Raw genomic sequence first — 56,382 nt, forward strand, 5'->3', positions numbered from 1 at the left:
TCGCACGCTCCTCGACCGTCTCCGTGCGCGACCTCGCCGCGAAGTACGAGGACATCCTGTTCGCCGCCCGCCCCACCTGGCTGGCCTCCCCGTACCTGGTGCCCCAGGTGGTCCCGCGCGGCCGCCACTTCGACCTTCTGATCGTCGCCGACGGCGGGCGCCTGCCGACGGCGGCTGCCCTCCCGGCCATCGCCCGCGCCGACCAGACCGTCGTCATCGGTGACGTGCTGGACCATGCGGAGTTCGAGGGGCCGGTGCTGCTGGACGACATGCTCGAGGTCGCCCCGCACGTGCCCCTGCTGCGCGACCCGCGACCGGCGACGTCCGCGCTGCGGGCCTTCGCGCAGCGCCGCGGTCTCGTGGGCGAGGCGCTCTCCACCCCGAGCCCCTCGGTGACCGATCCCGACCGGCTGGTCGTGGTCGAGAACGCACGGGGAGCCGTCCCCACCGGCAGCGAGCTCGTCGAGAGCACCGAGGCCGAGCTGCGCCGAGTCACCGACCTCGTGATCGAGCACGCCCGTCACCGCCCCGAGCACTCGCTCGCCGTCTTCACCCTCACCGCCGAGCACGCCCGCAAGGTCATGGAGAGGATCATGCACACCGTCTCGGTGGTGCCCGGGCTGCGCGAGTTCTTCGATGCCGGCAGCGCCGAGTACTTCACCGTGCTCCCCGCCTCGCGCGCATCGGGCGTGGTGCGCGACGAGGTCATCGTGTCGCTGGGCTTCGGGAAGACGCCGCACGGCCGGCTGCTGCACCGCTTCGGCCCGCTCTCCGCGCCTGACGGCCGCAAGGCCCTCGCGACCGTGCTCACCCGCGCGCGGGGCCGCACCACCGTGGTCTCCGCCTTCGACGTCGAGGATCTCGATCCCTCGCGCCTGAAGAGCGATGGCGCGCGCGACCTGCGTGCGATGCTCGTCGTCCTCCACGGCGGCGCCGACGAGGCGATCAGCGCCACGGGTCCCGCGACGCAGGGCCCGCGGGACCATGACGAGGCGGCGGTCCGGGAGGACTCGGGACCGCAGTCAACGGACCTCGCCCACGAGGAGCCCGCTCCGGGGGATCCCGGGGCGAGCGCGGGCGGCCAGACCGCGTCCGAGGTCGAGGCCGAGGTCGACGCGGGATCCGTCGACGATCAGATCGAGGCAGCCCTCGCCGCTGCCGACGCCGATGCTGATGCCCAGGCGCCGGCACCCACGGCGGCGGACGTGGAGACGGGCTCGGGAACTGCCGAGGCCGAGAACGGGTCCGCCGGGAGCGGTGCGACCGCGTCCGATCCAGCGGCACCCCGTTCCCCGGGATCCGTGTCCGCAGGCTCCGTCGCCGTCGGGGCTCCCGGCGCCGAGGGCGTCGAGGGCGTCGCGGACGACCCGGCCGAGGAGAGGGACGCCGAGGCGCCCACCCCCGAGGCATCTGCTCCGGCGGCGTCGGAGTCCGGGGCTCCCGGCACCGATGCAGCGCTCCCTGCGGAGACCGTTGCCGACGCCCCCGCCGGGGATGAGGACTCGGACGGGACGTCCGAGGGAGCGTCCGACACTGCCGACACTGCCGACACTGCCGATACTGCCGGCACTGCCGACGCCACGGAATCCGACGCCGAGACGGAGGACGCCGTCTCCGCGCCCGCACTGGAGACGAACGCTCTGGTCAACGACCTCGCGGATCGTCTGTGGCGACTCGGCCTCGTGGTCGAGACCGACTTCGGGGAGACCTCGGACCGTATCGACCTGGCCCTCGGCCACCCCGACCTGCCCGGCCGCTACCTGCTCGCCGTCGACACCGACGGGGAGCAGTACGTCGCGACCGCCGGGCAGCGCGAGCGGGACCGGCTGCGGGCCGAGCGGCTCGAGGCGGCCGGCTGGGCGACCGAGCGCGTGTGGTCCTGGGCTCTGTTCATCGATCCCGACGGCGAGGCGGACCGGATCCGCCGCGGCGTCGACCGTGCGCTCCTGCTCTACCGCACCGAGGCCGAGCAGGCCGCGCTCGAAGGAACCGGGGGAGCGCGTCACCGGCTGCCGCGGCCGCAGATCCCGGCCGGGCACCCGCTCGAGTTCTACTCGAGCGAGGACTTCGACGAGGTCGTGGAGTACATCGCCTCCGACGGCCGCGCCCGGCTCGAGGACCACCTGGCGGCCGAGGTGCGCAGCTTCCTCGGGTTCACGCAGCGCTCCGTGCTGCTGGACGTCTCGGTCAGCAGCGCCATCCGCCGCTTCCAGGAACGGCAATGAGCTCCCGTCGCGTGGTGATCTCCTCGATCACCGGCAAGCCGATCCCCTGGGACGACGGTACGCCCGCCGCCGGCGCTGACGACGGAGCCGAGCGGTCGGGTCGACGCGCCGGCGCGGCCGGCCCACCGGTGATCCCGAACAAGGCCGGTGAGGACGCGCCGGAAGCAGGGGAGACGGGCTCCCGCGAGGCACAGATCCTGCGGGACGTGCCCCCGCACTGGGGGACCGGGGGCTGACCTGCCCCCGCGTCCGAGAGGAGAGGAGGGGCCGCGTCCCGGCCCTCAGTCCTCCGTCGGCGTCAGGAGATCCGTGAGGATGCGCGCCTGACCCGGCCGGGCGGTGCGCAGGGCGACTTCGGGAGTCAGCAGCTCCGCGCGGCAGATCTCCCGACTCTCCAGCAGCGACTGATCGGGTGCCTCCGTGATGTCCAGGCTGCCCAGCAGCCAGATCTCCACCCGGTGGCGCTGACCGCCCTCCCCGGCGACCACCCGCACCACACGGAGGTCACGGGCCCGCAGTCCGCACTCCTCGCGCAGCTCACGAGCGGCAGCGGCCGCCGGCGTCTCGCCGTGGCGCATGTGCCCCGAGGGGACGCCCCAGCGGCCGTCCTGCCAGAAGCGGTGCTCGAACAGCAGCACCCGGCCGTCGGCCGATCGCAGCACCGCGCACACCGTCACCAGGAATCGGGGCTGACTCGCCAGGACGGCGCCCCACACGAGCTTGCGGCGCACCACATCGGGCAGGACGTCCAGCAGACGGGTGAGAGCACGCACGGCGGGCGACAGGGGCATGGGCCGCAGTGTACGGGCGGTTGAATCCGGCCTTCGAGCTCGTCCTAGAGTGGTGATCATGAACGACACCACGACGAACGAGACCAGCAGCAGCGCCCCCGACCTCGCCGACGTCCGCGTGACGGTGCTCGGCGCGGGGAACATGGGCGGCGCGTTCGTGCGCGCCATGCTCTCCGCCGGCGTCACCGCGCAGAACCTGCGGATCGTGAACTCCTCCGAGGAGTCCTCGCAGCGCGCGGCCGAGGAGCTCGGTGCGAGCGCCGGCACCCCCGAGGACCTCTCCGGGGCCGACGTCATCGTGCTGGGCGTGAAGCCCTACCAGCTGGAGTCGGTGCTGCCCACCGTCCGCGAGGCCCTGCAGGAGGACACCGTGGTGGTGTGCATCGCCGCGGGCACCACCCTGGACTCGCTCGCTGAGCCGCTGGGCGGCCACCCCCAGGTCCTCCGCGCGATGCCGAACACGCCGATGGCGATCGGCGAGGGCGTCACCCACCTGATGGCCTCGCCCGACGCCTCCGAGGCATCGAAGGACCTCGCCCGGGCGCTGCTCTCCGCGGCCGGCATCGTCGTCGACCTGCCCGAGGACAAGGGCCACGCGATGATCGGTGCCGCCGGGAGCGCGAGCGCCTTCGTGTTCACCGTCGTGGACGCGATGATCGACGAGGCCGTGCGTCAGGGGCTTCCCCGCCCCGAGGCGACGCGCGTGATCCTGCAGACCGTGAAGGGCGCCTCGATGCTCCTGCAGGAGACGGGCGACCACCCGGCCGTGGCCCGCGGGAAGGTGATGAGCCCCGGCGGCACCACGGCCGAGGGCATCGCCGCGCTCGAGGAGGCAGGCATCCGCCCCGCCCTGGCCGCCGCGATGAACGCCGCTGCGCAGAAGTCCCGCGCGATGTCGGGGGAGTGAAACTTCCGGCTACGGCCGGTTCGAGAAGCGCTCGATGAGCTCCGTGTGCCCCGAGACGATCACCAGGTCGTGCTGGGAGACCTTGGTCTGCGCGTCGGCGTAGGTGAAGTCCCGACCCGGGGACTTCACGCCCACCACGGTCACGCCGTACTTGGCGCGGATGTCGGACTCCTGCAGCGAGAAGCCGACGATCTCCTTCGGGGGCCGCATCTTCACGATCGCGAAGCCGTCGTCGAACTCGATGAAGTCGATCAGGCGGCCGTTGACCAGGTGCGCGACGCGCTGCCCGGCGTCCTTCTCGGGGAAGACCACGTGGTGGGCGCCGATGCGCTCGAGGATCTTGCCGTGGGGGACGCTGATGGCCTTCGCCCAGATCACGGGCTTGCCCAGGTCCACGAGGTTCGCGGTGATCAGCACGCTCGCCTCGAGGGAGGTGCCCACCCCGACCACGGCGACGGAGAAATCGGCGGCGCCCACCTGGGCGAGCGACTCCATCTGGGTGCCGTCGGCCTCGACCACGTGGGTCAGGCGTCCCGAGTACTCCTGGACGAGGTCGGCGCGGGTGTCCATTGCCAGCACGTTGGTGCCCAGCTCCTCGAGGGTGAGGGCCAGGGAGGCGCCGAAGCGTCCCAGACCCACCACGAGTGCTCCGCTGCTGCCACGGGGTCGGGCCACGCTCACTCCTGATGTGCTCGGTGCGCGGCGCGTCGGGGACCGATCGCGCCGCGCCACAGTCTAGGCCCGCGGGTTCCGCGGTCGTGGCGGCCCCGCCACGTTCAGCGTGCCCGGCCTCGCCGCGCGTCCTCCTCGTCCAGCGCGCGAAGCGTCGGATCGCGCTCCGCGGCGTCAGCCGACGATCGGACGCTCGCTGGGCAGACGCACCACTCGCGAGCGGGATCGCAGCGCGAGTGCCGCCCCCAGCGTCATCGGGCCGATCCTGCCCAGGTACATGCACACGATCAGCACGAAGCTCGCCGCATCGCCCAGGTGCGGGGTGATCCCTGTGGACAGGCCCACGGTGCCGAAGGCCGAGAGCACCTCGAAGAGCACCTCGTCGAGGCTGAACGGCGTCATCTCCAGCACCAGGAAGGTGGACACGAAGACGACGGACGCGCTCATCACGAGTACGCCGATCGCCTGGCGGATGGTCTCGTGCGGGATCCGCCGGCCGAACACCTCGACGTCGCGGTCGCCGCGGGCCTCCGCGACGATCGACAGCGCGAGCAGCGCGAACGTGGTCACCTTGATGCCGCCGCCGGTGGATCCGGAGCCGCCGCCGATGAACATCAGCAGGTCGGTGAACAGACGGGTCTGCGGTTCGAGGGCGGAGATGTCGAGGGTCGCGAAGCCCCCGGACCTCGGCATCACCGAGGCGAACAGGGAGGCCAGCACCTTGGAGCCGAAGCCCTCCGCGCCCAGGGTGCGCGGGTTCGACCACTCCATCGCCAGGTACCCCAGCAGGCCCGCGACCAGCAGGATCCCGGAGGTGGCGAGGGTGAGCTTGGCGTGCAGCGTCCAGTGCCGCGGCGTGCGCCATTTCTTGACCAGCACCAGGATCACGGGGAACCCCAGCGAGCCGACGAACACGGCGGTCGAGATCGGGATCGTGAAGAACGGGTCGGCCAGGTACTGGGTGATGCCGCCCGGCTCGGGCACGAAGCCGGCGTTGTTGAAGGCGCTGATCGCGTAGAACGCCCCGTAGAACAGCGACGCGCCGGTGCTGTGGTCGGTCGCGAACATGTACGGCACCAGGGCCAGGAAGGTGATCACCTCGAAGGTGGTCGAGGTGATCACGATCGTGCGCAGCACCCCGCCGACCTCCGCCAGGCGCTCGGCGCGGGTCTCACGGGCGGTGATGATGCGCTGGGCGAGACCCATCGAGCGCATCACCGACAGTCCCAGCAAGGAGGCGAGCGTCAACACGCCGAGGCCGCCGATCTTCATCGCGATCATGATCACCACCAGGCCCGCGGTGGACCAGTGGGAGGCGGTGTCCACGGTGGTCAGTCCCGTCACGCAGATCGCCGAGACCGAGGTGAACAGCGCGTCGCGGAACGAGGTGGGGGTGCCCTCGGCCGCGGCGACGGGCGACATCAGCAGGGCCGTGACCAGGCCGATCATCACCGTGAAGACGGTGAGCGCGAGCCGGGCAGGGGAGTTGCGGGCGGAGGTCAGCACCGCGGATCGCCACACGTGGCGGAGGTGCTCGGCCAGAGCTCCCGGCGACCTCACGGCCCGCCCGCCCTGCTCACCGCCCTCGCTCATCGACCGCCTCCAGACTCGTGCACCGCGCCCGGCGGGCACGTCGATCCGTCGCGCAGTCTACGTCGCACCCAGGCGGCGCCCACGCCCTCCCGCGACCACGCCCCGGACCCGTCCTCACCGCGGCCGGAACACGGACGATGCGGCCTGCGTCCACGGTGCTGGGTAGCCTTCCTCGCATGGTCCCCGCTCCCCACGGCACGCCCCGCCGTGCGCCCGGCAGCGGCGTCGTCTGGGACGACGCCCTCGCGCAGTACGACTTCGGCCCGTACCACCCGATGTCGCCGGTGCGGCTGCAGCTCACGCACCTGCTCGCCCGGACCGCCGGGCTGCTCGATCGTCCCGGCGTGGAGATCCTGCCCGCCCCGGTCGCCGCCGACGCCGAGCTGCTGAGCGTGCACACGCCCGAGCTGCTCGCCGCCGTGCGCCGTGCCTCGCAGCCGGGCGCCGGCCTCGACGAGGACTCCCTGATCTCCTTCGGCATCGGCGGTGACGACGTCCCCGCCTTCCCGGGCATGCACGAGGCGAGCGCCCGCCTCGTCGGCGGATCGCTGGCGGCGATCGATGCGATCACCTCGGGCCGCCTGGCACGGGCGGTGAACTTCGCCGGCGGCATGCACCATGCACGCCCCGCCCAGGCCGCCGGCTTCTGCGTGTACAACGACGCCGCGGTCGCGATCCGGCACGCGCTCGCGGCGGGGGAGGAGCGGATCCTCTACGTCGACCTCGACGTCCACCACGGCGACGGCGTCGAGCGCGCCCTGTGGGACGAGCCCCGCGCCGTGACCCTCTCGATCCACGAGACCGGGGAGCGGCTGTACCCGGGGACCGGGTTCGTCCAGGACACCGGCGGTGCAGGTGCCCAGGGGAGCGCCATCAACGTTCCGCTGCCGCCGCGCACCGATGCGGACGGCTGGCTGCGCGCGATCGGCGCCACCGTTCCCGCCCTCGCCCGGGCCGTCCGCCCGACGCTGCTGGTCACCCAGCACGGGGCCGACAGTCACCGCAGCGACCCGCTCGCGGACTTCGGCGTCACCCTCGAGGCGCAGCGCGCCGCCATGCTGTTGATGCGGGAGGTCGCCGAGGAGTCCGCCGGCGGTCGCTGGCTCGCCCTCGGCGGAGGCGGGTACGCCGTCACCGACGTCGTCCCCCGTTCCTGGGCGCACCTGGTCGCCGTGATCACCGGCGAGCCCCTGCCCGAGGAGGGCGAGACCCCTGCCGCCTACGCCGAGGAGGCCCGCGAGCTGCTGCGCGCGCACGGGCTGCTGGATCCCGAGGCCCCCGCGGAGATGGGCCTGGGCGAGCAGCGTCCCCTCGCTGTGCGCGACTGGTCGACCGGGTTCGACCCGGCCGACGACCTCGACCGGGCGATCCAGGCCGCACGCCGTACGGCCTTCCCCGAATGGGGGCTCGACCCGTTCTACGACTGATCGGCGAGCAGCGCGCCCCGTGAGTGGGTCCCGCGCGACGGGACTGCCACAATGACCGGATGAGTCAGCACACCCCGCGCCCTGCGGATCCTCCGCCGCCCGCGGAGCGGCCCGCCGCGGTGCTCGACGACGTCGCCGCCGATCTCGACGGGGTACGTCTGGAGCTGGAGACCACCGATGCCCGGGCCATGCGCTCGCGGGTCACCGCGGCCTCCGCCCAGCTCGAGGACCACCTGATCCCGCGTCTGCAGTCCGTGGACGCGCCGCTGCTGGTGGTCGTCGGCGGGTCGACCGGAGCCGGCAAGTCCACGATCATCAACGCCCTGGTCGGGGAGGAGGTCACCCGCGCCGGGGCGATCCGCCCCACCACCCGCAGGCCCGTCCTGCTGCACAACCCCGCCGACGCCCCCTGGTTCGAGGGCACCCGCATCCTGCCCGGCCTCTCCCGCGTGCATCCGGACTCGGCCCCGGCCACCGCAGGACCCGGAACGGCCGGCGATGCCGCAGGGTCCGCAGGGCCCGCGGGGGACGACGAACCGGCCACCGAGCTCGAGCTGCGCGCCCAGGAGTCCGTCCCCGAGGGACTCGCCCTGCTCGATGCCCCGGACATCGACTCCGTGGCCGCCGGCAACCGGGAGCTCGCCCGCCAGCTGCTGCGCGCCGCGGACCTCTGGCTGTTCGTGACCACCGCCAACCGGTACGCCGACGCCGTGCCGTGGCAGGTGCTCACCACGGCGGTGGAGCGGGACGCGACGGTGGCCGTGGTGATGAACCGCATCCCCGATCGGCCCGGCGTCGCCGACGAGCTCGCCGGGGACCTGCACGACATGCTCGCGCGCCACCGGCTCGACCCCGCTCGTCTCTTCCGGATCCGCGAGACCGCGCCGGCACGGGCGGGAGCGCCCGCGGCCGAGGACGTGGCGCCGCTGCGGGACTGGCTGACGGCGCTCGCCGAGGACCAGGACGCACGCGGCGCGATCGCGCGGCGCACCCTCGCGGGCTCCCTCGACGAGCTCGCCGACGGACTGGGCGCCCTCGCCGAGGGGGTCGACGAGCAGGACGCGCTGCGCACGCACCTGGACGAGGAGATCGACGCCGCCTTCGAGGAGGCCCGCGAACGCATCGAGCAGGCCGTCGGCGACGGATCCCTGCTGCGCGGCGAGGTGCTGGCCCGCTGGCAGGACGTCGTGGGGACCGGGGAGATCATCCGCTCCCTCGAATCCTTCGTGGGGCGTGTCCGGGACCGCCTGGCGCGGAGTCTGCGCGGCGAGGGGAAGCCCGCGGTCGCCGCCCAGGACGCCCTCGAGACCGGACTCGTGCACGTGGTGGTCGACGAGACCGCCCGCGGCGCCGAGCGGGTCGAGCAGAGCTGGCGTTCCGAGACGGCGGGCCGGGTGCTCGTGGAGGGCGAGGACCTCGCGCGGATGCCCGAGGGATACCCGGAGGAGGTCTCCCGGGCCGTCCGCGCCTGGCAGGGCGACGTCCTCGAGCTGGTCCGGAGCGAGGGCGCCGACCGCCGCACGAAGGCCCGCGTGCTCTCGCTCGGCGTCAACGCGGTCGGCGTGGCCCTGATGGTCGTCGTCTTCGCCTCCACCGCGTTCATCCCCACCGGCCTCGAGGTGGGGACGGGCGCCGCGACCGCGATCGTGGGACAGAAGCTGCTGGAGACGATCTTCGGCGAGGACGCGGTGCGCCGACTGGCCAGGACCGCCCGGGAGCGACTCGTCGAGCGCCTGCACGACCTCGTCGAGGACCGCGCCGCGCCCTTCCGCGACCGCCTCGACGCCGTTCCCGAGGGGACCGCCGCCGACGACCTGCGCGAGGACTCCCGCGCCCTGGCCGAGCTCGCCCGCCGCATCCGCGCCGAGGCGCAGGAGGCACAGTCATGAGGCGCCGCCGGATCCCGGTCTCCGAACGCCGGGACGCCCTGGAGCGTGCCCGCGCGGACCTCGCCGACATCGCCCCCGCCGCCGCGCTCGAGCGCGCCGACGCGGTGCTCGAGAGGATCGACGCACGCAGCGCGCTCTCGGCCGAGCACGTCGTGGTGGGCTTCTTCGGAGCCACCGGCTCAGGGAAGTCCTCCCTGGTCAACGCTCTCGTCGGCCAGGAGATCTCCCCGGCGGCGGTGCGTCGCCCCACCACCTCGACCCCGCATGCCGCAGTCGTGGGAGGGATGGGCGCCGACGCGCTCCTGGACTGGCTCGAGGTCCCCGACCGCCACGAGCTGACGGGAGGGCCGCTGGTCGCGGCCGGAACGGGCCGCCGCGGGCAGTCGCCTCCCGGGCTGGTGCTGCTGGACCTCCCTGACCTGGACTCCGTGCAGGGCGACCACCGGGCCGTGGCCGAGCGGATGACCGGCATGGTCGACGTGCTGGTGTGGGTGACCGATCCGCAGAAGTACGCCGACCGGGTGCTCCACCGCGATTTCGTCGAGCCCTTCGCCGGTCATGACGCCGTCACCCTGGTGCTGCTCAACCAGATCGACACCGTGCGGGAGGACGAGCGCGGGGCGCTGCGTGCCTCGCTCACGGACCTGATGCGCCGCGACGGCCTCGAGGCGGCACCCGTGCTCACCGTCTCCGCCGAGAGCGGCGAGGGCCTGGACGAGCTGCGCACACGGCTCGTCGACCTGGCCCGCGCGCAGGAGGCCGTCGCCGAGCGTCAGCGCGCGGACCTCACCGGTGCGGCCGACGCCCTGCGCGACTCCGCCGACCCCGGCGGACTGCCCGAGCGGGTCGATGCCGCCTCCGAGAAGCAGCTGTGCACCGCCCTGGAGGGCGCGGCGCGCGTGGAACCCGTCGTCCAGGCCGTCGGGCGTGCCTACCGGCACCGGGCCGACGCCCGCAGCGGCTGGCCCGTGGTGCGCTGGATCCGCCGGGTGCGCCCCGATCCGCTGGGCCGTCTGCACCTGGGCGGCAGCGGGCCGGCCGGACGCCGCGGGGAGCGGGAGGACGGCGCCGCGGCGTCCGCCCGGTCCTCGCTGCCCGCCCCCGATGCCGCGAGCGCGGCCCGCGCCTCCGAGGGCATGCGGGCCTTCGCCGACACCCTCAGCCACCGCGGCAGCGATCCCTGGCGTGCCGACCTGCGCCGCGCCGCGCGCGCCCGCGAGGACGAGCTGCCCGACGCACTGGACCAGGCCGTCGTCGGCGCCGACCTCTCGCGTCGCACCCGCGGCTGGTGGTGGCCGGTGCTGGACGTCCTGCAGTGGCTCGCACTCGCCGCCTGGGTGGTCGGCCTGGGCTGGCTCGCCCTGAACGCCGTGCTGGGCTTCTTCCAGATCCCGGCTCCGCCGATGCCGATGATCCGCGAGCTGTGGGTGCCGATCCCGCTGCCCACGGCGCTGGTCGCGGTCGGCATCGGCGCCGGGATACTGCTCGCCCTGCTGGGCGGGGCCGTGGCGGCGCTCGTCTCCCGGCTGCATGCCGCCCGCGCCCGACGTCTGCTGCGGGGCCGGGTCCGGGACGTCGCCCGTGACCTCGTGATCGCACCCGTCGATGCCCGCCTCGAGGCCGCGCAGCGCTCTGCGACGGATCTCGCAGCCGCGGGCGGCGACGCGACCTCCCGGCGCGTGTAGACTCGGGCGTCGACTGTGGCACGGGCCCTGGACTCGTGGTGCTCCTGTGTGGGCGCCGCGCCGATCCTCCGGCTGCCGGGAGCACCGCTTGTGGGCCGGGCCGCGTGCAGTCCGCTCTCCGTCCGAGACCGCAGGCTCCGGCCTGCAGAACAGGGGTCCCCATGGGTTCCGTGATCAAGAAGCGTCGCAAGCGCATGTCGAAGAAGAAGCACCGCAAGCTGCTTCGCCGCACGCGCCACCAGCGCCGCAACAAGAAGTGACCTCGCGCGCCCTCAGGGCGCGACCGTCCCGGGCCCCGCGCCCGACGGGCGGACCGAGGTGACGAAGGGCCCCGCCGGATCATCCGGCGGGGCCCTTCGCCTCGTCTCAGCGCCTCAGCAGGCGGCGCCACCAGCTGCGGCGGGCGAGGGCGGCGCGCAGCGCCGGGGCCTCCACGCGGTACCGCGCGTGCACGACGCCGTCGACCACGACCACGGGCACGTGCTCGTTCCAGTCCTCGGCGAGCCGCGGGTCCTCGTCGATGTCGCGCACCTCGACGGAAGTGCCGGCCCGGTCGGCCTCCGCCCGCACCACGGGCAGGGCGACGTCGCACAGATGGCAGCCGGGACGCGTGAGGTAGAGGACCCGGGCGTCGGCGTCCTGGGGGCGAGGCGGGGTCGGGAGCGAGGTGGGGGAGTTCACCGGGCCAGGATACGGCGAACGGGCCGCCCACCCGCAGGTGGACGGCCCGTTCGGGCGAGGGGTCGTCAGGCCGCGGTGGGGGCGCTGAACTCGGCCTCGATGGTGATCTTGACCTCGTCGGAGACGAGGACGCCGCCGGCCTCGAGGGCTGCGTTCCAGGTCAGCCCGAAGTCCTTGCGGGAGATCTTCGTGGAGGCCGTGAAGCCCGCACGGTAGGTGTCGAACGGGTCGGTCGCGGCGCCCTCGTAGTCGTACTCGAGGGTCACGGACTGGGTGACGCCGCTGATGGTCAGGTCGCCGGTGATCTCGCCGGAGGCGACCTTGGTGGAGGAGAAGGTGATCTCCGGGTTCGACTCGGCGTCGAAGAAGTCGGCCGAGCGCAGGTGGTTGTCGCGGTCCTCGTTGCCGGTGGAGACCGACGCGGTCTTCAGGGTGGCCTCGAAGCGGCTGGACTCCAGGTCCTCGCCCGCGACGAACGAGCCCTCGAGGTCGGCGAAGTGGCCGCGGACCTTCGAGATGCCCGCGTGGCGGACGGTGAAGCCGGCGTTGGTGTGGGTGGGGTCGAGAGACCAGGTGCCCTGGCTGATGCCGTCGGGGAGAGCAGTCATCGTGTCCTCTTTCCGTGATCGGTGGACGAAGCTTGTGCTTGAAAGGTAAACTATGACGCGTCGGAGATGCAAGGCCCCTGAGGGCCGGAAGGAGATCGTGATGCCGGTCACCGAGGATACGAGGTCGGGCGGGACGTCCGCAGCGGATGACGCGAACGGGACACCGGAGGCGCCGTGGCTGAGCGCGGAGGAGCAGGGTGCGTGGAGGACCTTCCTCTACGGCGTGAACCTGCTCATGGAGAACATCTCCGCCGCGCTCGAGCAGGACCCCCGCTTCGATCTCTCGCTGGACGAGTACGAGATCCTGGTGCGGCTGTCCGAGGCGCCCGGGGGCAGGATCCGGATGTCGAGCCTGGCCGATCAGGTCGTCCACTCCCGCTCGCGACTGACCCATACCGTGGCTCGGCTCGAGAAGCGCGGCATCCTCGAGCGTGTGCGCTGCACGGGCGACGGCCGCGGGCGCGAGGCCGTGCTCACGGACGAGGGGATGGCCCTGCTGCGCGAGGCCGCCCCGGTGCACGTCGCCTCCGTGCGGAGCCACCTGGTGGACGCGGTCGGGACGCAGGGTCTGCTCGAGCTGGGGCAGATCATGGGTCGCACGATCCCCGAGGACGCCCCCGTGACCCGTGGCACCGTCACATCCGACGTCAAGGATTGATTGGTACGTTGAGGCGGTTCACCCTCACCTGCGGTTTTCGCGGAGGTTCCCGCGCTCATGAGCTCGACCGTCATCCACCTCGTCCGTCACGGCGAGGTGAACAATCCCGAGAAGATCCTCTACGGCAGACTCCCGGGCTACCACCTGAGCGAACGCGGCCAGAAGATGGCGCAGCTGGCGGCCGATCACCTGGCCCCGCGCGACATCCGTGCCGTCCGCACCTCCCCGCTGCTGCGCGCCCAGCAGACGGCCGCGCCCATCGCCGCGATCCACGGACTGCCGGTCCTCGAGGACCCGCGCCTGATCGAGTCCGGTAACCACTTCGAGGGGCAGCGGATGGGTCACGGGGACGCCCGGTTCAACGACCCGCGCAACTGGCGCTGGTTCCTGAACCCCTTCCGCCCCTCCTGGGGCGAGTCCTACCGCGACCAGGCCGCTCGCGTGATCTCCGCCGTGCAGTCCGCGCGCGAGGAGGTCGAGGGGCACGAGGCCGTTCTCGTCCTGCACCAGCTCCCGATCTGGGTCACACGGCTCTCCGCCGAGGGCAGGAGCCTGGTCCACGACCCCCGGCGCCGCCAGTGCCGACTCTGCTCGATCACGAGCCTGCGGTTCGTCGGCCCGCACCTCGCGGGCATCGACTACGCGGAGCCCGCCGCGGAGCTCTACCCGGGCGCCGTCGACGCCACCGGCGGGAAGCGCGCATGAGCCCGCGCAGCCTGACCCGGCGCCGACTCTTCGCCGCGACCACCACGGGCGCGGGCGCCCTGCTGCTGGCCGCCTGCGGCGCGGACACCTCCGATCGTTACGGCGGCGGCAAGAGCGGCGGAGGTGACGGCGGCGACAAGGGGTTCGTCTCCGGCGACGGCGTCACCACCGAGATCGACCCGAAGGACCGCAGCGAGCCCGTGGAGTTCTCCGGGACCACCTACGAGGGCGCGAAGTTCTCGAGCACGCAGGCCCGCGGCTCGATCCTGGTGCTGAACATCTGGTACGCCTCGTGCGCCCCCTGCCGCAAGGAGGCCCCGGACCTCGTGAAGATCGCCGAGAAGTACGCCGCCAAGGGCGTGCGCTTCATCGGGATCAACGTGCGTGACGAGTCCGGCCCCGCGCTCGCCTTCCAGAAGAAGTACGCCCTGCCGTACCACTCCCTCCCGGATCTCGATTCGAAGATCCTCTTCTCGCTGCGTGGGCAGGTCTCGCCCAACGCCGTCCCCTCGACCCTCGTCCTGGATGAGAAGGGCAGGGTGGCCGCCCGGATCTCCGGCGCCGCCGACCCCTCCATCCTGCGCTCGATGATCGACACCGTGCTGGACGAATGAGCGCGATGGACATCGGACAAGCCTTCTCCACATCGATCCTCTCGGGATCGCTGTGGGTCGCCCTCGCGGTCGCCGCGGCCGCGGGCATCGTCGCCTTCGTCTCGCCGTGCGTGCTGCCCGTGGTCCCGGGGTATCTCGGATACGTCTCGGGGCTCGCTGGCCAGGACGCCGCGGCAGGCGGCGCCCGCAGTGGTCGCCGCAGCGGCTCCTCCCGGATGGCGCTCGGCGCGGTGCTGTTCGTGCTCGGCTTCGCCCTCGTGTTCATGGTCCTCGGCGGGTTCGTCGGCGCCCTCGGCCACGTGGTGCAGTCCCACGCGGTCTGGGTGAACCGCATCTCCGGCGTCCTCGTGATCGCGATGGGGCTGCTCTTCCTGGGTCTGTTCCCCTCGCTCAGCGGCGAGAAACGCCTGCGCCACCGGCCCGACGCCGGGCTCTGGGGCGCCCCGCTGATGGGGATCGTCTTCGGGTTCTCCTGGACCCCATGCATCGGCCCGACGTACGCCGCGGTGGTCGCCCTCTCCCTGGACGGGGCCTCCCCGCTGCGCGGCGCCCTGCTCGCCCTCGCGTACTCGCTGGGGCTCGGGATCCCGTTCGTCCTGTTCGCGCTGCTGTTCCAGCGCGCGCTCGCGGCCAGCCGTGCGCTGGCCCGGCACCGCCGCGCGATCTCCCTGATCAGCGGCGCACTCCTGATCGCGATCGGCGTCCTGCTGCTCACGGGCACCTGGACGGCCTGGATGGCACAGCTGCAGAGCCTCATCGGCGGATTCGAGACGGTGGTGTGATGAGTCGTAGGAAGCACGCGGGCCGCGGAGCCGCGAAGCCGGACCCGTCGGCCGAGGACGCCGAGCAGCAGAAGGAGCAGATGGGCACCGCCGGCGGACGCGACCGCCGCATCGCCCCGGAGGCCAGCGACCTGCGACAGTCGGGGTCAGGGAAGCCCTCGCTGCCGAAGCTCGGCGTGCGCGGGACGCTGCTCTTCCTGTGGCGCCAGCTCACCAGCATGCAGACCGCCCTGTTCCTGCTGCTCCTGCTCGCGATCGCCGCGGTCCCCGGCTCGCTCTACCCCCAGCGCAACGTCGACCCCTCGAAGACCGACCAGTACCTCTCCGAGCACGGGTCCTGGGCGAAGTTCCTGGACGCCCTGGGCTTCTTCGACGTCTTCTCCTCGGTGTGGTTCTCGGCGATCTACCTGCTGCTGTTCGTCTCCCTCGTGGGCTGCGTGGTGCCGCGGCTGAACGTGCACCTGCGGCAGATGCGCTCGCGGCCCCCGCGCACGCCCTCACGGCTGAATCGCTTCGTCGGCCACACCCGGGTGCACGTCGAGGGCGTCGACGCCGAGACGCTCACCGCGCAGGCGCACCGCCGGCTGCGCCGTGGCCGGTACCGCGTGGACACGCTCGAGGAGCCCGGCGGCGCCCGCTCGGTCACCGCCGAGCGCGGCTACCTCCGCGAGACCGGCAACCTGCTGTTCCACATCGCTCTGCTGTGCGTGCTGATCGGGGTCGCCGCCGGCGGCCTCACGCAGTACCGCGGGCAGATCTCGGTCGTCGAGGGCCAGGGCTTCTCGAACTCCCTGGCGGAGTACGACTCGTTCGACAAGGGAGCCTGGTACGACGACTCGAACCTGCCGCCCTTCCGGTTCACCCTCGACGACTTCCGCGCCGAGTACGACACCAGCCAGAACGAGCACCGTTTCGGCCAGCCCACGAAGTTCGAGGCCGACGTCAGCGTCGATGACCCGGACAAGGGCGAGTTCAGCAAGACGCTGCGCCTCAACCATCCGCTGCACGTGGCCGGATCCACCATGTACCTGTTGGGCAACGGGTACGCCCCGGAGATCACCGTGAAGGACCCGAAGGGGAACGTGGTCGCGCAGGGCCCTGTGCACGCCGTCCCCACCGGTGACATGGGGTACACCTCGCAGGTCGTCATCAAGGCCCCCGACGCCCAGCCGCAGCAGATGGCCGTGGTCGGCTTCTTCCTGCCCACCGGCGTGATCGACGAGAAGGGCCCGCATTCGCAGTTCCCGGGATTGGTGAACCCCGAGCTCGCCCTCACCGTCTACAACGGCGACCTGGGGCTGGACGGCGGGACACCGCAGAACGCCTACCAGGTCGACGTGTCCTCGCTGACCCCCGTGCAGGACGAGGACGGGAACCAGTCGCTGCTGCGGATGTCGCCGGGGGATTCGACCACCCTGGCCGACGGCTCCTCGGTCTCCTTCGACGGCGTCAAGCGCTACGCGGCCTTCGACGTCCGCCGTGACCCCTTCCAGGGGTTCACCCTGGTCGCCGCGCTGAGCTCCGTGCTGGGCCTCGTCCTCTCCCTGTACGTCCCGCGTCGTCGCGTCTGGGTGCGTGCCGTCCCCGAGGGCGACGGCGTCGTCCTGGAGGTGGCGGGACTGGCCCGCAGCGACGATGATCGTCTCCAGGACGACGTCCGCGCCCTCGCCCACGACCTCGCGCCCGAACCGGCGGACGCACCCGACGCGGCACGGCCGCCCGCTCCCGGCGCCGACTCCACGGAGCCCCGCCCCTCCCACGAAGGACCAGCCCAGTGATCGACCAGCAGCTCGCGCAGCTCTCGAACCTCCTGATCATCCTCACGATCGTCCTGTACGTGCTCGCCCTGATCGGATTCGGCGCCGACCTCTCCGGGGTCACCCAGCGCCGCAGCGACCAGAAGCTGCGCGCGCGGACGCGGGAGCGGGCCGAGCTCGCGACCGTCGGCGCCGACGCCCCGCGCTCCGCATCGCCGGGCGTCGGTGCGGCCGCCGCCCCGACGGCGACGGGTCCCGAGGACTCCGCGGCCCCCGCGGCGGGGACCACCACCAGCTCGCTGGGCCCCCGCGGCTTCGGCTACGTGATGGCCTCGATCGGCGCGGTCCTCCACATCACCGCCATGGTGCTGCGCGGCGTGGCCACCGGGCGGGTCCCGTGGGGCAACATGTACGAGTTCTCGATGTCCTCGAGCGCCCTGATCATCGCGCTGTTCGTCCTGATCTCGATCCGCCGCAAGGACCTGCGCCTGCTGGGCACGCTCGTGATGCTCCCCGTGCTCGTCCTGATGCTGATCGCCCAGACGGCGTGGATCATCCCCGCCTCGGAGCTCACCCCGAGCCTGCAGAACACCCACTGGCTGATCATCCACATCGGCATCGCCATCATCGCGACCGCACTGTCGGGCCTCGGTGCGATCGTGGCGGCTCTGCAGCTGCTCTCGACGCGGGTGGGCCGCGTGCGCGCCGCACGGTCCGCTGACGGCCGCGAGCTGGGGCGCTTCTGGGGACCCGTGAGCGCGCTGACCGACAGGATCCCCTCCGCCGAGCAGCTCGAGGCACTGTGCTTCCGCCTCCACTCGCTGGGCTTCATCTGCTGGACCTTCACCCTCATCTTCGGGGCGGTCTGGGCGAACGAGGCCTGGGGTCGCTACTGGAACTGGGATCCCAAGGAGGTGTGGACCTTCGTCATCTGGGTGGTCTACGCCTGCTACCTGCACGCCCGCGCGACCCGCGGCTTCCGCGGCAACAAGGCGGCCTGGTTCGCCCTCGCCGGCTTCGCCTGCGTGATCATCAACTACACCCTCGTCAACCTCGTGATCAACGGGCTGCACTCGTACTCGGGTCTGGGCTGAGGCGGCGGCGACCACCGCTCGGGGACATCAGGACGAGGAGTCGTCCTCGTCCCCCTGACCTCGCCGGCCCTGCTCGCGTCGTTCGCGGCGGATGTCCTCGTCGAGCTTGCGCAGGAAATCGGGGTCGTCGTCCGGAGCGCGGGGGCCGGATCGGTCCGGTCGGCCCCTTCCTCCCTGGCCGGGGCCCGTGCCGCGCGCGTCGAACGGGGAGCGCCCGCCGTCCCGACGGTCCCTGCCGGCCAGCAGCCAGGTGAGCGGGCCCACCCACGGCAGCAGGACGATCAGCACGATCCACGCCCACTTCGGCAGCCCGCGCATCCGCGCGTCCTCGCTCTGGATGCAGTCGGCGAGGGCGTAGACCGTCAGCGCGATCGAGGCGATGGCGAGCACTGCTTTGAGCATGTGATCAGTCTACGGATGTGCAGGGTGCTCCGGAGATCCGTCAGGACGCCAGGACCCGCCTCAGTTCGGCCATCTGCTCGTCGAGCTCCCGGGTGGTCTCGGCGATCTGGGACATGCGTCGTGAGTGCTGCTCGGGCACGTCGCCGTCGAACTTGTAGCGCAGCGAGTGCTCGGTGCTGGACCAGAAGTCCATCGCGATGGTGCGCAGCTGGATCTCGACCGGCACGTGGACCGTCTTCTCCGCCAGGAACACGGGGACCCGCACGATCAGGTGCAGCGAGCGGTATCCGTTGGGCTTCGGGGCCGCGATGTAGTCCTTCTCCTGCAGCACCGTGAGGTCCTCCTGGCGCCGCAGCGCATCCGCCACCAGGTGCACGTCGGCCACGTAGGGACTGGTGACGCGCAGGCCGGCGATGTCGAAGATCTGCTCGCGGATCTGCGTGAGATCCGCCGGCACGCCGCGCAGGGCGATCTTGGCCATCAGCGACTCGACCGATTTCAGCCGTGTCTTGACGTGCTCGATGGGGGAGTGCTCGTGGGCGGCGTCGAACTGCTCGCGCAGGATCCCGACCTTCGTGCTGACCTCGTCCAGCGCGAACTTGTACTCCAGCAGGAAGGAGCGCATGCGTCCTTGCATGCGTCGCAGCATGGTCTCCGTATCCAGCTGTTCGGCATCGGGACCCGCCAGGCGTCGCAGGAACTCCATCGCCTGGGGATCGATGCCCTGGCGGGGAGCCGAGGAGACGGCTCCCGGGGCACGTTCACCACTCATGAGCGGGATCCTGCCACCGGAGGCTGGGCGTGCGGTGTGGCGGGGGCCTCTGCGCTCGGGCCGGACCCAGCTGCGCGCACTACGCTGGCGACCATGCGAGACCTCCTGCTCTACACGCTGCTGCGCCTGGCCGTGCTGCTGGTGGCGTGGTGGCTGCTGGTGCTGGTCGGGGTGGGCTTCTACCTCGCCGGCATCATCGCCGTCCTGATCGCCTTCCTGGTCTCCGTGCTCCTGCTCAGCAGGTTCCGCGAGCGCCTGGCCGGTCGCCTGCAGTCGGCCGACGAGCGTCGCCGCGCCCGCCGCGGTCCCGTCCACGACGAGGACGCCGAGGAGGAGGACGCCCTCCTCGACGACGAGGAGGACGAGCAGTTCCCTCGCGCCTGACCGCGGGTCCCGACGACCGACGCGCGAGCGCGCAGCGCTCTCAGATCGCCAGTGCCACCAGCAGCAGCAGGGAGAAGACGAGCTCCAGACGCCCGGCGGCGGCGAGCACGGGGATCAGGGCCCGCCCCTGGGTCCCTGCCAGCACGATCCGCAGCGGCCTGATCGCCAGCGGCGCCGCGAGCAGCACCAGCAGCGTCGGCAGGTGCAGGATCATCACCGGCACCATCAGCACGAACGGCACCACGATGCACGCCGTGAGCAGGATCCGCGTACCCCGATCGCCCAGCCGCACCGCGAGCGTGCGCTTGCCGACCAGGCTGTCCGTCGGCAGGTCCCGCAGGTTGTTCGTCAGCATGATGACGACCGCGAGCAGACCGATCGCGCACGCCGCCAGCACGGCGACCGCCGTCAGCCGCTCGGTGATCGCATAGGCCGTGCCGCACACGGCGACCAGTCCGAAGAACACGAAGACGAACAGCTCGCCCAGGCCCAGGTAGCCGTAGGGACGCTTCCCGCCGGTGTAGAACCAGGCGGCCGCGATCGCGGCGGCGCCCACGACGACCGTCCACCAGATGCCGGCGATCGCGATCAGCGCCAGACCCAGCAGGCCGCCGATCCCGAGCGCGAGGACGGCGGCCCGCTTGACCGCCGCCGGGGTGGCTGCGCGCGATCCGGTGAGGCGGAAGGGGCCGACGCGGTCGTCGTCCGTTCCGCGCACCCCGTCGGAGTAGTCGTTGGCGTAGTTCACGCCGATCTGGAGGCTGAGGGCGACGCCCAGGGCCAGCAGGGCACGCGGGATCGCGATGCCCGCCTCGAAACCGGTGTCCCACAGGGCGGCTCCTGTGCCGGCGGCGACCGGGGCGATCGCGGCGGGGAGGGTGCGGGGGCGTGCGCCCTCGACCCACTGGGACAGCGTGGCCATGGTGCTCCTCGGAGGATCGAGGGCCGCCCGATGCGGCCCGGAAAAGTCTACGTGCCCCGTCAGTGGTGGGCGGCCGCGATCCGTGCCGCCTGGGCTCGGTCGATCTTGCCGATCCCGTGCAGGGGCAGGGCCTCGACAAGGTGCACACGCCGGGGCACGGCATGGCCGGGGACACCGGTGGTGCGCAGTGCGGAACGGACCAGGGCGGGGAGGTCGGCGGGCTCGGGTGCCTGGGCGGTCGGGACGACGAGGGCCTCGACGGCGGAACCCCATTCGGGATCCGGGACGCCGACGACGACGGCCTCCGCGACCAGGCCACGCAGCATCAGCGAGCGCTCTATCGCGCGTTCGACGTCCTGGGGAACGACCTTGAGGCCGCCGGTGGTGATGACGTCGTCGGCCCGCCCCAGGATCTGCAGACGCCCCTCGTCCAGGCGTGCGAGGTCGCTGGTGGCGAAGACGCGCTCGCCCTGGGGTCCGTCGGCCGGGAAGTCCTCGGTGCGTGCCGTGCCATCGGGCAGCAGGTATCCGGTCGCGAGCGTCGGGGAGGAGATCCGCAGTCGTCCCTCCGGCCCTGGCCCGGTCACCTCGAGGCGCACGCCGGGCAGGGGGACGCCGTCGTAGACGCAGCCGCCCGCGGTCTCCGAGGAGCCGTAGGTGGTGCGCACGCGCGCACGGGCGCCGCGGGCACGGGCGAGCAGGTCCGGAGGGGTCGCCGCGCCGCCCACCAGCACGGCCGCGAAGCGCGAGAGCAGGGAGCGGGCCCGGGCGCCGTCGGCCGAGGCGTCGGCCAGGATGCGGGTGAGCTGCGTGGGCACCAGGGAGGTGAAGGCCGGCAGTCCCGCGTCGTGCGCCTGCGCGAGGGCGGGTGCCGCGAGCTCGGCGAAGTGCGCCGCGTCGAAGTGTGCGGCGAGGTCGGGGAGCGGGTCGGCCAGCGGGACCCGGGCCAGACCCAGCGCACGCTGGGCACGATGGGCGCGGGCGAGCACCTGGATCCCGGCGATGTGGGTGGGCGGCAGCAGCGGCAGCCAGTGCCCGTGCCCGCCGCTCGCGGGCAGGCCCTCGACGGTGCCGTCCTGCGCGAACAGCTGCGCGGTCGCGTCCTGGGACGCCAGCAGCGAGGCCACAGGGTGCGCGACGGCCTTCGCGCCGCCGGTCGACCCCGAGGTGGGGACGACGAGCACCGTGTCCTCGAAACCGGCCGGGAGGTGTGCGGGCGGGTCGAAGGGACCGAGCCACAGCCGGGCGCGTCCGGCCATCATCTGCCCGACGGCGTCGGCGTGCTCGGCGAGCGAGCGTGCGGAGCCGTCCCACGGGGCCGGTCGCAGCCAGGGGGCCTCCGGCCCCGTGCTCTCGGTCATCGCAGGTCAGCCCTGCGGGTGGCCGAAGGAGGACCAGTCGGGGGCGCGGTGCTCGAGGAAGGCGTCACGGCCCTCGACGGCCTCGTCGGTCATGTAGGCGAGGCGGGTGGCCTCCCCGGCGAAGACCTGCTGGCCCATCAGGCCGTCGTCGGCCAGGTTGAAGGCGAACTTGAGCATCCTGATCGCCTGCGGCGATTTCGTCGCGATCCTCGCGGCCATCGCGAGCGCCTCGTCCTCGAGGTGCTCGTGGTCGACCACCCGGTTCACGGCGCCCCAGTCGTAGGCGTCCTGTGCGGAGTACTCCTCGGCGAGGAAGAAGATCTCCCGCGCCCGCTTCTGACCCACCTGCTTGGCCAGATATGCGGATCCGTAGCCGCCGTCGAAGGAGCCCACGTTCGCATCCGTCTGCATGAAACGGGCGTTCTCCCGAGAGGCGATCGAGAGGTCGGAGACCACGTGCAGGGAGTGCCCGCCGCCCGCCGCCCAGCCGTTGACCACGGCGATCACGACCTTCCCCATGGTGCGCATCAGACGCTGGACCTCGAGGATGTGCAGGCGCCCGGCCTGCCCGGCGCCGACGGTCTCGGCGGTCTCACCCTCGGCATACTGGTAGCCGGAGCGTCCGCGGATCCGCTGGTCACCACCGGAGCAGAAGGCGAAGCCGCCGTCCTTGGGGGAGGGGCCGTTGCCGGTCAGCAGGATGACGCCCACGCCGGTGTCCAGACGCGCGTGGTCGAGGGCGCGGTAGAGCTCGTCGACCGTGTGGGGGCGGAAGGCGTTGCGCACCTCGGGGCGGTCGAAGGCGATCCGCACGCACGGCAGGTCCGTCGGGGCCCCGTCGCCGCTGCGATCCACCGCTCGGTGGTAGGTGAGGTCGGTGAGGGCAGGGCCCCCGAGCTCCTCGACGCCGATCTCCCGCCAGCGCCGGGGGTCGAAGGTGTCGGAGACCGCTCGGGGCAGTTCGGAGGGGGACATGCTCAGCAGGGTATCCCCGCAGGAGGCGTGGCACGGGGCCGAGGTGGCGTGATCCGGCTGACGGGGCGGTGCGCAGGGGCCCCGTCTCAGGCCCCGTCGGACCACGACAGCAGCGGGGTCGACGGCGCCGGATCGGTGTCGAGCCGCCCGTAGGCGAGCACGTCCACGCGCTCACCGTCGACGAGGAACTTCCGGCGCTCCGTGCCCTCGTGGAGGAACCCGGCGGCGCGCGCCACCGCGCCGGAGGCAGGGTTGTCGACGCGGTGGCCGAGTTCGAGGCGCTCGAGCCCCCAGCCGCCGTTCGGCTCCGGGCGCAGGGCACGCTCGGCGAGCGTCGCAGCAGCACGCGCAATGAGACCCCTCGACCGATGTGAACGGTGCAGCCAGTAGAAGAACCAGCCGCTGCGGTTGTCGTCGTCGATCGTGACCGCGACCAGGCCGACCATGCGGTCGTCCCCGTCGTCGACGACCGCGTACGCACGGCGGTCGGCACCTCGCAGCCAGGTGCAGTACTCCGTGGCCGAGGTGGCGTCGTGCACGTCGCCTTGTCGGGACATGTCGGCCGATGCGGTGAACGCGTCGAGGATCGCGCCGGCGTCGCCTGCGCGCACGGGTCGGAGATGCGGCATGGGACGAGGGTATGGGGAGGTGCCGACGAGGGTCTCGGAATCATCACGAACTGCCCGCTGAACACCGAACTGTCCAGAAATGTCCCAGGGGGCGGTTAGATTGCGATCAGCCGACTCCCGGAGTCCCCTCAACGTCGACGGGATCCCGGGAATCGAGTCGGCGATGCCGCAGGCATCTGTTCCGCGCACACCGATCCCGGCGTGCGCACGCACCTCCAGGAGATGAGTTGTCCACTGGTCCGAATCCGCCGTACGGGAACGCTCAGAATGACCCGTACGGCTCGCGTCCCGGCCAGGGCGCCCCACAGCAGCCCTCCGCCTCGTCCAGCCCCTACGGTTCGCCGAGTCCCTACGGCTCGCCGAGCAGTTACGGATCCCCCGCTCCTCACGGTGCACAGGGAACTCACGGGGCACCCGGCCCGTACGGAGGTCAGAAGCCGTTCGGCTCGCCCTCGCAGCCCTACGGTTCCCCGAACCCCGGATACGGGTCGCCCGCGCACCCCTACGGTCCGGGCAGCCCGAACCCCGGTCAGTACGCTCACGCCCAGCAGCAATGGAGTGCGATCCCGCAGGGCGGCACCGGCCACCCGTCCGGTCCGATCGACCCTGCCACGGGCATGCCGATCCCGCCCAAGTCGTTCCTCACGACCTGGTTGCTGTCCTTGTTCCTCGGTGGTTTCGGGATCGACCGCTTCTACCTGGGCCAGGTAGGTCTCGGGATCGGCAAGCTGCTCACCTGCGGTGGGTGCGGCATCTGGGCGCTGATCGACCTGATCCTGCACCTATCGGGCGCCTCGCACGACAAGTACGGCCGCCCGCTCGCGGACCGTGAGCGGTACAAGACCATGGCATGGATCGTCTCGGGCATCGTGTGCGCCATCGGACTCTTGATCGGCTCGATCAACGCCGCGACCACCGAGGCCACGGAGCCGTCCTCCGCCCCTGCGGTCTCGCAGCAGTCCGAGAACGGCGCCGACTCAGCAGTGACAGAGAAGGACACCTCGGAGAAGCCGGAGGAGAAGGCTGCGGAGGAGAAGCCCGCCGCCGAGAAGCCCAAGAAGAGGGTCGAGGCTGAAAAATCTTCGGACGACGGCGACGAAGCGGAGTCGGCGCAGCCAGAAGAGACGAACGTCGGGATCGGTGACGCCGTGGAGGCGGACGACGTCGAGCTCACCGTGACCGATGTGAAGACTGGCGTGACCAAGGTGGGCGACACCTACTGGGACGCGAAACCTCAGGGCGAGTTCGTCATCGTCGACGTGAAGGTGAAGAACGCGGGCAAGGAGGAGGCCACGCTCTACTCTGGCGACTTCACCCTGATCGGCGAGGACGGAGCCGAGTACTCGGTCTCCGACGACGCCTTCCTGGAGGACGGCGCTCTCAGCCTTGAGAGCGTCAACCCCGGCAACACCTTCGAGGGCAAGCTCATCTACGACGTGCCCAAGGGGACGAAGGTGCCCACGCTGGAGATGACCCCCTCCTGGTTCGGTGAGACCGCTGAGGTGGATCTGAGCTGAATCGGTCGTGCCGGTGTCGGTGCCGTTCCCTAGGGTCGGTGCCGGCATCGGCATCTGTCCCGGGCGGCCCCACCGCCGTGGTGCGTCGCCTCGTGCGGCCGCGCCTGTGAACCCGTGAGCGCCCCCGTATGGGTAGGGTCCCGCGGGTGAGTCATTCCTCTTCCTCCACGACATCGGTGTCGGCACAGTCCCACGGCGCGGGTTCCGGCACGCCCGATTCCTCCCCGCACCTCGAGCGGTCCCTGGGCAACCGCCACATCCAGCTGATCGCGATCGGTGGTGCCATCGGCACCGGCCTGTTCATGGGGTCGGGCAAGACGATCTCCGTGGCCGGGCCCTCCGTGCTGCTGGTCTACGTGGTCATCGGCTTCATGCTCTACTTCGTGATGCGCGCGATGGGGGAGCTGCTGCTCTCCCGCAGCGACTATCGGAACTTCGCCGATTTCACCGGTGACCTGCTGGGACCCTGGGCGGCGTTCTTCACCGGCTGGACCTACTGGTTCTGCTGGGTCGTCACCGCCGTCGCCGACGTCATCGTCATCGCCTCGGTGTACCTGCGGGACCTGCTGCCCGTCCTGCCCACCTGGGCGACGCCTCTGCTGGCGGTTCTCGTGATCGCCCTCCTGATCGGGCTGAACCTGCCCACGGTCCGTGCGTTCGGCGAAGCCGAGTTCTGGTTCGCCCTGGTCAAGATCGTCGCGATCCTCGCCCTCATCGTGCTCGGTCTCGTGCTCGTGGTCGTCGGCTACGAGACCCAGGCCGGCACCTCGAGCTTCACCCACCTGTGGGACGAGGGAGGCTTCTTCCCCCGCGGCTTCAGCGGATTCGCCGCCGCCTTCCAGATCGCGACCTTCGCCTTCGTGGGCATCGAGCTGGTGGGCACCACCGCCGCCGAGACCCGCGACCCCGAGACGAACCTGCCGCGGGCGGTCCGCTCGATCCCCGTGCGCATCCTGCTGTTCTATGTGGGATCGCTGGTGATCCTGATGTCGGTGATGCCGTGGACGGTCTACAGCGCCGACGACTCCCCGTTCATCCAGGTGTTCGCGACCGCCGGGCTGCCCGCGGCCGCCGCCGTGGTCAACCTCGTGGTGCTGACCTCCGCGATGTCCTCGGCGAACTCCGGGATCTACTCGACCTCGCGGATGGTGTTCAGCCTGGCCACGCAGAGGGACGCCCCGCGGATCTTCTCGAAGGTCTCCTCGCGCCGGGTGCCCCAGAACGCGCTCTTCCTGACCGGGGTGATGCTGCTGGCCTCGGTGGTGCTGCTGGTCGCAGGGCAGGGCGAGTCCGCGGCCTTCACCGTGGTCACCACGGTCGCCTCGCTGTGCTTCATGTTCGTGTGGACGATGATCCTGTTCAGCTACCTCGCCTACCGGCGACGCAGGCCCCAGGAGCATGCCGCCAGTCGCTTCCCGATGCCGCTGGGATCCGTGATGCCGTACGTGGTGCTCGGGTTCTTCGTGTTCCTGGTCTGGGCGCTCACCGGTGCGCCGGACACGCGCGCCGCGCTCGAGGCCACCCCGGTGTGGTTCGTCGTGGTCGCCATCGGCTACTTGCTGATCCGCCGCGGCAGCGAGCACGCCGCGCAGCGAGAGGCCTTCCGTGCGCGCGTCGCCGAGGAGAAGGAGGAGGCCGCGCGCTGGCGCCGCGAACCCGTGCAGGCGGCGACCGGCAGCCGGGACTAGCCTGGGCAGGTCACGATCTTCGGAGGAGGCCCCATGACCAGCCTGCACGACTTCACCGTCCGCACCGCCGACGGCGGCAGCAGCGATCTCTCCCAGTACGCCGGCAACGTCGTCCTGGTCGTCAACGTCGCCTCCAAGTGCGGTCTCACACCGCAGCTCGACGGCCTGCAGGAGCTGTACGCCCGTCACCGCGACCAGGGCCTGGTGGTGCTGGGCTTCCCGTGCAACCAGTTCTCGGGTCAGATGCCCGGGACCGACGCCGAGGCGGTGACCTTCTGCCGCACCGAGTACGGGGTCGACTTCCCGATCCTGGGCAAGATCGACGTCAACGGCCAGGACGCCGACCCGCTGTTCGCGTGGCTGCGCTCCGAGCGCTCCGGCACCGAGGGCGAGGACATCGAATGGAACTTCGCGAAGTTCCTGATCGGGGCCGATGGCACGGTCCTGGAGCGCTTCGCCCCGGCCACCGAGCCCGAGGACCTGCGCGGCCCGATCGAATCGGCGCTGGCCGCGGCATGAGCGGCATGCGCATCCCCGCGGCCCTGCGCGAGCAGGGCATCCAGGACGCCCGCGTCTACTCCATCCCGATGACCACGCGATTCCGTGGGATCGTCTCGCGCGACGGCGTCATCCTGCAGGGCCCGGCCGGATGGTCGGAGTTCTCCCCGTTCTGGGACTACGGCGTCGAGGAGTCCGCGGCCTGGCTGCGCAGCGCTCTCGAGGACGCCGTCCTGCCGCGGCCGGCCGCGGTGCGGGAGGACGTCGAGGTCAACGTCACCATCCCCGTGGTCCCGCCCGTGCTCGCGCACCGGCTCGCGGCCGTCGGCGGTGCCCGCACGGCGAAGGTCAAGGTCGCGGATGTCAGCTCCTCCCTCGCGGAGGACCTCGAGCGTCTCGAGGCCGTGCGCGACGCCCTGGGACCCGATGCCAGGATCCGGGTGGACGCCAACGCGCGGTGGGAGCGCGACGAGGCGATCTCCGTCATCCCCCAGCTGGACCGGGCGGCCGGCGGGCTCGAGTATGTCGAACAGCCTGTGGTGACCCTCGAGGACCTCGCGGCCGTGCGTCGGGCCGTGGACGTCCCCATCGCCGCCGACGAGCTCGTGCGCCGCGCGGAGGACCCGCTGCGCGTCGCCCGCGTCGAGGCGGCGGACGTGCTGGTGATGAAAGTGCAGCCGCTCGGTGGGATCCGCCGCTGCCTCGACCTCGCGGCCGACGCGGGCCTGCCGGTGGTGGTCTCCAGCGCCCTGGAGACGAGCATCGGCCTCAGCGCCGGCCTCGCGCTCGCCGCCTCCCTGCCCGAGCTCACCCACGCCTGCGGACTCGCCACCGGCGTGCTGCTGACGGGTGACCTCGTCGAGGACCCGCTGCGGGCCGAGGGCGGCGTCATCCCCGCCGTGCGTCCGGAGCCGGACCCCGCCCTGCTGGACGCGCACTGCGCTCCGCACGAGCTCACCGCCCGCTGGGAGCAGCGCCTCGAGGACTGCGCCGCGCACGCCGTGGACCGGACGCCGTGAGCGAGGACTCCGTGAGCGACGCCTTCGCCCCGCTGCGGATCGACGCCCCGGCCCCCGCCGGGTCCGGCGCCGTCGAGGAGGCCGTGGCGATCTGGCGGACCCTGGTCGCCCTGGGTGTGCGCCACGCGGCGATCAGTCCCGGATCGCGCTCCGCCCCACTGGTCTACGCGCTCGAGGACCGGGCGCTCGCCGGTGCACTCCAGGCCCATGTGCGACTGGACGAGAGGGCCGCGGCCTTCACCGCGCTCGGCGCCTCGCGAGCCGATCCCTCCGCCCCGGGAGTCGTGGTCACCACCTCGGGAACGGCGACGACCCACCTGCATGCCGCCGTCCTCGAGGCCCACCACGCGCGGGTCCCGCTCATCGTCCTCACAGCGGACCGCCCGATCGAGCTGCGCGACGTCGGCGCCAACCAGGCCACGCACCAGGCCGGGCTGTACGGGGATGCCGTGCGGTTCGCCGCCGACCTCCCGGCGCCGACGAGCGGCATCGCGAGCGAGGTGGAGCTGCGCACCGCGGTCAGCACTCTCGCGCGGGCCGTCGCCGCGGCGACCGGCCCCCACCCCGGGCCCGTCCACGTCAACCTCGGGTTCCGTGATCCCCTGGTGCCCGCGGACGGCACCGTGCCCGCTCCGGTTCCCGCGGACGAGCGCACCGAGCGTCTCGTCGTCACCCGTCGCGTGCCGCCCGTGGCGACCGACCCCGCCGAGCTCACGCCCGTGCAGAGGACGGTCGTGGTGGCAGGCGACGGTGCCGGCCCCCTGGCCCGCGCCTACGCCGAGGCGCACGGCTTCCCGCTGCTCGCCGAACCCAGTTCCGGGGCCCGCGAGGGGAGCAGCATGATCCCCGGGTACCCACGGCTGCTCGCGAGGATCCTCGGCGAGCAGGATCACCCCCTGCGCCCCGAACGCGCGGTCGTCCTGGGCCACCCCACGCTCTCGCGTAGCGTGGTCAGCGGCCTTCTCGGTGCCCCGGACATCGAGACGGTGATCGTGGATCCCACCGCCGCGTGGTCCGACGCCGCCCGACGGGCCGACCTCGTCGTGCCCTCCCTGCCCGTGCCTGTCGACGGCGCTGCCGAGGACCTCGCCGGTTCCCCCTTCCTCGCCCGGTGGCGCGAGGACGGCGCGCACGAGGTCGCCTCGGCCGACCTCTCCTGGCAGCAGCGCGCCGCGCTCGCCGTCTGGGGAGCCACCTCCTCCGGGAGCCCGTTGATCCTCGGCTCGTCCTCCCTGGTGCGGGACCTCGAGCAGCTCGCCCCCGAGGCACGGGGGCCCGTCCTCGCGGGACGCGGTCTCGCCGGGATCGACGGCATGGTCTCTACGGCGGGCGGATACGCGCTCGCCGCCCGGCCGCCGGGACGGGTGCGTCTGCTCGTCGGCGACGTGACGGCCTTGCACGACCTCACCGGCTGGGTGATCGGGCCGGCCGAACAGCAGCCCGACCTCGACATCGTCGTGGTCGACGACGGCGGCGGCCGGATCTTCAGCGGCCTCGAGCACAGTCGAGCCCGGCCACAGCTCCTCGAGCGCTTCTTCACCACACCCCACGGCACCGACATCGCCGAGGCCGCCCGGGCGCTGGGCATCCCCGCCCACCGGGTCGGGGGAGAGGCGGCGAGCGAGGACCTCGCCGAGCTGCTCGCCGGCCCGGCCACGGGTCGACGCATGATCGTGGTCGGTCCGTGAGAGGGCCGCGCGCGGGCAGGACACAGCTGGTGCACAGCTGCGACGCACGGACTTCTGGGCATGGCGCGGTGGAATGACGCACATGTCATCCGAGGAGAACACCACCCCGCAGGGCAACGGCCGCCCGGGCGGGACCGGCATGCCGCCGGCGGGCACGGGGGACGGCTCGTACCCCGCGCCCGGCGAACAGCCGACCGAGCGTCTGGACCCTCACGAGATGCCGACCGACCGCTACGGCTGGGACGCACGGGACGTCGAGGGGGCGTCGGGGGCGGACCCCCAGGGTGGCCCCGCGTACGGATCGCCCGCGGTCGGCGCCGACGCGAACACCGATCCACAGGGCGAGCAGCCGGCCGCGTCCCCGGGCTGGTCCTGGGGGACCGGACCGGACGCCGTCACGACCCATGCTGCGGGCGGTTCGGCGGCCGGGACCCGCTCGCGACGCGGTCCGGGCTGGGCGGGCGTGGCCGGCCTGGTGATGGCCGGGATGCTGCTCTCCAGCGGTCTCACGCTCGGCGGCGTGATCGCGTACGACCAGGTCGACGGCGACAGCACGCCGAACGCCGCGACGAGCAGCAGCTCCCCGCGCACGGCGGACGCCGAACCCGTCGCGAAAAACGGCGAGAGCCCCGACTGGGAGGCCGTCGCCGACAAGGTCTCGCCCAGCACCGTGGCGATCGACGTCAGCACCGGCTCCGGATCGGCCGAGGGGACCGGCGTGATCTACCGCGACGACGGCACGATCATCACCAACAACCATGTCGTCTCCGGCGCCCAGAAGGTCGAGGTGTCCCTGACCGACGGCCGCACCTACACCGCCCGGGTGGTCGGCACCGACCCCACCACCGACCTCGCGGTGATCACGATGCAGGACCCGCCCGGGGACCTCACGCCCGCCTCCCTCGGGGACTCCGACTCCGTCGAGGTCGGCGAGGGGGCGATGGCCGTCGGAACGCCGTTGGGCCTCCAGAACACCGTGACGACCGGGATCATCTCCGCGGTGCACCGCCCCGTGACCACGCAAGGGGAGAGCGCGGACCCCTCCGATGCCACGTACTCCTCGGCGCTGCAGACCGACGCCGCCATCAACCCCGGCAACTCCGGCGGTCCGCTCGTGAACGCCAGCGGCTCGGTGGTGGGCATCAACTCCTCGATCGCGAGCTTCTCGCAGGGGGAGGAATCGCAGTCCGGCAGCATCGGACTCGGCTTCGCGATCCCCTCGAACACGGTCAAGCTCATCGCCGACCAGCTCATCGACAGCGGGAGCGCGAAGCACGCGCTGCTCGGTGTGACCGCGCAGGACGGCAGTCAGCAGGTCTCCTCCAGCACCTACCGCGGGGCCCTGGTGCACTCGCTGGAGCCCGGTTCCGGCGCCGCCGACGCCGGGCTGCGCGAGGGCGATCTCATCACCCAGGTCGACGGGGTCCCGGTCAACGGGGCGGCAGCGCTCACAGGCATGGTCCGCGGGCTCGAGGTCGGCTCGACCCATCAGCTCACCGTCGTGCGCGACCAGAAGGAGACCACGCTCGACGTGACCCTCACCGAGGCGAGCTGACCCGCCGCAGGCGGCTCACGCCCGGTGGATCACTCCTGGCGGCCGATGGCGCGCAACACGGGGCGTGACTTGGCGAGGGCCTCGGCGTGCTCGAGCACCGGGTCCGACCCCGCCACGAGCCCGCCGCCGGACTGCACCCGCACGCGCGTCGGCGTCTCCAGATGCGCCATCCGCAGGGCGATCGCCCATTGGCCGTCGCCCTCGGCGTCCATCCATCCCACGGGGGAGGCGTAGCCGCCCCGGTCGCGGGACTCGAGCTCGGCGATGGCGGCGTCGGCCGCCTCCCGCGGAGTGCCGCTGACCGCGGCCGAGGGATGCAGCCGGCCGGCCACGTCCAGACTGGTGACACCCTCGCGCAGCTGCCCGGTGACGTCGGAGGCCAGGTGCTCGATCCCCGGCAGGCGCAGCACGAAGGGCTCCACGGAGGCCGTCAGCTCGCTCGTCAGGTCCGCGAGCCGGGAGGTCACCGAATCGATCGCGAAGGCGTGCTCGGCGAGCTCCTTGGCGTCGCTGCGGAACGCCCGACGGTCCTGCTCGGCGAGCTCCGCTCCCTCGGCCACGGGGCGGCTGCCCGCGAGCACCCGGCTGAACAGCCGCCCCTGCTCGGTGTCGGCGAGCATCTCCGGGGTCGCCCCGATCACGTCGGCCAGGTGATAGACCCAGGTGGTCGGGTAGGAGTCGGCGAGGCGCTGCAGCAGGGTCGCGACAGGCTGGGTCTGCTCGAGGTGCACGGTCGAGGACTCCGAGAGCACGATCTTCTGCGCCGCCCCTTCCTCGATCATCCCCAGGGCGCGACGCACCAGCTCCTGGTACTCGTCGGGAGTGTGATCGGGGTCGATCTGCACCCGGGTGCGCTCGTTGCGGGGCGTCGACCCGAAGAGGTCCCTCCAGTCGGTCGGTTCGAGGGGAGCAGGGACCGACCCGTCGGCCTCCGTCTCCTGCGCCGGTGCGACCAGGGTGAGGAACGGATCGTTGTCGTGCACCCCCAGGATGGCGCGGGGCACCAGCAGGGTCGACGGGCGCGGGGAGGCAGCGGCGTAGGAGAAGCTGCCGAAGGCGATCAGGCCGGTGCCGCGGGCGCCCACCTCGTCGTCGATGCGCGCGGCGGCCGCGAGCTCCCGGAACCGCGCGGAGGCGTCCTCGAAGCGATCCGGTCCGGAGGTGCTGCAGGTCCAGGCCGTCCCCACACCGACCATGCCCTGCCCATGGCGGAGCCAGGCGGCGGTGAGATCCCGTGGGAGGTGCGTGAGCAGGTCGACATCGTCCTCGAGGCGGACGGTGCGCACGCGCAGCGAGGGCGGGTCGGCGGGGGCGTCGGAGGTGGGCATCAGCACGATTATGCGACACGGAGCCTGCGCGCTGGACTTGCCGCCCCGCGCCCGTCACAGTGGAGCGCGCCGGTCGCCCTCGGGACGTGCGGCGGAGCGAGCAGGACGAGACGGAGGCGCACGTGGCACTGAACGGCGGACGCGAGGTGCGCATCGACGCCCCCATGATCTCCGGTGCCATCGCCGCCCTCGGTGCCCTCGCCAGCGGCGTCGCCCTCACGGTGGTGCCGGCCCTCATCGCCGAGATCGGCGCGAGCAGGTCCTCGCCCGGCACGCTGCGCGCGATCCTGATGGGCCTGGATGCCCTGGTGCTCGGTCACGGCGGGAGCGTCGTGCTGCAGGCGGGCTCCGTGACCGGATCGATCTCCCTGATGCCCGTGGGGCTGACCCTCGTGCTGCTCGCCCTGATCACGCTGGCCGCGCGCCGCGCCACCCGCCGTCTGCGGCCGGTGGACGCCGACGGAGCCCTGCGGGCCCGGGCGTTCCGTGACGGCGGCGCCTGCCTGGGCGCCCTGGTCATCGTCTACACCGCCGGGCTCGGCGTGCTGGCCGCGATCGCCCGCGGCACCCTCGTGCACGCCGTGGTGCCCTCCGCCATCGTCTCCGGCGCGCTGATCGCCGTCATCGGCAGCCTGACCGGAGGGCTCCTGGCCCTGCGCCGACCCGCGGCGGAGGGGCGCCCCGCGGTGCGCGTGCTGGCGCTGCTCCCGTCGCCCTACGACGCGGTCGCCCGGGCCCTCCTGCTCACCCTCGCGGGCTTTGCCGCCTCGGGGGCCCTGCTCACCGTGGTGATGATCGGCCTGCGCTTCGGCCACGTTGCCTCCCTCCACCAGTCGCTGGACCCGGGAGTGCTCGGGTCCCTCGTGCTGTTCCTCCTGCAGCTCGCCTTGCTGCCGCTGATCATGGCGTGGGTGCTCGTGATCCTGCTCGGCGGCAGCATCACCCTGGGCGCGGGCAGCGTGATCTCCCTCGGAGGCGCCAGCACCCCGGTGATGCCCGCGCTCCCGCTGCTGGGCATCGTGCCCGAGCCGGGGAAGGCACCGGGCGTCATCTGGCTGCTGGTGGCGCTGCCCGTGGCCGCGGTCGTGCTGGGTGCCGTGCGGCTGTGCCGCGACCTCGCCGGCGCCGACATCCGCGGCAGACTGACCGCTCTCGGCGTCTTCGCCGGCTCGCTCGTGGTCCTCACCCTGCTGATCGCCGGGCTGGTCACCGGCGGGATCGGCGACGGTGCCCTGGACACTCTCGGCCCGCAGCTCGGATCGCTCGCCCTGCCGCTGCTGGGGATCGTCGCACTGCCCACCGCCGCGGTCGCCGCGGTGTATCTGACCCCGGCCCTGGACTGGCTGCACAGGACTCGCAGGGACCTGCGGGAACGGGTCGAGGAGTCGGAGTCCCGCGAGAGCGACGGAGGCGGGACGGCGGAGGAGTCCGAGAGGACCGGGACTCCCGAGGGCACCGGGACGGCCGAGAAGGCGCGGCCGGCGGAGCACGGGCTCAGGAGCCCGTCAGACCCTCCATCCAGCTGACCACCGAGTTCTGGACCTCGTCCTTGCAGGAGTCCTGGGCCTGCTGCGTGAGCGCGTCGTCCCGGCAGGTCTCGAGCTCGGACATCGGGCCGTAGAACAGCAGCCCGGTCACCGAGCCCAGCACGATCATCAGCACGGCGGGCAGCCCGACCAGACCGGTCACCACCGCCATCACCGGCCGTCCGTCGCTCCAGGCGGCGATCACGAGCATCACCAGCAGCACCGCGGTGATCACTCCCGCGATCCCGGACAGCAGCGACCACGGCAGCGGCAGCAGCATCAGCAGCCACGAGCACAGCAGGCCCAGGAGCAGACGGCTCAGCCTGCGGCGGTAGAGCCGGGCGGACTCGGGCACGGCATCGGCGGGGTCTGGGGCGGGGCTGCTCACCCCTCCATTGTGCCTGCTCGTCCAGGGGCCACGGACAACGGCATGGCCACGGGCGGATCGCCAGTAGGGTGTGGGCGTGGCACCCGCGCGCATCGTCGTCCTGATCTCCGGCACCGGCAGCAATCTCGCCGCTCTCCTCGAGGCCCAACGCTCCGACGCCGAGGCGTCGGCCGGCTCCGCGCAGGAGCGCGGTTCCTACGAGATCGTCGGCGTGGTCGCCGATCGTGACGCCGCGGGCCTCGCCCACGCCGCAGAAGCCGGCATCCCCACCTCCGTGGTCAGGCTGAAGGACCACGCGGACCGTGCCGCGTGGGACGACGCCCTCGCCCGCGAGGTGTCCGCCCTCGCCCCGGACCTGGTGGTGCTGGCCGGCTTCATGAAGCTCATCGGGGCGCCGCTGCTGACCGCGCACCCGGGCCGCATCATCAACACCCACCCGGCGCTGCTGCCGTCGTTCCCCGGTGCCCACGGCGTGCGGGACGCCCTGGCCCACGGCGTCAAGGTGACAGGCGCGAGCGTGATCGAGGTCGACCCCGGCGTGGACACCGGTCGGATCCTCGCCCAGCGGGCCGTGGACGTGCTCGACGGGGACACCGAGGAGTCGCTCCACGAGCGCATCAAGGCCGTCGAGCGCGAGATGCTCGTCGAGGTCGTGCGCGAGCGGGCGTGCTCCCTCGCACGCTGATCGAGGTTCCGGGGCGGCCGGCCCCCTCGGTACACTGGCACCACACGACTGGCGCAGGTGGGCACACCACCGGGGAGTGACGTTCGTGGGCATCGACCGCCTGGGTGCCCGCAGCCGAGAGCCGATGCACGATCGCATCGCTTCGACCTGCGAGGAGAACGCTCCGTGAGCACCACCACCCGCCGCCCCATCCGCCGCGCCCTGGTCTCCGTCTTCGACAAGACCGGCCTCGTCGATCTCGCCCGCGACCTCTCCGCGGCCGACGTCGAGATCGTCTCCACCGGCTCGACCGCCGCGACGATCCGCGAGGCGGGATTCGCCGTCGTCGACGTCGCCGAGGTCACCGGCAGCCCCGAGATGCTCGACGGCCGCGTGAAGACCCTCCACCCCCGCATCCACGGCGGCATCCTCGCCGACCGGCGACTCGAGGACCACCGGTCCCAGCTCGAGGACCAGGGCATCACACCCTTCGACCTCGTGGTCGTGAACCTGTACCCGTTCGAGGACACCGTCGCCGCGGGCGGCTCCTTCGACGAGATCATCGAGAAGATCGACATCGGCGGTCCCTCGATGGTGCGCGGAGCCGCCAAGAACTTCGCCTCGGTCGCCGTCGTGGTCGATCCCGAGGACTATGCGCGTGCCGGGAGCGCCGCGAAGCAGGGCGGGTTCAGCCTCGCCGAGCGCCAGGAGCTCGCGACCATCGCCTTCGGCCGCACCAGCGAGTACGACACCGCCATCAGCGACTGGATGCTCGGCCAGCTCGAGGACCTCGACCTCGAGGACGAGCAGGCGGACGGCGCCGATCGTGCCCCCGCCGCAGCTGCGGCGGGGGAGAGCGGCACGGACGGGGACTCGGCGTTCCTGCTCGACATGGACGACCAGGAGGCCGCCGAGGCGGGGCTGCGCACCCTGCGCTACGGCGAGAACCCCCACCAGCGTGCACGCGTCGCGGTGATCGACGACGAGAACCCCGGCCTGGCCGGTGCCGAGCAGCTCGGCGGCAAGGCCATGAGCTTCAACAACTACGTCGACGCCGACGCCGCCACCCGCGCCGCCTCCGACCACGACCAGCCCTGCGTCGTGGTGATGAAGCACAACAACCCGTGCGGCATCGCCGTGGCGACCGCGGACGAGGACATCGCCTCCGCCCACGCACGCGCCCACGGCACCGACCCGCTCTCGGCCTACGGCGGTGTGATCGCCAGCAACCGCCCGGTCACCCTCGCCATGGCCCAGCAGGTCAAGCCCGTGTTCACCGAGGTGATCCTGGCACCGGCCTACGAGGACGAGGCCCTCGAGCTGCTGCGCACGAAGAAGAACCTGCGGATCCTGCGGATCGACGAGCGGCCGCGCACGGGTGTGGAGATCCGCCAGATCTGGGGCGGCTCCCTGATCCAGGAGACCGACTCCTACCAGGCCGAGGGCGACGACCCCACGACCTGGACCCTCGCCGCCGGCGACGCCGCCGACGAGCGCACCCTCGCGGATCTCGTCTTCGCCTGGCGCTCCGTGCGCGCCGTGAAGTCCAACGCGATCCTGCTGGCCAAGGACCTCGCCGCCGTCGGCATCGGCATGGGGCAGGTCAACCGTCTGGACTCCTGCCGGCTCGCCGTCCAGCGCGCGAACACCCTGGGCGAGCACGCCGAGGGCGAGCAGGCCCCCGAGCGGGCCCGCGGAGCGGTCGCGGCGTCGGATGCGTTCTTCCCCTTCGCCGACGGCGCGCAGATCCTCATCGACGCGGGCGTCAGCGCGATCGTGCAGCCCGGCGGATCGATCCGTGACGAGGAGGTCGTCGAGGCCTGCCGCGCCGCGGGCGTCACGCTCTACCTCACGGGGACCCGCCACTTCGCGCACTGAGCGGCCGAGTTCACCCGCTCGACAGATGGCCCGCATACCCTGGAGGGCAAGCCGCCCCGGCGGCGCCCCTCCGGTGGCGGCGCCGGAAGTCCGAAGGAGAGTCCCGTGAAGATCCCCGACAACCAGAACCTCAGGGAGTACATCGAGCACCTGAGGGACGAGGGCTACACGGTCGCCGACGGTCACACGCCCGACCCGGATCTCATCGACCCGCAGGGCAACCCCGTGTACACCTGGCAGGAGGGGTACCCGTACGAGACCCGCATGGACCGGGACGAGTACGAGCTCGAGAAGTACCGCCTGCAGGTCGAGCTGCTGAAGTACCAGTACTGGCTCGAGGACAACGACCAGAAGTCGATCATCATCTTCGAGGGCCGTGACGCCGCGGGGAAGGGCGGGACCATCAAGCGCTTCACCGAGCACCTCAACCCGCGCACCGCGCGGGTCGTCGCGCTGAACAAGCCCAGCGACCGCGAGCGCGGGCAGTGGTACTTCCAGCGGTACATCCAGTACCTGCCCACCGAGGGCGAGATGGTCCTGTTCGACCGGTCCTGGTACAACCGGGCGGGCGTCGAACGGGTGATGGGCTTCTGCACCGACGAGGAGTACGAGGCGTTCATGAACCAGGCGCCCCAGTTCGAGCGGATGCTCGTGGACGCCGGCATCCACGTCACCAAGTTCTGGTTCTCGGTCTCCCAGCGCGAGCAGCGCACCCGCTTCGCCATCCGCCAGCTCGACCCGGTGCGCCGCTGGAAGCTGTCCCCGATGGACCTGGAGTCCCTGGATCGCTGGGAGGCCTACACGGAGGCCAAGGAGGAGATGTTCCGCCGCACCGACAAGAAGTACGCCCCGTGGACCATCGTCCGCTCGAACGACAAGAAGCGCGCACGCCTCAATGCCATGCGCTACTTCCTCTCGCAGTTCGAGTACGAGGGCAAGGACCACGAGGTCGTCGGAGCGCCCGACCCCAAGCTGGTCATGCGCGGCAAGAAGGAGGAGGCCGACGAGTAGGACCCGCCTCCACGCAGGACGAGCGCGGGCCCCCGGATCATCGTCCGGGGGCCCGCGCTCGTCCGCTCCGCCGTCCTCGTCCCGCTCCTCGGGACCGGCCCGGTGTCCCCGGGGCCGGAGGGAGGATCAGAGATCGGCCTCGGGGGTGGCGCTGTCGTCGGGCACCATCCGGGTGACTTCGCCCGAGTCGGTCGCCGGATCGACCCGCGGGATGCTGCCCGTGGTGGTCGGGCGGTGGGGTCGCGTCATCATGGTGGGGGAGAGGAGGTCGCTCAGATGCCCCTCCTGCACGAGCCCCTTCTCGAGCACGAGATCCCGCACCGGGCGTCCCGTCTCCAGGGCGCTGCGGGCCAGCTCGGTCGCCGCCGAGTAGCCGATCACCGGCACCAGGGCCGTGATCACGCCGATCGACCGCTCCACGTAGCCCTCGAGCACGTCCAGGTTCGGCTCGATGCCGCGCACGCAGCGATCGGCGAGCGTGGTCATCGCCCGGGTCATCGACCGGGTGGACTCCAGGATGTTGAAGCAGATCACCGGCTCGAAGGCGTTGAGCTGCAGCTGGCCGCCCTCCGCGGCGAAGGTGACCGTGGTGTCGTTGCCGATCACCTCGAAGGCGACCTGGTTGACGACCTCCGGGATCACCGGGTTCACCTTCCCGGGCATGATCGAGCTGCCGGGCTGCACGGCGGGCAGCCGCAGCTCCGCCAGGCCCGCGCGCGGACCGGAGCTGAGCAGGCGCAGGTCGTTGCAGACCTTGGAGATCTTCACGGCGATGCGCTTGAGCACGCCCGAGAACGTCACGAACGCCCCGGTGTCGCTCGTCGCCTCCACCAGGTCGTCGGCCACGACGAACTCGATCCCCGACAGGGCGGAGAGTTCCTCGGTCGCCAGCTGCGCGTACCGGGGGTCGGTGGTGATGCCGGTGCCGATCGCCGTCGCGCCGAGGTTGATCTCCGTGAACAGCCGTCCGGTGCGGTTCAGCCTCTCGACGTCCTCCGCGATCGTGGTCGCCCAGGCGTGGAACTCCTGGCCCAGGGTCATCGGCACGGCGTCCTGCATCTGGGTGCGCCCCATCTTCAGGGTCTCGCTGAACTCCTCGCCCTTCTCGCGCAGCGCCCCGATCAGACCGTCCATCGCGTCGGCCAGGCGCGGGAAGGACAGCAGGATCGCCAGGCGCACCGCCGTCGGGTAGACGTCGTTGGTGGACTGGGCGAGGTTCACGTGGTTGTTGGGGTGCAGGTGCTCGTACTCCCCGCGCGAATGGCCCAGGATCTCCAGCGCCCGGTTCGCGATCACCTCGTTGGCGTTCATGTTCGTGCTGGTGCCTGCGCCGCCCTGGATCACGTCGACGACGAACTGCTCGTGCAGGTGGCCGGCGGCGATCTCCTCGCAGGCCTGCTCGATGGCATCGGCGCGCTCGTCGTCGAGCGCGCCCAATCGACGGTTGGCCCGGGCTGCGGACTGCTTGACCAGGGCGAGGGCCCGGATCAGCTCGGGGAAGTGGGAGACCGGGACGTCGGTGATGCGGAAGTTCTCCTGCGCCCGCAGGGTCTGGATGCCGTAATAGGCCTCCGCCGGGACCTCCCGGTCACCCAGCAGATCGTGCTCCATGCGCCCGGGTGCAGCGGGTTCGGACGCGGACGGGATGGTCATCGGATGCTTCTCCTCGGATCGCGGCTCGGGCCGTCGTCGTCGACGGTCCGCAGCCAGCCTATCCACGTCCCGGCCGGCGCCGTGCACACCGCGGGGCACGGCGCGCAGGCGGTGTCCCGCCCGCGCGACGGCCGTACGATGGCGGACATGTCCGGAAGCGCGCCCACCTCACCCGCACCGCACTCGCCCTCCCGTGTCCCGCTGCGAGAGGGCCTGCGCCGGCAGCGTCTGCTGGCGCTGATCCTGGTCGCCCTGGCCGCAGCCATCGTGGTCGGTGCGCTCACCAGTGCCGTGCTCGCCGGGCGTCTGCTGGCCGGGCTGCTACTGGTCGTCGCGGCGCTGAGGGCGATGCTGCCCGACGGTGCCCTGGGCGCGCTCGCCGTGCGCTCGCGCGGGCTCGACACGCTCGTGTTGCTCGGGCTCTCGGCGGGGCTCGCCGTGCTCTCGGCCGCCCCGAACCTCTGACCCACCCGCGCCCGGGGGGCCGCCTGGGCGGACGGGCCTCAGGCCTCGGGGCCGCTGATCACCCGGACACCGCCGTCCCCGAGACCGTAGACGGCCCCCGCGACGACGATCGAGCCCTTCTCCTCGGCCTCGCGCACGATCAGCGAGCGCGAGCGGAGGTCCGTGAGCGTGCCCAGCACGTGCGTCTCGACGGCCTGCTCGGTCGGGTCCGCGGGGTCGAGGTGCTCCTTGACCTGATCCACCAGGATCGGCATCTCCCCGGGCAGGGTCGTGCCCTTCTGGATCGCCTCGACGGTCGCACCGACGGCCCCGCAGGACTCATGGCCCAGCACGAGCACCACCTGCACGCCGAGCACCTCGACGGCGAACTCGACCGAGGCCTGCATCGAGCGTCCCAGCACGTGCCCGGCGTTGCGGGCGACGAACAGGTCCCCGAGCCCCTGGTCGAACAGCAGCTCCACCGGGACACGGGAGTCCGAGCATCCCAACACCATCGCGAACGGTGCCTGACCGCTCTCCAGCGCGCGTCGGCGGGACTCGTCCTGGTTCGGGTGCTGGACGTCGCCCTCGACGAAGCGGCGGTTCCCTGCGAGCAGGTCCTGGAACGCCTGCAGCGCAGCGGGGTCCGGCGAGGCGGGGGCGGCCGATCCGGTCGCGGCTGAGAGGTTCACGGGGGTCCTTCCGTCAGGGGAGAGCATCCAGATCCGGACGGCAGTGAGCTCGGTGACGAACCTGGAGGAGGCCCGGCGCGTCGCGCGCGGGCGGGGCCCAGTGTGACACGATTCGTGCCGTGCCCACCGACATCGTCCGCCTGCACTCCGTGTTCGACCTCGCCATGCGCGTGGGCGAGGGGCTGCTGACCAACGGCGCCGCCGCCTCCGAGGTCACCGCCAGCGTGCTGAGGATCATCAGCTCGTCGGGTCTGCGAGACGTCGTCGTCGAGGTGACCTTCAACCAGGTCTCCCTCTCCTACCTGCCCGACGACTACTCGACGCCGTTCACGAGGATCCGCGCGACCGGGAGTCGCGTGCAGGACTTCGCGCGCCTGGCCGCCTTTGAAGAGGTCACCGAGCTCTACATCATGGGTGTGGTCGGGCTCGAGGAGGCGCTCGCCAAGGTGCGCACGATCCCGCAGCAGAAGTCGCACTACCCGCGCTGGCTCGCCTTCCTGGGGTTCGCCGTGATGGGAGGCGCAGCGGCCTTCAGCTTCGGCGGCACGATCCTCGTGGTGCTCACCGCGACGCTCGCCAGCGGTGCGCTGGTGGCGCTCACCGAGATCATGGCGGCACGGCAGATCCCCATGTTCTTCGGGCAGGCCGCCGGCGGGTTCATCGGCGTCGCCGTCGCCGTGATGCTGCACGTGGCCGCGCCCGCTCAGAACTCCGCGATCGTGGTGGTCGCCTGCATCATCGTTCTGCTCGCCGGGTTGGCCTCGATCGGTGCCATGCAGGATGCCGTGACCGGCTGGTACGTCACCGCCTCCGCGCGCATCCTGGAGACGCTGATGCTGACCGTCGGCATCGTGGTGGGCGTGCGGCTGGGACTGCTGCTGACGATCCTGCTGGGGATGAACATCTCCGTGGACGCCTCCCCTCCCCTCAGCCTCGCGTCGGGCGTCGCGGCAGCGGTCGCGGGCGCGGTGATGGGCCTCGGCTTCGCCGTGGGGACGTACACCCCGGTGCGTGTCCTGGGGTGGATGTCGCTGGTCGCCTCGGTCTCCGCGGTCGTGGTCTACCTGCTCAGCCACTTCGTGGTCGACCGCGTCTGGGGATCCGCTGCGGCGGCCTTCGTGGTGGGGACGATGGCCGTGCTGATCGCCCGACGCGTGCGCGCCCCCGCCCTGGCGATGATCATGGGCGGCATCATCCCCCTGGTCCCCGGCAGCCGCATCTACCGCGGACTGCTGTCGCTCAGCGAGGACATCAGCGCAGGGGCGGCCGAGCTGTTCGCCGCCGCGGAGATCGCCGTGGCGATCGCGGCCGGGGCGGTGCTCGGGCAGCTCCTGGCCTCGCGCTTCCTCTCCCGGCGCGGCGGGGCCGGCTGGGCGTACACGCCCGTGGTCTCCACGCCCTTCCAGACCCCGCGCCGCAGGCGCCTCACCCTTCCTCACCGCAGGCGCCGTGACGCCGGCATGGTCGAACCCTCTACGATGACCGGAGAGATGTCGGCCCTGCCGCCCTCGGTCCTCCACGACCTCCAGCAGGAGCTCGATCTCGAGGACCCCACGAGCGGTCCCGGTGGTGCCGACGCCCCCGACGGCGCGCGACGGAGCGACGCCCTCACTCAGGAGGATCGATGACCCCCACCCTCATCGCCACCGGCTGCTACTCGAGCGCGGGAAGCGGCCGCGGCCGTGGGATCGAGCTCCTGGAGTGGTCGCCGGAGCAGGGCGCGCGTGTCCTCGCCACGGTGGATCTGCCCGATCCCTCCTTCGTGATCTGGAGCGCCGACGGCACGCTCCTGCACGCCGTCCTGGAGACCTCGCCGACCCGCGTGGTGACGCTGCGGCCGGGCGCCGACGCGGCCTCGCTCGAGGTCATCGCCGACATCACCCTGCGTGGCGAGGGCGGCTGCCATCTGGCTCTGGGGCCCGACGGGCGCACCCTGATCGTGGCGGAGTTCGGCTCGGGGACCGTGGAGACGATCCTGCTGGACGAGGACGGCGTGCCCGCCGAACTCATCGACCTGGACGATCACCACGACTTCGCGGAGGGGCGCACGCCCCATCCCCATCAGAGCGTGCTGCTGCCGGAGAGCGATCTGATCGCCATCACCGACCTGGGACTCGACCGCGTCCTGCTGTACCGGCAGGACCGGCTGGACGGCCACATCGACCTGGCCGCCGAGCTCGCCCTGCCCACCGGCAGCGGGCCGCGCCACCTGGCCGCCGACCACGAGAGCTCCGAGCTGCACATCTCGTGCGAGCTCTCGGGGAAGGTCGCGACCGCGATGCGCAAGCCCCCGGGGACCGGTGAACGCTCGTTCGTGGGCGACGGGTCGTCGATCGAGAGCACCTGGGACGTGACCTCGAACGTCGCCGCCAGCGGCATCGAGGGCGAGAACGCGGTCTCCCACCTCGAGCTCTCGGCCGACGAGCACCATCTCCTGGTCGCCAACCGGGGCCCGAACACCCTGAGCGTCCTCGACCGCGGCCAGCAGGCGCCGCAGCTGCTCGCCGAGATCGGCGTCGGCGCCCACCCCCGCCACTTCACCCAGACCCAGGGCCATATCCTGGTGGCCGCTCAGGAGGCGGACCGCATCGACGTCCTGCGCCTGGACGGCGGCGACCTCGAGGTCGCCGCCGAGCCGATCCCCTCGGCGTCGGTCAGCTGTCTCGCCCCGCGCCCCTGAGACGCGCCCCCCGAGAGGCGCACGCCCCGAGCTGCGCACCACCCGAGCACGAAGGAAGCCCCTCACCATGCCCAGTGACGCCGTCATCCTCGAGGCCCCCGACCGCCGTGACACCGTCGAATCGACCGCACGAGCGTTCATCGAGGCCTACGGATACCAGCCCGACGGCGTGTGGTCCGCCCCCGGCCGCGTGAACATCATCGGCGAGCACGTCGACTACCAGGACGGTCTGTGCCTGCCGATGGCGATCTCGCACCGCTGCTTCGTCGCCGCCGCGCGCACGCCCACCGACCTGGTCCGGGTCCGTTCGGCGCAGAGCGAGATCGTCTTCGAGGGAGACGCCTCGCAGCTGGAGCCGGGCAACGTCGAGGGCTGGCACGCCTACGTCACCGGCGTGCTGTGGGCACTGCGCCCGTTCATCAGCGGCGGCGAGCAGCAGGGCGTGGACCTCTACATCGACGGCCGCGTGCCGCTGGGGTCGGGGCTGTCCTCGAGCGCCTCGCTGGAGTGCGCGACGGCCGAGGCGCTCGAATCGCTGCTGAGCCTGGACACCACCCCGCTCGAGCGGGTGCGCGCCGCGATCGCCGCCGAGAACGATTTCGTCGGTGCCTCCACAGGAGGGCTGGACCAGGCCGCCTCGGTGCTCTGCTCCGCGGGTCAGGCCCTGCTGCTGGACTGCCGCGACTTCTCGACCACCCCGGTGCCCTGGGATCTGGCCGGGCAGGGGCTCGCGCTGCTGATCACGGACACCCGCGCCGAGCACTCCCACGCCGACGGTCAGTACAGCGCGCGGCGTCGTGACAGCGAGCGCGCGGCACGGACGCTGGGCGTGAAGACCCTGCGGGACGTCGAGCCCTCCGGTCTCGAGGACACCCTGGCGCAGATCGACGACGAGGTGGTGCGTCGGCGTGCGCGCCACATCGTCACCGAGATCCAGCGCGTGCGGGAGACCTACGAGTTGCTGGGCGCGGGCAGCGTCCGCGAGAACGTCCAGCGCCTGGGCGAGCTGTTGAACGCCTCCCACGACTCCCTGCGCGAGGACTACGAGGTGACCGTCCCGGCCCTCGACGTCGCCGTCGAGGCGGCTCGCACGGCCGGCGCGCACGGCTCCCGCATGGTCGGCGGCGGCTTCGGCGGCTCCACGATCGCCCTGGTCGAGGCCGACGAGGCCCAGACCGTCGCCCAGGCGATCGCCGACGCCTTCGAGCGCGACGGGCTCGGCTCCCCGGAGTTCTTCCTCGCGCTGCCCGAGGACGGGGCCGGCCAGGACCTCTGATCCGGTCCTCAGCCCCGGCGTCGGCAGCGGCCCCTCGCGCCGTCGTCGACCGCGCTCGGGGTCAGGGCCGCGGCGGCGGGGGAGTGGCCAGCCAGGCCTCCACCCCGGCGAGCATCCGCGCGATGGTGGCCTCGTCGGCCCGCGAGAGCCGGATCGAGTCCGCTGCGAGCGCCGCGAGCTCCTCGTCATCGAAGCCGGCGTCGCGGGCGATCTCGTACTGGTCCAGCAGGCGTGAGCCGAACAGGAGTGGGTCGTCGGCGCCCAGCGCTATCCGGGCCCCCGCCTCACGCAGGCGTCGCAGGGGGACGTCGAGCGGAGAGGCGTAGACCCCGAGCGCCGCATTGGAGGCGGGGCACACCTCGAGGCCGATCCCGTTCTCGACCAGGGAGTCCAGCAGTGCGGGATCGTCGGCCGCGCGCACGCCGTGGCCCAGCCGGTCCGGTCGCAGATGCTCGATGACCTCGCGCAGGTGCGAGGGACCGAGCAGCTCGCCGCCGTGGGGGACCGCCGCGAGCCCTGCGTTCCGGGCGATGCGGAAGGCCGGGGCGAAGTCGGAGGTCTCCCCGCGGCGCTCGTCGTTGGACAGCCCGAAGCCCACCACCTGATCGGAGTGGTGGGCGGCGAGACGGGCGAGGGCGCGCGCGTCCAGGGGGTGTCGGGTGCGGGAGGCCGCCACGACGATCCCGATGCTCAGCCCGAGCTCCTCCTCGGTGCGCCGGGCCTCGTCCAGCACGATCTCGAGCGCAGGGGTGATGCCACCCACGTGGGGCGCGTACCCCGAGGGGTCCACCTGCAGCTCGAGACGCACGGAGCCTTCGGCGACATCGTCCTCGGCCGCCTCACGCACGATCCTGCGCATCGCGGCCTCGCCGTCGACCACGTGGCGCGCGGCGTCGTACTGGCGCTGGAAGCGGAACCAGCCGCGGTGCGTGGCATCGACCTGGAGCGCCTCGTCCTCGTGCAGGATCCGCGGCAGACGGATGCCGCGCTCACGCGCCATCTCGACGAGCGTGGACCGCCGCATCGACCCGGTGAAGTGCAGGTGCAGATGTGCCTTGGGCAGGGCGCGCAGGTCCCGCAGCACGGGCCTTGCGTCCGGCGCGGCCACGTCGCCGTGCGGCGCGGCCACGCCGTCCTGCGGTGCGGCCACGTCACCGCGCGCTGCGGCCCGTCGGCCATCCGGTGCGGACGGCTGCCCGTCCCACCCGGAGCTCATGACCGGCTCACTCGTCCAGCAGCGCGATCAGCCGATCCATGCCCTCGGCGAGGTCGTCGTCGGCCAGGGCGTAGGAGAAGCGGAGGTGGCCGGGTGCACCGAACGCCTCGCCGGGGACCGCGGCGATCTCCGCATGGGTCAGGATCGCCTCGGCGAGCTGCGTGCTCGTGGTCACCTCGGTGCCGCGGATGCTGCGGCCCAGGACGCCGGAGACGTCGGGGAACGCGTAGAACGCGCCCTCCGGCGTAGGCACCGTGAAGCCGTCGACCGCGGCGAGCTTCTCGAGGATCGAGCGGCGGCGACGGTCGAAGGCCAGGCGCATCTCCTCGACGGCGTCCATCGGCCCGTCCAGGGCCGCGAGCGCCGCCCTCTGGGCGATGTTGTTGACGTTGCTGGTCAGGTGGGACTGCAGGTTCGAGGCGCCCTTGACGATGTCCTTCGGGGCGATCATCCAGCCCACGCGCCATCCGGTCATCGCGAAGGTCTTGGCGACACCGTTGAGCAGGATCGTGGTGTCGGCGAGCTCGGGCACGGCGTCCAGGATCGAGGTGAAGGGGACGTCGTCGTAGGTGAGGTGCTGGTAGATCTCGTCGGAGATCACCCAGATCCCGTGCTCGAGCGCCCAGCGTCCGATCTCCGCCAGCTGCTCCCGGCTCATCACCGAGCCGGTCGGGTTCGAGGGCGAGCACAGCAGGATCGCGCGGGTGGAGTCCGTGCGGGCGGCCTCCAGCTGCTCGAGGGTGGGCAGGTAGTCCTGGTCGGCGCCGGCGAGCACCTCGACCTCGCGGGCGCCTGCCAGCCGGATGGCCTCGGGATAGGTGGTCCAGTAGGGCGAGGGGAGGATCACCTCGTCGCCCGGATCCAGCACGCTCGCGAACGCCTCGTAGACCGCCTGCTTGCCACCGTTGGTGACGAGCACCTGGGAGGGGTCGACCTCGATGCGGTCGGTGCGCAGGGTCGCCGCGGCGACCGCCTCCCGCAGCTCCGGGAGACCGGCGGCCGGGCTGTAGCGGTGGTTGCGGGGATCCGCGGCGGCCGACTGCGCTGCCGAGACCACGTGCTCGGGCGTCGGGAAGTCGGGTTCCCCGGCGCCGAACCCGATCACCGGTCGGCCCTGGGCCTTGAGCGCCTTCGCCTTCGCATCGACCGCGAGGGTGGCGGACTCGGCGATCGAGCCGATCCGCTTCGACAGTCGACGGCCGGCGGGCGCGGGGCGGCTGGAGTCGGCGGGGCGGGTGGCTGGAGGCGTGTTCTCGTTCACGTCCCCCATCGTGGCAGAGCACGCAGTCCCGTGCCAGGCTGACCACCGGGTTCCCTCCCGTCGGCCGGACACGGACGATGCGCGGCCGCGGGGGAGGCGAGCACCGCGCCGCGCTCGGGGGCACGAGCGGGCATCCGATGTGATCCGGGACGCGGGGGATTCGCCCGCGGTGTGGGTCATGGGTATGCTGGTCGTCGGTCCTCACGGCCCGACGGCTCCGTGCCGCCCGGGTGCCCAGCAGGGGAGGACCTCGCGGGATCCGTCCCGCGAAGGGCAGTGGCGCAATTGGTAGCGCAGCGGTCTCCAAAACCGCAGGTTGCAGGTTCGAGTCCTGTCTGCCCTGCTCGTCCGACCGGACCCGACGTCCGGACGGACGCGGATGCACCCGATGAGATCGGACAGACCAGAGTGAGCTCCAGTCACACCTCTCAGGCGAACCCCACCGAGGGCCGCCGCAAGGACAACGGGTCCTCGAACCCGTTCGTGGCGATCGGCCTGTTCGTCCGTCAGGTCATCGCTGAGCTCAAGAAGGTCGTCATCCCGAGCCGCAAGGATCTCGCCGTCTACTCGGTGACCGTCCTCGCGTTCGTGTTCGTGATGATCCTTCTGGTGTTCGGCCTCGATTTCGCCTTCGGCTGGCTGTCGCGGACCGCCTTCGTGGTCCCGGACTCCGGGCTCTGAGTCCGCGCCGAGCGCGTGCGGGGCCGAAGCGCCCGACCCGATCCACAGCCGGAAGGAAAGCAGGTTCACGGTGGCGAACGACCAGTCCGAACCCTCCCAGGACTCCTACGAGGGCGTCGACTCCACTCTCGCGTTCTCCGCGTCCGAGTCCGGCCGTCCTGACGAGTCCGGCGATGCCGCCGACGCAGGCGCCCGCACCGATGCGGAGCAGCCCGAGCAGGCGGAGCAGCCCGAGACGGTCGCATCCGAGGAGCAGCCCGAGGGCGCCGAGGAGACCACGGCCGACGAGGCGCAGGACGCGACGAGCGAGGACGACTCCGACGCGAGCGCGGCCGAGGCCGGCTCGAGCGAGGGCGACGCCTCCACCTCCGAGGAGGGCCCCACCGCCGAGGAGCAGGTCGCTGCGCTCAAGCGCCAGCTGCGCTCCGGCCTGGGCGAGTGGTACGTCGTCCACTCCTACTCCGGGCACGAGAACCGGGTGAAGACCCAGCTCACGACCCGTATCGAGACCCAGAACATGGAAGAGTTCATCTTCCAGATCGAGGTCCCGATGGAGGATGCGACCGAGATCAAGAACGGTCAGAAGAAGATCGTGCGGCGCGTTCGGGTTCCCGGGTACGTGCTGGTGCGCATGGACCTGACCGACGAGTCCTGGCGGGTCGTGCGCGACACCCCCGGTGTCACCGGGTTCGTGGGCAACGCGACCGATCCGACCCCGCTGACCTTCGACGAGATCTTCTCGCTGCTCGAGCCCAGCATCGGGCTGCCCGAGAAGAAGCGCTCCTCGTCGTCCTCCTCGAGCGGCACCTCGCGCGCCGCCGCCGCGCAGAAGGTCCCCGCCTTCGCCGTCGGCGAGTCCGTGACCGTCATGGACGGTCCGTTCGAGACCATGCCCGCGACGATCTCCGAGATCGACAGCGAGCATCAGAAGCTCCAGGTTCTGGTGTCCATCTTCGGACGCGAGACCCCGGTGGAGCTGGCCTTCGACCAGGTCGCCAAGATCTGATCGTCCGCCGGCTCGGCTGACCTGCCCGCAGGTCCGCCAGATGTGGGAGGAGCCGTGATGAGCTCCGCCCGGACCACGACACGAGAAGGAAGAGCAATGGCTCCCAAGAAGAAGATCGCGAGCATCATCAAGCTCCAGATCCAGGCCGGCCAGGCCACCCCTGCGCCGCCCGTGGGTCCCGCGCTCGGCGCTGCCGGCGTGAACATGATGGAGTTCGTCAAGGCCTACAACGACCGGACCGCCGACCAGCGCGGCAACATCATCCCGGTCGAGATCACCGTGTACGAGGACCGCTCGTTCACCTTCGTCACCAAGACGCCGCCGGCCTCCGAGCTGATCAAGAAGGCCGCCGGTCTGCAGAAGGGGTCCGCGACCCCGCACACCGACAAGGTCGGCAAGGTCTCGATGGACCAGGTCCGCGAGATCGCGGAGACGAAGATGCCGGACCTGAACGCGAACGACATCGACCAGGCCGCGAAGATCGTGGCCGGGACCGCTCGGTCCATGGGCATCACGGTGGAGGGCTGATCACGATGGCAACCAAGAGCAAGGCGTACAACGACGCCGCGGCCAAGATCGACGAGGGCCGCTACTACACCCCGCTGGACGCGATCCGTCTGGCCCAGACCACGTCGCCGACCAAGTTCGACGCCTCCGTCGAGGTCGCGATGCGTCTGGGTGTCGACCCGCGCCAGGCCGACCAGATGGTGCGCGGCACCGTCAACCTGCCCAACGGCACCGGCAAGACGGCCCGCGTGATCGTCTTCGCCACCGGCCCGCAGGCCGAGGCGGCGCTGGCCGCCGGAGCCGACGAGGTCGGCGACGACGACCTCATCGAGAAGGTCGCCGGCGGCTGGACCGACTTCGACGCGGCCGTCGCCGCGCCGAACCTGATGGGCAAGGTCGGCAAGCTGGGCCGCGTGCTCGGCCCCCGTGGCCTGATGCCGAACCCCAAGACCGGCACCGTCACGATGGACACCGCGAAGGCCGTGTCCGACATCAAGGGCGGCAAGATCGAGTTCCGCGTGGACCGTGCGGCGAACCTGCACTTCATCATCGGGAAGGTCTCCTTCTCCGATGCGCAGCTCACCGAGAACTACGTGGCAGCGCTCGAGGAGATCCTGCGTCTGAAGCCGTCCTCCTCGAAGGGCCGCTACATCAGCAAGATCACCGTGTCCACCACGATGGGCCCGGGCGTCCCGGTCGACGTGAACCGCACGCGCAACCTGCTCGAGGACACCGACGAGGCCGCCTGAGCCTCCTCGCCCCGCAGCACGGCGCGTCAGCGCTTCGGAGCCCCCTCCGCCCGCCCGGGTGGAGGGGGCTCCTCTGTGCCGTGGGGCTGCGGCGTCCCTCTGCATGGGGCCCCGGGGCGTGGGGTCTGGGGCGTGGGGCCCTCCACGTCGGGGGCCCTCCACATCGGGACCCGGGCCTGGGAGGGACTCATAGCGCACCATCAGCCATATACGGCAGATGATGCGCTGTGAGTCCCTCCGAAGCCCGATCCGACGATTCGGGCCCTGCCCGATGGGCCGGGCCCTGCCTGCCCGACGATCCAGGCCCTGCCCGACGATCCAGGTCCTGTCCGACGGCCCGCACCCACCCGACGGCCCGTACTCATCGGCGCCAACACCCTCACCCGACGCCTCGACCCCCGCTCCGACGGCCGCACCCCGCGAAGCGCTCGGACTGTGAGTCACCGCGCACGGATCCCGATGGCGCCGCACCGTGAGCCTCGGCTAGTCTGGGCTTACCGAAGACCGCCGGTCGTCGTGCCCGCCACCGGGCTCGACCGAAGGACTCCCCACGGGGACGGCCTGCGCAGGTGATCCGAACGACCGTCGCACGGTCGCCCGTGCCCGGGGAACCGGGAGTGGAGGCAGCCTCGAAGCTGCCGCGCTGCATGGGCAGAGTGCGCCCGGGCCTCGACACCTGCGTGTCGAGGCCTTTTCCGTGTCCGCTGCAGGATCGATCGCCGCGTGCGACCGTCCGGGCGGACCGCCCCTCGGGGCGGGTCCCTCAGCCGTCGGCCCGAGACCTCTGGAAGGAGGGCCATGGCGAAGCCCGAGAAGGTGGACGCCGTCGCCGAGCTCACGCAGCTGTTCCGTGAGTCCGACGCCGCCGTTCTCACCGAGTACCGCGGCCTCAGCGTCACGCAGCTCCAGCAGCTGCGCCGCTCGCTGGGTGCTGACACCACCTACGCCGTGGTGAAGAACACGCTCACGGAGATCGCCGCCCGCGAGGCCGGCATCGACGCGTTCGAGGGCAAGCTGGCCGGCCCCACCGCCATCGCCTTCATCAAGGGTGAGCCGGTCGGACCGGCCAAGACCCTGCGTGACTTCGCCAAGGGCAACGAGAGTCTCGTCCTCAAGTCCGGTTACTTCGAGGGCAAGCCCCTCTCCGAGGACGATGTGAAGACCCTCGCGGACCTCGAGTCCCGCGAGGTGCTGCTGGCCAAGGCAGCAGGCGCCTTCAAGGCGAACCTGTCCAAGGCCGCTGCCGTGTTCCAGGCGCCGCTGTCGAAGACGGCGCGCACTGTGGACGCGCTGCGTGCGAAGCAGGAGGCCTGAGCCGCGAGGCTCGTGCCATCTGCCCAGCACACCTCAGCGCGTCGGCGCTGACCTCGGCCGCCCGTCGAGCACATCGACGGAAGGTCTGCACAACCAGGCGCGAATGCGCCGCTCCCAGGCATGGAGCCGCACGGCTCCGCAACAGGAAGGAACGCCCATCATGGCGAAGCTCAGCAACGACGAGCTCATCGATGCTTTCAAGGAGATGTCCCTCATCGAGCTCTCCGAGTTCGTGAAGCAGTTCGAGGAAATCTTCGACGTCACCGCGGCCGCCCCGGTCGCCGTCGCCGCGGGTGGCGCTGCCGCCGGTGGCGAGGCCCCCGCCGAGGAGGAGAAGGACGAGTTCGACGTCATCCTCGACGGCGCCGGCTCCGCGAAGATCGCCGTCATCAAGGAGGTGCGCGCTCTGACCGGTCTCGGCCTGAAGGAGGCCAAGGACCTCGTCGACGGCGCCCCCAAGCCGGTTCTCGAGAAGGCGACCAAGGACGCCGCCGAGAAGGCCAAGGAGCAGCTCGAGGGCGCAGGCGCCTCCGTCACCGTCAAGTGATGACGGCGCCGGGCGTGCGGGTCCGAGACCGAACGGGTCGAGGAGCCGACGCCTGAGGCGCACATCTGCTGGCAAGGGCCGTCCCGCTTCGGCGGGGCGGTCCTTGCGCATGTCCGGACGGTGCAGGATGGGCGCATGCGCACCGTCCACTGCCTGACCCGCACCATCGATCCCGGCGGAGGTGCGACGCTCCGCCGGGAGGAGATTCGCCTCGACGAGATGTCCGCGCGGCTCGCCCAGGACACCGGGACGACGGTCTGGATCGACGTCGTCCAGGACTCGGTCCACCATGACTCGGCGCGCGACGCCGGCTCCGCGGGCCGAGCCGACGCCACCGATGATGTCACCGACGACGGATCCACCGACGACGCTGCCTCCGCGCCCGACAGCGCAGGGGCCGGCACGGCGCCGAGCCTCGACGGCTCCGTCGTCCGCGCCCTGACCGAAGCGCTCGAGCTCTCCTCGAGCGAGGTCGAGGGGATCCTGGGTGCCCGTGCACGCCCGAAGGCGGTTCGCCATCACAGCCACCTCGCCTTCGTCGTCTACGCGCCGGTCCCGGTGGGACGCGCCGCTCTGGCGGCACGGGGTGAGGATCCCGAGGCCCCCGTGGAGGACGCTCCTCAGCCCCGTCGGGGGGAGGATCAGTTCCGCGCCTCCCGGATAGCGGGATTCGTCCTGCCCGGGGGAGTGGTGACGATCCGCTCGGACGACGCCTTCGATCTCGGTGGGCTCGCGGATGCGTGGGAGTCGGACGAGGCGACCGACCTCGGGGGCGAGGGGCTGGCCCATCTGCTCCTCGATGCCGTCGTCGATGCGCAGTTCTGGGCCGTGCAGTGGTTGGACGACCGGCTCGACGATCTGGAGGACCGTGTCTTCGATGCCGGTGGCCGCGGTGGGGGAGGCATCGAGTCGGCGGCGGCCGCACTGCGCACCGAGATGACCCGCCTGCGGCGCGGCGTGCTGCCGATGGCGGGGGTGGTCAACCGGCTTCGTGAGGGGGCCTCCGATCCCGGTCCGGGATCGGGAGCAGCGCCGGGCTCGGACTCTTCCCGGAGCCCTGCCTCCACGTCGAGCAGCGACACCGATCCCGGCCCCGACTCCCTCAGGGCGGCGGAGCTGCGCTCGCGGCACGCGGCCCTCGCCGACCACGCGACGCGCACCGAGGAGTGGCTCGATTCCCAGCGCGAGACCCTCAACGGCGTCGTGGACACGCACCTGGGTCTGCAGGACCAGCACCTCAACGTGGTGATGCGCCGACTGGCGGGATGGGCCGCTGTGATCTCCGTCCCGACACTGGTCACCGGCTGGTTCGGGATGAACGTCCCCTACCCGGGCTCGGGGAGCGCCGCGGGGCTCGCCCTCGCGGTCGCGCTCGTCGCGGTGCCGACCCTCGTCCTCGTCATCGTGCTGCGCCGCGCCCGCTGGATCTGACGCGCGGTCGCGCGCCTGCTTGACTCCGCGCTCCTCAGCGCGCATTCTTATGCCTGATCGAGAGCTGTTCCTGTCGACAGACCCTTCCGATCGGCGATCCCGCACCATCGGTGCGACGTGAGAGGACCGGGCACACGGCCCGCCCCGCCGACGGCCCCGATCGTCGCGAGACGTCGGGTGACCAGAACCAGACAGGAAGCTCCGCCCTCCGCGCCAGGCATATGGCGGTCGACGCGGATGGACCTTCCGCGCTCTGCGGACTTGTGTCCATCCGTCATCTCCCGTATGCTCTCTCTTTGCGCTGTGTCGTCTTCGATCGTCAGCCCGCCGGAAAGCCTGGAGCCCTTCGCCCCCTGCAGGTCCGCGCGTGGCGCAGAGCCGCAGATCCTCTGCTCGACCTGGGAGGACGCCGCCGCGCGGTCCACTGTCACCGGCCTGTGGAAGGACCACCCTTGGCTGCCTCGATCACCGATCGAACCACTGAAATCGCGCAGCGCACCGCGTCGCCGCGCGTCACCTTCGCGAAGCTCGGGGATCCCCTCGACGTCCCCGACCTGCTGAGTCTCCAGACGACCTCCTTCGACTGGCTGCTCGGCGACGAGCGCTGGCAGGAGCGCGCCGCCGAGGCGGAGGCCGCGGGACGCGAGGACGTCCCCCAGACCTCGGGTCTGGCGGACATCTTCGAGGAGATCTCCCCCATCGAGGACTTCGCCGGCAACATGGCGCTGTCCTTCCGCGACCACACCTTCGACGACCCGAAGTACACGGTCGAGGAGTGCAAGGAGAAGGACCTCACCTACTCCGCGCCGCTGTACGTCATCGCCGAGTTCATGAACAACGAGACCGGCGAGATCAAGACCCAGACGGTCTTCATGGGTGACTTCCCGCTGATGACGGACCGAGGCACCTTCATCATCAACGGCACCGAGCGCGTGGTCGTCTCGCAGCTCGTGCGCTCGCCCGGCGTCTACTTCGACGAGAGCGTCGACAAGACCAGCGACAAGCACATCTTCGGCGCGAAGATCATCCCCTCGCGCGGTGCCTGGCTCGAGTTCGAGGTCGACAAGCGCGATCAGGTCGGCGTGCGCATCGACCGCAAGCGGAAGCAGTCGGTGACCACGCTGCTGCAGGCCCTGGGCATGTCCCAGAGCGACATCCTCGAGGAGTTCGGCGAGTTCGAGTCGATCCGCTCGACCCTCGAGAAGGACCGCACCACCTCCCAGGACGAGGCGCTGCTGGACATCTACCGCAAGCAGCGCCCGGGCGAGCCGCCCACGCGCGACGCGGGCGAGGCGATGCTCAACAACCTCTACTTCAACGAGAAGCGCTACGACCTCGCGAAGGTCGGCCGCTACAAGATCGGCAAGAAGCTGGGTCTCGAGGGCCCGCTGTCGCAGTCGACCCTCACGCTCGAGGACATCGTCGCCACCATCAAGTACGTGGTGGCCCTGCACGACGGCCTGAGCGAGTACACCAGCGCCGACGGCACCACGCTGCGCGTCGAGACCGACGACATCGACCACTTCGGCAACCGTCGCATCCGCGCGGTGGGCGAGCTGATCCAGAACCAGGTCCGCACGGGCCTGTCCCGCATGGAGCGTGTCGTGCGCGAGCGCATGACCACCCAGGACGTCGAGGCCATCACGCCGCTGACCCTGATCAACATCCGCCCGGTGACGGCGGCGATCAAGGAGTTCTTCGGCACCAGCCAGCTCTCGCAGTTCATGGACCAGAACAACCCGCTGTCGGGTCTGACCCACAAGCGTCGCCTCTCGGCGCTGGGCCCGGGCGGCCTGTCCCGCGACCGCGCGGGCATGGAGGTCCGTGACGTCCACCCGAGCCACTACGGCCGCATGTGCCCGATCGAGACCCCTGAGGGCCCTAACATCGGCCTGATCGGCTCGCTCGCGACGTTCGCGCGGATCAACCCCTTCGGCTTCGTCGAGACGCCGTACCGCAAGGTCAACAAGGGCCAGGTGACCGACGAGATCGTCTACCTGACCGCCGACGACGAGGACCGTCACGTCATCGCCCAGGCCAACGCGCCGCTGAACGAGGACGGCACCTTCGTCGAGGAGACCGTGCTCTCGCGCCTCACCGGCGGCGAGCCCGAGCTGATGCCCGCCGACGAGGTGGACTACATGGACGTCTCGGCCCGCCAGATGGTGTCGGTCGCGACCGCCATGATCCCCTTCCTCGAGCACGACGACGCCAACCGCGCGCTGATGGGTTCGAACATGCAGCGCCAGGCCGTGCCGCTCATGCGCACGGAGATGCCGCTCGTCGGCACCGGCATGGAGCGTCGGGCCGCGGTCGACGCGGGCGACGTCATCGTCGCCGAGAAGGCCGGCGTGATCGAGGACCTCTCGGCCGACCTGATCTCGGTGATGGCCGACGACGGCACCCGTCAGACCTACCCGATCGGGAAGTTCGAGCGCTCCAACGCGGGCAACTGCTACAACCACCGCGTGCTGTGGAACGAGGGCGATCGGGTCGAGGTCGGCTCCGTCCTCGCCGACGGCCCCTCCACCGAGGAGGGCGAGCTCGCGCTCGGCAAGAACCTCCTGGTCGCGTTCATGTCCTGGGAGGGCCACAACTACGAGGACGGCATCATCCTGTCCTCGCGCATGGT

53 protein-coding genes, 1 tRNA gene and 1 riboswitch (2 of these 55 cut by a window edge) are annotated in these 56,382 nt (G+C 71.7%); of the genes, 37 read left to right on the forward strand and 17 right to left on the reverse strand.

All coding sequences use genetic code 11. The features are described 5' to 3' along the window. Both DEO23_RS03725 and DEO23_RS03730 read left to right on the forward strand, forming a co-directional pair. On the forward strand, nt 1–2,225 hold the 3' end of the coding sequence (locus tag DEO23_RS03725) for a hypothetical protein (protein WP_109274620.1). Its footprint begins 2,632 nt before the window's first position; only the last 2,225 of its 4,857 coding nucleotides appear in the window; its start codon lies beyond the left edge, outside the window; the stop codon is at nt 2,223–2,225. Then, nucleotides 2,222–2,461, forward strand: coding sequence for a hypothetical protein (locus DEO23_RS03730; RefSeq protein WP_109274621.1), 240 nt, complete (start codon nt 2,222–2,224; stop codon nt 2,459–2,461). The genes DEO23_RS03725 and DEO23_RS03730 overlap by 4 nt, the downstream gene beginning before the upstream one ends. 45 nt (nt 2,462–2,506) lie before the next feature. Here the strand turns inward: DEO23_RS03730 and DEO23_RS03735 are convergent, their stop codons facing one another. Further along, nucleotides 2,507–3,016, reverse strand: coding sequence for an NUDIX hydrolase (locus tag DEO23_RS03735; RefSeq protein ID WP_165831708.1), 510 nt, complete (start codon nt 3,014–3,016; stop codon nt 2,507–2,509). A gap of 58 nt (nt 3,017–3,074) precedes the next feature. On the opposite strand from DEO23_RS03735, the gene proC reads away from it, so the two are divergent. Next, nucleotides 3,075–3,923 carry a pyrroline-5-carboxylate reductase gene (gene proC, locus DEO23_RS03740; protein ID WP_109274623.1) on the forward strand — a complete coding sequence of 283 codons (849 nt, stop codon included), beginning with the start codon at nt 3,075–3,077 and terminating at the stop codon, nt 3,921–3,923. A gap of 9 nt (nt 3,924–3,932) precedes the next feature. Here proC and DEO23_RS03745 read toward each other — a convergent pair whose 3' ends face one another. Further along, complete coding sequence (locus DEO23_RS03745) at nt 3,933–4,598, reverse strand: potassium channel family protein (RefSeq protein WP_109274624.1); 666 nt, start codon at nt 4,596–4,598, stop codon at nt 3,933–3,935. 171 nt (nt 4,599–4,769) lie between these two features. After that, the gene (locus DEO23_RS03750; protein ID WP_109274625.1) at nt 4,770–6,188 is read right to left on the reverse strand and encodes a TrkH family potassium uptake protein; all 1,419 of its coding nucleotides are present in this window, start codon (nt 6,186–6,188) and stop codon (nt 4,770–4,772) included. A gap of 176 nt (nt 6,189–6,364) precedes the next feature. Between DEO23_RS03750 and DEO23_RS03755 the strand changes: the two genes are divergently transcribed. The 4 genes from DEO23_RS03755 to DEO23_RS03770 all read left to right on the forward strand — a co-directional run bounded on the left by DEO23_RS03755 (nt 6,365) and on the right by DEO23_RS03770 (nt 11,449). Further along, nucleotides 6,365–7,615, forward strand: coding sequence for an acetoin utilization protein AcuC (locus tag DEO23_RS03755; RefSeq protein WP_109274626.1), 1,251 nt, complete (start codon nt 6,365–6,367; stop codon nt 7,613–7,615). A gap of 59 nt (nt 7,616–7,674) precedes the next feature. Next, the gene (locus DEO23_RS03760; RefSeq protein WP_165831709.1) at nt 7,675–9,504 is read left to right on the forward strand and encodes a dynamin family protein; all 1,830 of its coding nucleotides are present in this window, start codon (nt 7,675–7,677) and stop codon (nt 9,502–9,504) included. Then, on the forward strand, nt 9,501–11,189 hold the full coding sequence (locus DEO23_RS16485) for a GTPase (RefSeq protein WP_109274627.1): 1,689 nt from the start codon (nt 9,501–9,503) through the stop codon (nt 11,187–11,189). Before DEO23_RS03760 ends, DEO23_RS16485 begins: the two co-directional genes overlap by 4 nt. Nucleotides 11,190–11,350: 161 nt before the next feature. After that, nucleotides 11,351–11,449: a 30S ribosomal protein bS22 gene (locus DEO23_RS03770; RefSeq protein ID WP_109274628.1), complete on the forward strand. Its 99-nt coding sequence runs from the start codon at nt 11,351–11,353 to the stop codon at nt 11,447–11,449. Nucleotides 11,450–11,555: 106 nt separating this feature from the next. Here DEO23_RS03770 and DEO23_RS03775 read toward each other — a convergent pair whose 3' ends face one another. After that, the gene (locus tag DEO23_RS03775) at nt 11,556–11,870 is read right to left on the reverse strand and encodes a glutaredoxin family protein (protein WP_109274629.1); all 315 of its coding nucleotides are present in this window, start codon (nt 11,868–11,870) and stop codon (nt 11,556–11,558) included. Between the two features lie 65 nt (nt 11,871–11,935). Beyond that, entirely contained in the window at nt 11,936–12,478 is a 543-nt protein-coding gene (locus DEO23_RS03780) for a YceI family protein (RefSeq protein ID WP_109274630.1), read from the reverse strand. A gap of 100 nt (nt 12,479–12,578) precedes the next feature. Here DEO23_RS03780 and DEO23_RS03785 point away from each other — a divergent pair, with 100 nt between their 5' ends. From DEO23_RS03785 to ccsB, 6 genes are read left to right on the forward strand one after another with little or no spacing between them, the layout of a single operon-like run. Next, nucleotides 12,579–13,136 carry a MarR family winged helix-turn-helix transcriptional regulator gene (locus DEO23_RS03785; RefSeq protein WP_109274631.1) on the forward strand — a complete coding sequence of 186 codons (558 nt, stop codon included), beginning with the start codon at nt 12,579–12,581 and terminating at the stop codon, nt 13,134–13,136. A 57-nt stretch (nt 13,137–13,193) separates the two neighbouring features. After that, nucleotides 13,194–13,841 carry a histidine phosphatase family protein gene (locus DEO23_RS03790; RefSeq protein WP_109274632.1) on the forward strand — a complete coding sequence of 216 codons (648 nt, stop codon included), beginning with the start codon at nt 13,194–13,196 and terminating at the stop codon, nt 13,839–13,841. Continuing rightward, the gene (locus DEO23_RS03795; protein WP_109274633.1) at nt 13,838–14,455 is read left to right on the forward strand and encodes a TlpA family protein disulfide reductase; all 618 of its coding nucleotides are present in this window, start codon (nt 13,838–13,840) and stop codon (nt 14,453–14,455) included. Before DEO23_RS03790 ends, DEO23_RS03795 begins: the two co-directional genes overlap by 4 nt. Next, nucleotides 14,452–15,237 (forward strand): cytochrome c biogenesis CcdA family protein, encoded by a 786-nt coding sequence (locus DEO23_RS03800; RefSeq protein WP_109274634.1) that lies wholly within the window; start codon nt 14,452–14,454, stop codon nt 15,235–15,237. Before DEO23_RS03795 ends, DEO23_RS03800 begins: the two co-directional genes overlap by 4 nt. After that, nucleotides 15,237–17,015, forward strand: a complete 1,779-nt coding sequence (gene resB, locus DEO23_RS03805) for a cytochrome c biogenesis protein ResB (protein WP_240613191.1) — start codon at nt 15,237–15,239, stop codon at nt 17,013–17,015. The genes DEO23_RS03800 and resB overlap by 1 nt, the downstream gene beginning before the upstream one ends. Next, nucleotides 17,012–18,088, forward strand: a complete 1,077-nt coding sequence (gene ccsB / locus DEO23_RS03810; protein ID WP_109274635.1) for a c-type cytochrome biogenesis protein CcsB — start codon at nt 17,012–17,014, stop codon at nt 18,086–18,088. Before resB ends, ccsB begins: the two co-directional genes overlap by 4 nt. Nucleotides 18,089–18,115: 27 nt before the next feature. Here ccsB and DEO23_RS03815 read toward each other — a convergent pair whose 3' ends face one another. Beyond that, nucleotides 18,116–18,490, reverse strand: coding sequence for a PLD nuclease N-terminal domain-containing protein (locus DEO23_RS03815; RefSeq protein WP_109274636.1), 375 nt, complete (start codon nt 18,488–18,490; stop codon nt 18,116–18,118). Between the two features lie 40 nt (nt 18,491–18,530). Then, nucleotides 18,531–19,262 carry a GTP pyrophosphokinase gene (locus DEO23_RS03820; protein ID WP_109274637.1) on the reverse strand — a complete coding sequence of 244 codons (732 nt, stop codon included), beginning with the start codon at nt 19,260–19,262 and terminating at the stop codon, nt 18,531–18,533. A 93-nt stretch (nt 19,263–19,355) separates the two neighbouring features. On the opposite strand from DEO23_RS03820, the gene DEO23_RS03825 reads away from it, so the two are divergent. Continuing rightward, nucleotides 19,356–19,646: a DUF4229 domain-containing protein gene (locus DEO23_RS03825; RefSeq protein ID WP_109274638.1), complete on the forward strand. Its 291-nt coding sequence runs from the start codon at nt 19,356–19,358 to the stop codon at nt 19,644–19,646. A 40-nt stretch (nt 19,647–19,686) separates the two neighbouring features. Here the strand turns inward: DEO23_RS03825 and DEO23_RS03830 are convergent, their stop codons facing one another. From DEO23_RS03830 to DEO23_RS03845, 4 genes are all read right to left on the reverse strand, one after another. Continuing rightward, on the reverse strand, nt 19,687–20,568 hold the full coding sequence (locus tag DEO23_RS03830; protein ID WP_109274639.1) for a 1,4-dihydroxy-2-naphthoate polyprenyltransferase: 882 nt from the start codon (nt 20,566–20,568) through the stop codon (nt 19,687–19,689). 59 nt (nt 20,569–20,627) lie between these two features. Then, a complete protein-coding gene (locus DEO23_RS03835) occupies nt 20,628–21,929 on the reverse strand; it encodes an AMP-binding protein (RefSeq protein ID WP_109274640.1) in 1,302 nt (433 codons plus the stop codon). A 6-nt stretch (nt 21,930–21,935) separates the two neighbouring features. Next, a complete protein-coding gene (locus DEO23_RS03840; RefSeq protein WP_420808009.1) occupies nt 21,936–22,904 on the reverse strand; it encodes a 1,4-dihydroxy-2-naphthoyl-CoA synthase in 969 nt (322 codons plus the stop codon). Between the two features lie 86 nt (nt 22,905–22,990). Then, nucleotides 22,991–23,533: a GNAT family N-acetyltransferase gene (locus DEO23_RS03845; protein ID WP_109274641.1), complete on the reverse strand. Its 543-nt coding sequence runs from the start codon at nt 23,531–23,533 to the stop codon at nt 22,991–22,993. Between the two features lie 617 nt (nt 23,534–24,150). Between DEO23_RS03845 and DEO23_RS16235 the strand changes: the two genes are divergently transcribed. From DEO23_RS16235 to DEO23_RS03875, 6 genes are all read left to right on the forward strand, one after another. After that, nucleotides 24,151–25,050 (forward strand): DUF4352 domain-containing protein, encoded by a 900-nt coding sequence (locus tag DEO23_RS16235; RefSeq protein ID WP_205678831.1) that lies wholly within the window; start codon nt 24,151–24,153, stop codon nt 25,048–25,050. A gap of 176 nt (nt 25,051–25,226) precedes the next feature. Next, complete coding sequence (locus DEO23_RS03855; protein ID WP_240613215.1) at nt 25,227–26,738, forward strand: amino acid permease; 1,512 nt, start codon at nt 25,227–25,229, stop codon at nt 26,736–26,738. Nucleotides 26,739–26,771: 33 nt separating this feature from the next. Next, on the forward strand, nt 26,772–27,257 hold the full coding sequence (locus tag DEO23_RS03860; protein WP_109274643.1) for a glutathione peroxidase: 486 nt from the start codon (nt 26,772–26,774) through the stop codon (nt 27,255–27,257). A 5-nt stretch (nt 27,258–27,262) separates the two neighbouring features. Then, entirely contained in the window at nt 27,263–28,255 is a 993-nt protein-coding gene (locus DEO23_RS03865; RefSeq protein ID WP_109274644.1) for an o-succinylbenzoate synthase, read from the forward strand. Next, nucleotides 28,252–29,943 (forward strand): 2-succinyl-5-enolpyruvyl-6-hydroxy-3-cyclohexene-1-carboxylic-acid synthase, encoded by a 1,692-nt coding sequence (gene menD / locus DEO23_RS03870; protein WP_109274645.1) that lies wholly within the window; start codon nt 28,252–28,254, stop codon nt 29,941–29,943. The genes DEO23_RS03865 and menD overlap by 4 nt, the downstream gene beginning before the upstream one ends. Before the next feature lie 82 nt (nt 29,944–30,025). Next, entirely contained in the window at nt 30,026–31,498 is a 1,473-nt protein-coding gene (locus tag DEO23_RS03875; protein ID WP_240613192.1) for a trypsin-like peptidase domain-containing protein, read from the forward strand. A gap of 29 nt (nt 31,499–31,527) precedes the next feature. On the opposite strand, the gene DEO23_RS03880 is transcribed toward DEO23_RS03875, so the two are convergent. Beyond that, on the reverse strand, nt 31,528–32,826 hold the full coding sequence (locus DEO23_RS03880) for an isochorismate synthase (RefSeq protein WP_109274646.1): 1,299 nt from the start codon (nt 32,824–32,826) through the stop codon (nt 31,528–31,530). Nucleotides 32,827–32,948: 122 nt separating this feature from the next. Here DEO23_RS03880 and DEO23_RS03885 point away from each other — a divergent pair, with 122 nt between their 5' ends. Then, the gene (locus DEO23_RS03885) at nt 32,949–34,352 is read left to right on the forward strand and encodes a cell division protein PerM (RefSeq protein ID WP_133249830.1); all 1,404 of its coding nucleotides are present in this window, start codon (nt 32,949–32,951) and stop codon (nt 34,350–34,352) included. Here DEO23_RS03885 and DEO23_RS03890 read toward each other — a convergent pair. After that, nucleotides 34,321–34,740: a hypothetical protein gene (locus tag DEO23_RS03890; protein ID WP_109274648.1), complete on the reverse strand. Its 420-nt coding sequence runs from the start codon at nt 34,738–34,740 to the stop codon at nt 34,321–34,323. The genes DEO23_RS03885 and DEO23_RS03890 overlap by 32 nt on opposite strands. Before the next feature lie 76 nt (nt 34,741–34,816). On the opposite strand from DEO23_RS03890, the gene purN reads away from it, so the two are divergent. The 3 genes from purN to ppk2 all read left to right on the forward strand — a co-directional run bounded on the left by purN (nt 34,817) and on the right by ppk2 (nt 38,293). Continuing rightward, a complete protein-coding gene (purN, locus tag DEO23_RS03895) occupies nt 34,817–35,425 on the forward strand; it encodes a phosphoribosylglycinamide formyltransferase (protein WP_109274831.1) in 609 nt (202 codons plus the stop codon). Nucleotides 35,426–35,459: 34 nt separating this feature from the next. Further along, nucleotides 35,460–35,538: riboswitch (ZMP/ZTP riboswitch) on the forward strand. Between the two features lie 52 nt (nt 35,539–35,590). Beyond that, nucleotides 35,591–37,282, forward strand: coding sequence for a bifunctional phosphoribosylaminoimidazolecarboxamide formyltransferase/IMP cyclohydrolase (gene purH, locus DEO23_RS03900; RefSeq protein WP_109274649.1), 1,692 nt, complete (start codon nt 35,591–35,593; stop codon nt 37,280–37,282). Nucleotides 37,283–37,387: 105 nt separating this feature from the next. Next, nucleotides 37,388–38,293, forward strand: a complete 906-nt coding sequence (gene ppk2, locus DEO23_RS03905) for a polyphosphate kinase 2 (protein WP_109274650.1) — start codon at nt 37,388–37,390, stop codon at nt 38,291–38,293. A 126-nt stretch (nt 38,294–38,419) separates the two neighbouring features. On the opposite strand, the gene DEO23_RS03910 is transcribed toward ppk2, so the two are convergent. Next, on the reverse strand, nt 38,420–39,946 hold the full coding sequence (locus DEO23_RS03910; RefSeq protein WP_109274651.1) for an aspartate ammonia-lyase: 1,527 nt from the start codon (nt 39,944–39,946) through the stop codon (nt 38,420–38,422). A gap of 147 nt (nt 39,947–40,093) precedes the next feature. Between DEO23_RS03910 and DEO23_RS03915 the strand changes: the two genes are divergently transcribed. Then, nucleotides 40,094–40,411 (forward strand): DUF3017 domain-containing protein, encoded by a 318-nt coding sequence (locus DEO23_RS03915; protein WP_240613193.1) that lies wholly within the window; start codon nt 40,094–40,096, stop codon nt 40,409–40,411. 38 nt (nt 40,412–40,449) lie between these two features. Here the strand turns inward: DEO23_RS03915 and DEO23_RS03920 are convergent, their stop codons facing one another. Continuing rightward, nucleotides 40,450–41,082, reverse strand: a complete 633-nt coding sequence (locus tag DEO23_RS03920; protein ID WP_240613194.1) for a carbonic anhydrase — start codon at nt 41,080–41,082, stop codon at nt 40,450–40,452. 119 nt (nt 41,083–41,201) lie between these two features. Between DEO23_RS03920 and DEO23_RS03925 the strand changes: the two genes are divergently transcribed. The 3 genes from DEO23_RS03925 to galK all read left to right on the forward strand — a co-directional run bounded on the left by DEO23_RS03925 (nt 41,202) and on the right by galK (nt 45,038). Further along, nucleotides 41,202–42,710, forward strand: coding sequence for a threonine/serine exporter family protein (locus tag DEO23_RS03925; protein WP_109274653.1), 1,509 nt, complete (start codon nt 41,202–41,204; stop codon nt 42,708–42,710). Next, nucleotides 42,707–43,762 (forward strand): lactonase family protein, encoded by a 1,056-nt coding sequence (locus DEO23_RS03930; protein ID WP_109274654.1) that lies wholly within the window; start codon nt 42,707–42,709, stop codon nt 43,760–43,762. The genes DEO23_RS03925 and DEO23_RS03930 overlap by 4 nt, the downstream gene beginning before the upstream one ends. A gap of 67 nt (nt 43,763–43,829) precedes the next feature. After that, nucleotides 43,830–45,038 (forward strand): galactokinase, encoded by a 1,209-nt coding sequence (gene galK / locus DEO23_RS03935; RefSeq protein WP_109274655.1) that lies wholly within the window; start codon nt 43,830–43,832, stop codon nt 45,036–45,038. Between the two features lie 61 nt (nt 45,039–45,099). Here galK and DEO23_RS03940 read toward each other — a convergent pair whose 3' ends face one another. Continuing rightward, a complete protein-coding gene (locus DEO23_RS03940; protein ID WP_276309438.1) occupies nt 45,100–46,119 on the reverse strand; it encodes an adenosine deaminase in 1,020 nt (339 codons plus the stop codon). A 142-nt stretch (nt 46,120–46,261) separates the two neighbouring features. Beyond that, entirely contained in the window at nt 46,262–47,524 is a 1,263-nt protein-coding gene (locus tag DEO23_RS03945; protein WP_109274657.1) for a pyridoxal phosphate-dependent aminotransferase, read from the reverse strand. A gap of 261 nt (nt 47,525–47,785) precedes the next feature. Here DEO23_RS03945 and DEO23_RS03950 point away from each other — a divergent pair. From DEO23_RS03950 to rpoB, 9 genes are all read left to right on the forward strand, one after another. Continuing rightward, nucleotides 47,786–47,858, forward strand: a tRNA-Trp gene (locus tag DEO23_RS03950). 65 nt (nt 47,859–47,923) lie between these two features. Continuing rightward, nucleotides 47,924–48,196, forward strand: coding sequence for a preprotein translocase subunit SecE (secE, locus tag DEO23_RS03955; protein ID WP_165831711.1), 273 nt, complete (start codon nt 47,924–47,926; stop codon nt 48,194–48,196). Between the two features lie 70 nt (nt 48,197–48,266). Continuing rightward, a complete protein-coding gene (nusG, locus tag DEO23_RS03960) occupies nt 48,267–49,202 on the forward strand; it encodes a transcription termination/antitermination protein NusG (RefSeq protein ID WP_109274659.1) in 936 nt (311 codons plus the stop codon). A gap of 96 nt (nt 49,203–49,298) precedes the next feature. Continuing rightward, a complete protein-coding gene (rplK, locus tag DEO23_RS03965) occupies nt 49,299–49,730 on the forward strand; it encodes a 50S ribosomal protein L11 (protein ID WP_109274660.1) in 432 nt (143 codons plus the stop codon). Between the two features lie 5 nt (nt 49,731–49,735). Beyond that, complete coding sequence (gene rplA, locus DEO23_RS03970) at nt 49,736–50,458, forward strand: 50S ribosomal protein L1 (protein WP_109274661.1); 723 nt, start codon at nt 49,736–49,738, stop codon at nt 50,456–50,458. A gap of 798 nt (nt 50,459–51,256) precedes the next feature. After that, nucleotides 51,257–51,772 (forward strand): 50S ribosomal protein L10, encoded by a 516-nt coding sequence (gene rplJ / locus DEO23_RS03975; RefSeq protein ID WP_109274662.1) that lies wholly within the window; start codon nt 51,257–51,259, stop codon nt 51,770–51,772. Between the two features lie 160 nt (nt 51,773–51,932). Then, on the forward strand, nt 51,933–52,319 hold the full coding sequence (gene rplL / locus DEO23_RS03980) for a 50S ribosomal protein L7/L12 (protein ID WP_109274663.1): 387 nt from the start codon (nt 51,933–51,935) through the stop codon (nt 52,317–52,319). A gap of 135 nt (nt 52,320–52,454) precedes the next feature. Beyond that, the gene (locus tag DEO23_RS03985) at nt 52,455–53,750 is read left to right on the forward strand and encodes a CorA family divalent cation transporter (protein ID WP_109274664.1); all 1,296 of its coding nucleotides are present in this window, start codon (nt 52,455–52,457) and stop codon (nt 53,748–53,750) included. Nucleotides 53,751–54,202: 452 nt separating this feature from the next. Continuing rightward, nucleotides 54,203–56,382, forward strand: partial view of a DNA-directed RNA polymerase subunit beta gene (gene rpoB / locus DEO23_RS03990; RefSeq protein WP_109274665.1) — the 5' portion only. It continues 1,309 nt past the right edge of the window; the window shows 2,180 of its 3,489 coding nt (coding positions 1–2,180); its start codon is at nt 54,203–54,205; the stop codon falls past the right edge of the window.

Origin of the sequence: Brachybacterium endophyticum, from assembly GCF_003130585.1 — a bacterium.
Lineage (GTDB): Bacteria > Actinomycetota > Actinomycetes > Actinomycetales > Dermabacteraceae > Brachybacterium > Brachybacterium endophyticum.

Bases quoted from the DNA above. Each gene is read 5' to 3' on its own strand.
- DEO23_RS16485 (WP_109274627.1), top strand. From the start codon at position 9,501: ATGAGGCGCCGCCGGATCCCGGTCTCCGAACGCCGGGACGCCCTGGAG.
- DEO23_RS03945 (WP_109274657.1), bottom strand. From the start codon at position 47,524: ATGGGGGACGTGAACGAGAACACGCCTCCAGCCACCCGCCCCGCCGAC.
- rplL (WP_109274663.1), top strand. From the start codon at position 51,933: ATGGCGAAGCTCAGCAACGACGAGCTCATCGATGCTTTCAAGGAGATG.
- DEO23_RS03880 (WP_109274646.1), bottom strand. From the start codon at position 32,826: ATGCCCACCTCCGACGCCCCCGCCGACCCGCCCTCGCTGCGCGTGCGC.
- DEO23_RS03865 (WP_109274644.1), top strand. From the start codon at position 27,263: ATGCGCATCCCCGCGGCCCTGCGCGAGCAGGGCATCCAGGACGCCCGC.
- DEO23_RS16235 (WP_205678831.1), top strand. From the start codon at position 24,151: ATGCCGATCCCGCCCAAGTCGTTCCTCACGACCTGGTTGCTGTCCTTG.
- DEO23_RS03845 (WP_109274641.1), bottom strand. From the start codon at position 23,533: ATGCCGCATCTCCGACCCGTGCGCGCAGGCGACGCCGGCGCGATCCTC.
- DEO23_RS03985 (WP_109274664.1), top strand. From the start codon at position 52,455: ATGCGCACCGTCCACTGCCTGACCCGCACCATCGATCCCGGCGGAGGT.
- DEO23_RS03770 (WP_109274628.1), top strand. From the start codon at position 11,351: ATGGGTTCCGTGATCAAGAAGCGTCGCAAGCGCATGTCGAAGAAGAAG.
- DEO23_RS03835 (WP_109274640.1), bottom strand. From the start codon at position 21,929: ATGACCGAGAGCACGGGGCCGGAGGCCCCCTGGCTGCGACCGGCCCCG.
- DEO23_RS03930 (WP_109274654.1), top strand. From the start codon at position 42,707: ATGACCCCCACCCTCATCGCCACCGGCTGCTACTCGAGCGCGGGAAGC.
- DEO23_RS03910 (WP_109274651.1), bottom strand. From the start codon at position 39,946: ATGACCATCCCGTCCGCGTCCGAACCCGCTGCACCCGGGCGCATGGAG.
- DEO23_RS03840 (WP_420808009.1), bottom strand. From the start codon at position 22,904: ATGTCCCCCTCCGAACTGCCCCGAGCGGTCTCCGACACCTTCGACCCC.
- DEO23_RS03875 (WP_240613192.1), top strand. From the start codon at position 30,026: ATGTCATCCGAGGAGAACACCACCCCGCAGGGCAACGGCCGCCCGGGC.
- DEO23_RS03860 (WP_109274643.1), top strand. From the start codon at position 26,772: ATGACCAGCCTGCACGACTTCACCGTCCGCACCGCCGACGGCGGCAGC.
- proC (WP_109274623.1), top strand. From the start codon at position 3,075: ATGAACGACACCACGACGAACGAGACCAGCAGCAGCGCCCCCGACCTC.
- DEO23_RS03815 (WP_109274636.1), bottom strand. From the start codon at position 18,490: ATGCTCAAAGCAGTGCTCGCCATCGCCTCGATCGCGCTGACGGTCTAC.
- rplA (WP_109274661.1), top strand. From the start codon at position 49,736: ATGGCAACCAAGAGCAAGGCGTACAACGACGCCGCGGCCAAGATCGAC.
- DEO23_RS03755 (WP_109274626.1), top strand. From the start codon at position 6,365: ATGGTCCCCGCTCCCCACGGCACGCCCCGCCGTGCGCCCGGCAGCGGC.
- DEO23_RS03790 (WP_109274632.1), top strand. From the start codon at position 13,194: ATGAGCTCGACCGTCATCCACCTCGTCCGTCACGGCGAGGTGAACAAT.
- DEO23_RS03830 (WP_109274639.1), bottom strand. From the start codon at position 20,568: ATGGCCACGCTGTCCCAGTGGGTCGAGGGCGCACGCCCCCGCACCCTC.
- DEO23_RS03825 (WP_109274638.1), top strand. From the start codon at position 19,356: ATGCGAGACCTCCTGCTCTACACGCTGCTGCGCCTGGCCGTGCTGCTG.
- resB (WP_240613191.1), top strand. From the start codon at position 15,237: ATGAGTCGTAGGAAGCACGCGGGCCGCGGAGCCGCGAAGCCGGACCCG.
- rplK (WP_109274660.1), top strand. From the start codon at position 49,299: ATGGCTCCCAAGAAGAAGATCGCGAGCATCATCAAGCTCCAGATCCAG.
- DEO23_RS03735 (WP_165831708.1), bottom strand. From the start codon at position 3,016: ATGCCCCTGTCGCCCGCCGTGCGTGCTCTCACCCGTCTGCTGGACGTC.
- DEO23_RS03780 (WP_109274630.1), bottom strand. From the start codon at position 12,478: ATGACTGCTCTCCCCGACGGCATCAGCCAGGGCACCTGGTCTCTCGAC.
- rplJ (WP_109274662.1), top strand. From the start codon at position 51,257: ATGGCGAAGCCCGAGAAGGTGGACGCCGTCGCCGAGCTCACGCAGCTG.
- galK (WP_109274655.1), top strand. From the start codon at position 43,830: ATGCCCAGTGACGCCGTCATCCTCGAGGCCCCCGACCGCCGTGACACC.
- DEO23_RS03915 (WP_240613193.1), top strand. From the start codon at position 40,094: ATGTCCGGAAGCGCGCCCACCTCACCCGCACCGCACTCGCCCTCCCGT.
- DEO23_RS03760 (WP_165831709.1), top strand. From the start codon at position 7,675: ATGAGTCAGCACACCCCGCGCCCTGCGGATCCTCCGCCGCCCGCGGAG.
- DEO23_RS03800 (WP_109274634.1), top strand. From the start codon at position 14,452: ATGAGCGCGATGGACATCGGACAAGCCTTCTCCACATCGATCCTCTCG.
- DEO23_RS03785 (WP_109274631.1), top strand. From the start codon at position 12,579: ATGCCGGTCACCGAGGATACGAGGTCGGGCGGGACGTCCGCAGCGGAT.
- DEO23_RS03750 (WP_109274625.1), bottom strand. From the start codon at position 6,188: ATGAGCGAGGGCGGTGAGCAGGGCGGGCGGGCCGTGAGGTCGCCGGGA.
- DEO23_RS03730 (WP_109274621.1), top strand. From the start codon at position 2,222: ATGAGCTCCCGTCGCGTGGTGATCTCCTCGATCACCGGCAAGCCGATC.
- DEO23_RS03820 (WP_109274637.1), bottom strand. From the start codon at position 19,262: ATGAGTGGTGAACGTGCCCCGGGAGCCGTCTCCTCGGCTCCCCGCCAG.
- DEO23_RS03795 (WP_109274633.1), top strand. From the start codon at position 13,838: ATGAGCCCGCGCAGCCTGACCCGGCGCCGACTCTTCGCCGCGACCACC.